The sequence below is a fragment of the Pantoea sp. SM3 genome, from assembly GCF_000963995.1.
GTDB lineage: Bacteria > Pseudomonadota > Gammaproteobacteria > Enterobacterales > Enterobacteriaceae > Pantoea > Pantoea rwandensis_B.
Map to the genome: position 1 here is coordinate 57,672 of NZ_JZRD01000001.1, position 57,671 is coordinate 115,342.

A 57,671-nucleotide genomic window follows, 5' to 3' on the forward strand; every position below is an offset into this window, starting at 1 on the left:
CGAAGGGTGTCCACCGGTCTGCAACAGTGCCAGCACCAGTGAAGTAAATTCGTGTCCCATTGGCGAACCGGCAAAGCGAGGGCCGCTCTGGCTGCCTGGGTTAGTGATCAGGAAAGAGGGTTTACGAACCGGACGATCATTCTCTTCACGGAAGCTGACTTTTTCTGACAAGCTCGCGATATCGGTCAGCAGAGAACGGATCTCCGCAGATTTAGCGCCATCATCCAGTGTGGCAATCAACTCAACCGGTTTCGTTAATTTCTCAAGGTAAGCCTTGAGCTGTGTTTTTAAATTGGTATCGAGCATAGTGAGTTCCTGTCAAGAAAATCGGGTGCCGTAGCACCCGATTGAGAAAGATCGAATGGCTGGGTGTTGCTTAGATTTTGCCAACCAGGTCCAGAGATGGAGCCAGTGTTGCTTCGCCTTCTTTCCATTTAGCCGGGCAAACTTCGCCTGGGTGAGAAGCAACATACTGAGCCGCTTTAATTTTGCGGATCAGGTCAGATGCGTCACGGCCAATGCCTTCAGCGGTGATTTCGATAGCCTGGATGATGCCCTGTGGGTCAACAATGAAGGTACCGCGATCTGCCAGACCTTCGTCTTCGCGCATGATTTCGAAGTTACGGGTCAGTGCGCCAGTTGGGTCGCCGATCATCGCGTATTTGATTTTTGCGATGGTTTCGGAAGAACCGTGCCAGGCTTTGTGGGTAAAGTGCGTGTCAGTAGAAACAGAGTAGATGTCTACGCCCAGTTTCTGCAGCTCTTCATGATGGTCTGCCACGTCACCCAGTTCAGTCGGGCATACGAAGGTGAAGTCAGCCGGGTAGAAGAAGAAAACACTCCATTTACCTTCAACGTCTTTCTCGGTTACGTCGATGAATTCGCCGTTTTTGAACGCTGCGTTTTTGAATGGTTTGATTTTGGTATTAATGATGGACATGGTGACCTCCGTTAAAAGATGTGATGCAAGTTACAGTTTTTCCGGGCCAACTTCTAATATGCAGTCGTTATCAATCAGATAATCAAAAGCTATCAAAGTGCTGATGCCAGATTCCATGCGGCTTGCCGCGGCATTCTACACAGAAAGCCTGATGATTTGACAGGCTTTATCTTTTTGGTCGGCTATTGTTACCTAGGGTTGCCCTGTATGGCGACAGATGCGCATCAATGCGCACCCTGCGAAAATCCTGCTTTGCTGTAGGGTCACCCTTCCCTGGGACTGTTGCGATATAAAAACCCTGCTTTGATGCAGGGTCAGCATTTATGGCGACCGACACGCAATTTGCCATTCTTCAACTGGAGCCCCTGCTTGGACATTCGATTATTTGAGGAAGCCGATCGCCCTTTTCTGCGCACGCTGTTTCTGGCTGCACGACGTCATAGCTGGACCTGGCTGGATGGCGATGATTGGGCACTGGAAGATTTGGATGGGGTGATATTGGGTGAAACGGTGTTAGTGGCGTTCGTCGAGGGCCATCGCGCCGGATTTGCCGGCATCCTTCCTAACGACAACTTCCTGCACAGCCTGTATGTCGATCCTGACTTTCAGGGTCGCGGCATTGGCAGCGCTCTGCTGGAGGCGGTGCAGCGCCGCTTCACCTCAACCGGTGCCTTGAAATGCCTGATGCTGAATGAGCCCGCGCAGGCGTTTTACCTGAAACACGGCTGGCAGCGTGAAGCCACCGGTGTGAGCGAACAGGGAAAGTACGTGCTGATGCATTTTCCGCTGACGGCGCGCGCCAGCGGAAAAACGCTGCGTTAAACCGCGCGGAAGGCAATATCGGCCGGGATCACGTCCCCCTGCCAATAAAGCTGTGCCGCCACGCGACCGGCTAATTGACGATAGAGTGCGGTGAATTCGCTGTCTGGACGACGGATCACCGTCGGCTCACCATCATCCAGATCCTCACGCAGATTGATGTGCAGCGGCAATTGCGCCAGCAGCTGCGTGTGGTAATCAGCCGCCAGCTTCTGCGCGCCGCCCGTGCCAAATATCGGCTCGTGATGGCCACATTCGCTGCAAATGTGAATACTCATGTTCTCCACAATGCCCAACACCGGCACGCTGACCTTCTCAAACATCACAATGCCTTTGCGCGCATCAATCAGGGCAATGTCCTGTGGTGTCGTCACCACTAACGCGCCGGTTACCGGTACGTTTTGCGCCAGCGTTAACTGGATATCACCGGTGCCTGGCGGCATATCGAGAATCAGGTAATCGAGATCCGGCCACATCGTCTCGTTCAGCAGCTGCATCAAGGCTTTACTGGCCATCGGACCGCGCCACACCATCGCATTCTCATCGGTGACCAGATAGCCAATCGAGTTGGTCGCCAGTCCGTGCGCCATAATCGGTGCCATGTGCGTGCCATCCGGTGAGGTCGGACGCTGGCTTTCGGTGCCGAGCATATTGGGAATCGACGGGCCGTAAATATCGGCATCAAGAATACCTACCTTCGCGCCTTCGGCAATCAGCGCCAGCGCCATGTTCACCGCCGTGCTGGATTTGCCGACGCCGCCTTTACCGGAACTCACCGCAATGATGTTCTTCACGCCTGTCGCGCCGGGATGATTTTTCACCCGCTTGAGCGTGGCGATGTCATGGCGCAAACGCCAGTCAATGGCGCTGGCATGGGTTAAGCGCAGCAGCTCAGCGCTGGTTTGCGCCTTAAGCTCCTCAAAGGCCGAAGCCCACGCAAACGGCATCACCAGTTCGATGTGCAGTTTGCCGTCGAGTAACGCCACATGACGCAGTGCTTTGAGGGTAGTCAGATTGTGATGCAGCGTCGGATGTTCAAAGTCACTCAGCACGCCGATAACCACAGCGCGCAATGCTTCGGGTGAATGATGTTCCCGGGATTGTGAAGTCATCCCAACTCCTTGTGTTTTCATAACGCCAGATAACGGCGGTGTGCTTTCAATAATATCAGATGCCGTCCAGTTGTGTTTACGCCAGAGGGTGCTTCGGGTAACATCTAAGCCCGATTTTTATTCACGGAACGCTACGCAAACTATGACTCAAGTCGCTAAAAAAATTCTGGTAACGTGCGCACTGCCGTACGCAAACGGTTCTATCCATCTCGGTCACATGCTTGAACATATTCAGGCTGACATTTGGGTCCGTTACCAGCGAATGCGTGGCAACCAGGTTTACTTCATCTGCGCAGACGATGCCCACGGCACGCCGATCATGCTGAAAGCACAGCAGCTTGGTATCCCACCTGAGCAGATGATCGCTGAGATGAAGCAGGAGCACGAAACTGACTTCGCTGGCTTCGACATCAGCTACGACAACTATCACTCCACGCACGGCGACGAAAACCGTCAGCTGTCGGAGTTGATTTACGGTCGTCTGAAAGAAAACGGCTTTATCAAGAACCGCACCATTTCACAGCTGTACGATCCGGAAAAAGGCATGTTCCTGCCGGACCGTTTTGTCAAAGGCACCTGCCCGAAATGTAAGTCACCGGATCAATACGGCGATAACTGCGAAGTGTGCAGCGCGACCTACAGCCCAACCGAGCTGATCGATCCGAAATCCGTGGTATCCGGCGCGACGCCAGTACTGCGTGATTCCGAGCACTTCTTCTTCGACCTGCCTTCATTCAGCGCGATGTTGCAGACCTGGACGCGCTCAGGTGCGTTGCAGGAGCAGGTGGCGAACAAAATGCAGGAGTGGTTCGAATCGGGCTTGCAGCAGTGGGATATCTCCCGTGATGCGCCATATTTCGGTTTCGAAATTCCAGGTGCGCCGGGCAAATACTTCTACGTGTGGCTGGATGCGCCAATCGGTTACATGGGTTCCTTTAAGAACCTGTGCGACAAGCGCGGTAACATTGATTTCGACGAGTTCTGGAAAAAAGATTCTTCTACCGAGCTGTATCACTTCATCGGTAAAGACATCGTTTACTTCCACAGCCTGTTCTGGCCAGCGATGCTGGAAGGCAGCAACTTCCGCAAGCCGACCAATCTGTTCGTGCACGGTTATGTGACGGTAAACGGCGCGAAGATGTCCAAATCGCGCGGTACCTTCATTAAAGCCAGCACCTGGCTGCAGCATCTGGATGCGGACAGCCTGCGTTACTACTACGCGGCGAAACTCTCTTCACGCATCGACGACATCGATCTGAATCTGGAAGATTTCGTCCAGCGTGTAAATGCCGATATCGTTAACAAGGTGGTGAACCTCGCGTCTCGTAACGCCGGTTTCATCACTAAACGCTTTGGCGGCAAACTGGCGAGCGAACTGGCCGATCCGGCGCTGTATCAGACCTTTGTCGATGCTTCAGAGAAGATTGGTGAAGCCTGGGCGAGCCGCGAGTATAACCGCGCGATCCGTGAAATCATGGCGTTGGCGGATATCGCCAACCGTTATGTCGACGAGCAGGCACCGTGGGTGGTGGCGAAACAGGAAGGCCGCGATGCTGACCTGCAAGCGATCTGCTCAATGGGTATTAACCTGTTCCGCATTCTGATGACCTGGCTGAAGCCGGTGCTGCCTTCACTGAGCGCGCGTACCGAAGCTTTCCTGAACACGGAATTGAGCTGGGATGCGATTGCGCAGCCGCTGTTGGATCACGATGTCGCTCCGTTTAAAGCCTTGTATGGCCGTATCGAAATGGCCAAGGTTGAAGGGCTGATTGAAGCGTCTAAAGAAGACGCGGCAGCGGCGAACAAACCTGCGGTAACCGGTCCTCTGGCTGACGCACCGATTGGTGAGGCCATCACCATCGATGATTTCGCTAAAGTTGATATGCGCGTGGCGCTGATCGAGAAAGCCGAACTGGTGGAAGGTTCTGACAAGTTGCTGCGTCTGGAACTGGATCTCGGCGGTGAGAAGCGTCAAATCTTCTCCGGCATTCGCGCGGCGTACCCCGATCCGTCTGTGCTGGTCGGCAAGATGACCATTATCGTCGCTAACCTGGCGCCGCGTAAGATGCGTTTCGGCGTGTCAGAAGGCATGGTGCTGTCAGCCGGTTCTGGCGGTTCCGACCTGTTTGTGTTGTCCGTTGATAGCGGCGCAAAACCTGGAATGCAGGTGAAGTAATTGAACAAGCCGCCTTCAGGGCGGCTTTTTTATCGAGACTCTGTTGTGGAGCCTGTCGTGCTAACTGCTTGCTGGCACTATTTGCGTGCCTTTGTGATTATCTATGCCGCGCTCTATGCCGGGAACGGTATTGCTGCTCTGCTGCCGTTTACCATTCCAGGCAGTATTATCGGCATGCTACTGCTGTTTACCCTGCTGGCACTGCAAATCCTGCCGGTGGGCTGGGTGAAACCGGGCTGTCATTTGCTGATCCGCTATATGGCGCTGCTGTTTGTCCCGATCAGCGTCGGCGTGATGGGGTATACCGATATCCTGAGCGCACAGTTTGGACCGATTGTCGTCTCCTGCGTGGTCAGTACCTTTATGGTGCTGCTGATCGTTGGCCTGAGCGCCGAACGTTTGCAGCGCCCGAAGGAGCAGCCTCATGACTGACGCCTGGTGGTCACTGCCGCTCACCGTGGTGGCGTATCTGCTGGCGCGTAAGCTGGCAGCCAAAATCAATATCTCTATCATCAATCCGCTGTTGGTGGCGATGGCGATTGTCATTCCGACCCTGTTGCTCACGCATATCCCTTACACCCGCTATTTCGCCGGCAGCACCTTCCTTAATCAGCTGCTGCAACCTGCGGTGGTCGCGCTCGCATTGCCGCTGTATGAGCAGATGCATCAGATTCGCGCGCGCTGGAAAACCATTATCAGCGTCTGTTTTATCGGCAGCATTACGGCGATGGTGTCCGGCACGGCTATTGCGCTGTGGATGGGAGCTACGCCAGAAATTGCCGCGACGATTATGCCGAAATCCGTCACCACACCGATTGCCATGGCGGTATCCGGTTCACTGCACGGTATTCCCGCCATCAGCGCCATCTGCGTATTGATTGCTGGCGTGCTCGGTGCAGTGTTCGGCCATATGCTGCTGAATCTGTTTAACGTGCACAGCAAATCGTCACGCGGCCTGGCGATTGGCAACGCATCGCACGCGTTGGGCACGGCGCGGGCGGCAGAGATCGATTATCAGGAAGGGGCGTTTAGCTCTTTGGCACTGGTGATTTGCGGCATTATTACTTCGCTGCTGGCACCGTTCCTTTTCCCGCTGTTGATGCACTGGTTGGGCTAAAACTTGCGAGAGATCTCGCAAAGTTGAAACGACTCAATCAGCTTGCATTGTCATAGCGACACAGATCACATATAACCCCATAGGCGGCGCATCGCCGCTAACGCGTTAATGAGGTCATCACATCATGCATCCACGATTTACTGCTGCTTTCTCCGCCCTGCCCGCTGACTTGCAAACTGCGATTCACTCTTTGCTGGATTCAGCTGATTTTAACGGCGTACTACGCCCACAGGATGTGGCGCGTCTGAAGCAGGAGACGGGGCTGGATGAGGATGCCTTAGCGCTGGCACTGTTGCCGATTGCGGCCTGCTGCGCGGTCGCACCGGTGTCTAACTTTAACGTAGGCGCCATTTCACGCGGCGTGAGCGGTCACTGGTATTTCGGTGCCAACATGGAGTTTGAACATGCGCCGCTGCAACAAACCGTGCATGCGGAGCAAAGCGCCATCACGCACGCCTGGCTGCACGGCGAAGAGAAGCTGGATGCGATAACCGTTAACTACACGCCGTGCGGTCACTGTCGTCAGTTTATGAACGAGCTGAACAGCGGCACGGCGATCCGTATCAGTTTACCTAGGCGCGCGGTGAGTACGCTGGGTGATTATTTGCCCGATGCGTTTGGCCCTGCCGATCTGAATATCACTGAACGTCTGCTGACACCGATTCATCACGGCTTCGCTTCAGAAGGTGATGCATTACAGCAGGCGGCAATAGAAGCCGCGAACCAGAGTCACGCGCCTTACAGCCACAGTTACAGTGGCGTGGCCCTGCGCAGCCAAAGCGGCAACCTGTTCACCGGACGCTATGCAGAAAACGCGGCCTTTAACCCGAGTTTGCCGCCATTGCAGGCTGCGCTGATTATGATGAACATGCGGAATGAAGCGCTGGATACCATCCAACACGCTGTGCTGGTCGAATGTGAAGACAGCACGTTGAGTCAGCGCGATGCCACTCGCGCCACGCTCGCGGCGCTGGGCTGTGAAGATTTCTCACTTACTTTAGTTTCGAAAACATCAGTTTAGTGATCCTTTCATCGCTTTTGTGACTTTCTATTAACAAAAGCTGTACATCTGCAAGAATCCTCATAGGATCGGGCGCCAGAACCACTTCACAAGAAACAGGTCTGGCGTTACCTTTTCCCGGTGACACGTCAGAAAACACTGCAACCGGAGCAAAGACTGCATGGAACTCGACTACGAAAGTAAACGTCCGCTGTATATTCCTTACGCGGGTCCGATTCTGCTGGAATTTCCGCTGCTGAATAAAGGCAGCGCCTTCACCCTGGAAGAACGCAACGAATTCAATCTCAATGGCCTGTTACCCGAAGCCGTTGAAACCATCGAAGAGCAGGCAGAGCGTGCCTGGCGTCAGTTCCTGGATTTCAAAAACAATAACGACAAGCACGTCTATCTGCGCAACATCCAGGACACCAACGAAACGCTGTTCTACCGCCTGCTGGATAATCATCTGGAAGAGATGATGCCGATTATTTACACCCCAACCGTCGGCGCGGCCTGTGAACACTTCTCGGAAATTTATCGTCGTGCGCGCGGTGTTTTCATCTCGTATAACAACCGCGATCGCATTGAAGATATGCTGCAAAACGCCACTAAGCAGAACGTGAAAGTGATCGTGGTGACCGATGGCGAGCGTATTCTTGGCCTCGGCGACCTCGGCATCGGCGGTATGGGTATCCCAATCGGTAAGCTGTCGCTGTACACCGCCTGTGGCGGGATCAGCCCGGCGTATACCCTGCCTGTGGTGCTGGATGTGGGAACGAACAATCAGCAGTTGCTGAACGATCCGCTGTATATGGGCTGGCGTCATCCGCGTATTACCGGCGAAGAGTACGAAGCCTTCGTTGATGAGTTTATTCAGGCAGTGAAGCGCCGCTGGCCGAACGTGCTGTTGCAGTTTGAGGACTTCGCGCAAAAGAACGCCATGCCGCTGCTCGAGCGTTATCGCGATGAAGTATGCTGCTTTAACGATGATATTCAGGGCACGGCCGCTGTTACCGTAGGCACCCTGATCGCCGCCAGCCGTGCAGCGGGCAGCCGTCTGTGCGAGCAGAAAGTGGTGTTCCTCGGCGCGGGTTCCGCCGGCTGCGGTATCGCTGAGCAGATCGTCGCGCAGATGAAGTCCGAAGGTCTGAGCGACGACGAAGCGCGTTCCCGCGTGATGATGGTGGATCGCTTTGGTCTGTTGACCGACAAACTGCCTAATTTGCTCGATTTCCAGAGCAAACTGGTGCAGAAGAGTGAAAACCTGAAGGACTGGGATGTGACCAGCGATTCTATTTCACTGTTGGATGTGGTGCGCAACGCGAAGCCAGACATTCTGATTGGTGTGTCCGGCCAGCCGGGTCTGTTCACCGAAGAGATCATCCGCGAGATGCACAAGCACACCAAGCGTCCGATTGTGATGCCGCTGTCGAACCCAACCTCACGCGTTGAAGCCACACCAGCGGATATCATTTCCTGGACCGACGGTGAAGCGCTGGTCGCCACCGGCAGCCCATTTGCGCCTGTGACCTGGAAAGGTAAAACCTACCCGATTGCGCAGTGCAACAACTCCTATATCTTCCCAGGTATTGGTTTGGGTGTGATTGCCGCCGGTGCCACTCGCATCACCGATTCGATGCTGATGACCGCCAGCCGTGCATTGGCCGACTGTTCACCGCTGGTAAACGATGGCGAAGGCCCGGTGCTGCCAGAATTGAAACACATTCAGGGCGTATCAAAGCTGATCGCCATGGAAGTGGGTAAAGCAGCGCAGTTGGCTGGCGTGGCCGTGGTCACTTCAGAAGATGTGCTGTCGAAAGCCGTAAACAACAACTTCTGGCTGCCGCAGTATCGTCATTATCGCCGTACTTCGATCTAATCAGCCAGCGCAGCCGGTGAATACAGTACCGGCTGCGCTTAAAATATCGCCAGCCAACCGGCGTAAACTTGCTTAGCGCCCCCACCTCAAGTAGCCTTTAGCCATCCTTTTTTTCGCCAACCGAGTGCTTACGCGCATGATTAAACGCGTTTTCTTTGGTCTGTTTTTCATCATCTTATTGATGGTGGCGACCGCGCTCGGCCTGGATCGCTGGATCAGTTGGAAAACCGCGCCCTTTATTTATGAAGATGTCACTTCGCTGCCGCATCGTCAGGTCGGGGTGGTCTTAGGCACGGCCAAGTATTACCGCACTGGCGTCATCAATCAGTATTACCTTTATCGCATTCAGGGTGCGCTCAACGCGTACAACAGCGGCAAGGTGAATTATCTGCTGTTAAGTGGTGACAACGCGCTGCAAAGCTATAACGAACCGATGACGATGCGTCGCGATCTCATCAAAGCTGGTGTCGATCCTGCCGATATCGTGCTCGACTATGCCGGATTCCGCACGCTGGATTCAATCGTACGCACCCGCAAAGTGTTCGATACCAATGATTTCATCATCATTACGCAACGTTTCCACTGTGAACGCGCGCTTTACATCGCCCAGCACCTGGGGATACAGGCGCAGTGCTATGCCGTGCCGTCGCCGAAAAATATGCTGTCAGTGCGTTTCCGTGAGGTCGGCGCACGTTTAGGCGCGCTGGCTGATTTGTATCTGATGAAACGCGAGCCTCGCTTCCTTGGGCCGCTGGTGCCGATTCCGGCGGTGCATGAAGTGCCAGAAGATGCGCAGAGCTATCCGGCGGTGACGCCTGAGCAGTTGCTGGATTTGGAAGAGAAGTTACAGAAGTAATGCTGCCAGAAGCTATTGTGGTGACGCTGGCTGGTGACGCTTTGGACTGATGTGGTGACACTGTCTGGTGACGCTTTGGGCTACCAGGGTGGCGCTGTCTGGCGCCGCTTTCGGCTGCGAGGGTGACGCTGTCTGGTGCCGCTTTGGGTTGCGAGGGTGACGCTGTCTGGTGCCGCTTTGGGGGCTGGCGGTCCTCGCGCCGCTAACGCGGTGCCTTAACGCCGTTCGTCTGCCTTACGGAACGGCGGGGATGGCACATCCATGTGCCGCCCCGCCTTCCGCCCGCATCCCTGCGGGCTATCCTGGCATCCTCACTCTGTTCAGCGCTGCGAAATGCCTGCCCCCAAAGCGGCACCAGCCTGCTCCTGAACTTTGTTGCTTGCTGTTAAATAAGGGCAGGCAACTTCAAGCCTTAACCGCTCGGCTGCAAGGGCGTTGCTCGGATGCCATGCATTTGATCTAAAGGCAGACACATAGCTATTCCCCATCTCTCTTTGCCACTGCAAAAACCAATGTGTTAACCGAGCATCTGTTTGGAAAACGGGCACAACGTTTGAGGCCATAGCCCCTTTGCTGCTGGAATGACTATCTGCAGAAGCCGCATTGTTGTGAGAAAACGGGCACAACGCTTGAGGCCATAGCCCTTTTGCTGCTGCAAGGGCTATCCGCAGTAGCCACATTATTGTGAGAAATGGGCACAACGTTTGAGGCCATAGCCCTTTTGCTGCTGCAAGGACTATACGCAGAAGCCGCATTGTTGTGAGAAAACGGGCACAACGCTTGAGGCCATAGCCCTTTTGCTGCTGCAAGGGCTATCCGCAGAAGCCACATTGTTGTGAGAAATGGGCACAACGTTTGAGGTCATAGCCCCTCTGCTGCTGCAAGGGCTATCCGCAGAAGCCACATTGTTGTGAGAAACGGGCACAACGTTTGAGGCCATAGCCCCTCTGCTGCTGCAAGGGCTATCCGCAGAAGCCACATTGTTGTGAGAAATGGGCACAACGTTTGAGGCCATAGCCCCTCTGCTGCTGCAAGAGCTATCCGCAGAAGCCACATTGTTGTGAGAAATGGGCACAACGCTTGAGGCCATAGCCCTTTTGCTGCTGCAAGGAATATCCGCAGAAGCCGCATTGTTGTGAGAAAACGGGCACAACGTTTGAGGCCATAGCCCCTCTGCTGCTGCAAGGGCTATCCGCAGCGCTGAGGCTTTTACGTTGGGCCAGGAGCCAGTCGCAGGGATGCGACTGGCAGTTCGGGTTGGCCAGGACGGCCTTACCCGAACGGTCCGTCGGCACGACGTGGAAGCCGAAGGCACCGCGTCAGCGGCGCGAGGACTGCCCGGCAGCAGCAGAGGGGCTAAGGCCCACCCCGCACCCGCCCTTCACCCTTCACCCTTCGCCCTTCGCCCTTCGCCCTTCGCAGTATGCACAAATAAAAAGGCCACCATTCATAAAATGGCAGCCCTTTGCAGTGATGTTTTGCTGTGTGCTAAGTCTTATTTTTTACGTGCGTACTTCAGTGAATCCAATGCGACGGCAAAGATGATGATGCCGCCCTTGATGATGTATTGCCAGTAAGGGTTCACGCCGATATAAGTCAGACCGTAGTTGATCACGGTGAAGATAATCACACCGGTCACCACGCCTGCCACGGTACCCACGCCACCTGCAAATGACACGCCGCCAACCACGCAAGCCGCAATCGCATCCAGCTCATACATAAAGCCGAGGTTGTTAGTGGCACTGCCGATACGGCCCGCTTCCAACATCCCGCCGAAGGCGTAAAACACACCTGACAGCGCATAGACCAGAATCAGGTTCAGCGGCACGTTAACACCTGAAACACGTGCAGCCTCTGGGTTGCCACCGATAGCGAAAATGTTCTTACCGAAGCGCGTCTTATTCCACAGAATCCAGACGAAAATAATGGCGATAAACGCGTAGAAGGTGATGAATGACAGCTTAAAATCACCGAAACGCAAGAAGCCCTGGGCAAAGGTGGAGAAGCCAGAGTCAAAACCAGCAACCGGTGAAGCACCGACGAAGTCGTAATACAGCGAGTTAATGCCGTAAACGATAATCATGGTGCCCAACGTGGTGATAAACGGTGTCACCTTCAGATAGGCAATGATCACGCCGTTCACCAGTCCAATCACACCACCGATGATGCACACGGTCAGGATAACCAGTGGAATCGGCACCGTATCCAGATGTGGGAACACCTTGTTGGCGTTATCCATCGATTGCAGCAAGGTGGCGGCAACCACCGCGGCCAGACCGACCTGGCGTCCGGCTGACAGGTCAGTACCCTGCGTCACGATCAATCCGGCCACGCCCAGTGCAATAATAATACGCACCGAAGATTGGGTCAGAATGTTACTCAGGTTCATCAAACTTAAAAACGTCGGATCCTGGAAAATAATAATTGCCAGCAGTACCAACAGGACAACGTAAATGCCGCCCTCTTTTAACCAGGTTAGCGCATTCTTTTTAGTAGTCGCTTTCATGTTAAAGCCCTTGCTTCATTAAAGGTGTAATGACGCTAAACGCAGGATTTCATTCTGCGAGGTCGTTTTGGTCTCGACAATGCCCGCTACCAGGCCATTACTCATCACTAAAATACGATCGGTAATTCCCAGCAATTCTGGCATTTCAGAAGAGATAATAATGATCCCCTTCTCTTTCTTCGCCAACTCAGAAATAAGCTGATAAATTTCGAACTTAGCACCGACGTCAATACCGCGTGTCGGTTCATCCAGCATCAGAATTTCCGGCTGAGTTAATAACCAACGACCAATAATAACTTTCTGCTGGTTACCACCGGAAAGCGAACCAATTTGCGTATGATGACCCGGCGTTTTCACGCGCATTGAATCAATCACCCACTGGGTATCACTCTTCATGCGCTTATTATCAAGCAAACCCATGCTGGATTTATATTTCTTAATATTGGAAATAAGCGAGTTAAAACCAATATCCAGATAGGCATAAATCCCGGTTGAACGACGCTCTTCCGTCACCAGCGCAAAACCGTGGTTAATGGCTTCATTCGCGCTGTGGTTATTGATCGCTTTGCCGTGCAATTTGATGGTACCGCCCGACTTCTCACGAATCCCAAACAGGGTTTCAACGATGTCAGTACGCTTCGCACCCACCAGGCCGGCAATGCCCAGAATCTCCCCTTTGCGCAGGTCAAAAGAGATATCGCGGATCGACGGTTGACGCAGCGAAGTTAAATGGCGCACCTCAAGAATGGTCTCACCCGGCACGTTGGTTTTGTCCGGGAAGCGCTGATTCAATGAACGACCAACCATCATGGCGATGATCTTATCCATATCCAGCCCTTCCAGTGGCTGGGTGGCAATCCATTGTCCATCACGCAAAATCGTAATCTCATCACACAGCTGGAAAATTTCTTCCATTTTGTGCGAGATATACACAATACCGCAGCCACGATCTTTCAGCTTACGGATAATAGTGAACAAGTGATTCACTTCTTTTTCGGTCAACGATGACGTCGGCTCATCCATAATGACGATTTTCGCGTCATAGGAAAATGCCTTGGCAATTTCAATCATCTGCATTTGCGAAACAGAAAGATTGGCCACTTTATCACGTGGATCGATATCAATATCTAATTCATCAAAGATCGCTTTGGTATCGCGATACATTTTATCCTGATCAACAAACACACCTTTGCGTGGATAGCGGCCAAGCCACATGTTATCCATCACGTTGCGTTGTAAAACCAGGTTTAATTCCTGATGCACCATTGAAACGCCATTCTCCAGCGCTTCTTTGGAACTTTTATAATCAATCTCTTCACCCTGAAACAGAATGCTCCCCGTATCCTTTTTATAAATACCAAACAGGCATTTTAATAATGTGGATTTTCCGGCGCCGTTTTCGCCCATTAAGGCATGGACTGAGTGCGGCCGCACTTTCAAATTCACATTATCTAAGGCTTTCACCCCTGGAAATGATTTCGAGACATTCGTCATCTCCAGCAGATATTCACGCTGTGCGGTCGGATTCTCACTGGCCATAATTTACCTGGCTAAATAAAACGTGGGTCAGATGCAATAAGGCGCGGCGTGCTGCCGCGCCCGGTACGTATTACTTCACAAACTGAGACAGGTTTTCTTTATCGACTGGTACGTAAGGAACACGTACGATTTTGTTTTCCATCTTGAAGGTCGTACCCGCAGTTGGCTCTTTGCCATCGGCCAGGTTCTTAGCGATATCAATGGTGGCTTTCGCCTGGTTTTCCGCATCGTTCAGCACGGTACCGGCCATCGCACCGGATTTCACCAGCGCCAGCGCTTCTGGCAGCGCATCCACACCAAACACCGGAATGCTGGTTTTGTTGTGGGCTTTCAGGGCTTCGACTGCGCCCATTGCCATCGCATCGTTGTTAGCAATGATCACTTCAATTTTGTTGCCGTTCGGGCCAGACAGCCAGGCATCAACTTTATCTTTTGCCTGCGCGGTATCCCACATCGCGGTATCCATCGCCAGCTGCTGAGTTTTGAAACCATCGGTGTTCAGGGTTTCGATCACGTATTTGGTACGCGCTTCAGCATCAGGGTGGCCCGGCTCGCCTTTCAGCAGCGCAAACTGAATCTGACCATCTTTGTTCAGATCCCAGGCTGGAGTCGCTTTCCAGTGCTTCTCAATCAGTTTGGCCTGGATGATGCCTGACTCTTTAGAGTCGGTACCCACGTAGTAGGCTTTCGGGTAGCTAGCCAGCACTTTGGCGTTCGGCTCTTTGTTGAAGAACACTACTGGCACATCATTCGCTTTCGCTTTGTCGATCACCACTGCCGCAGCAGCAGGATCAACCAGGTTGATTGCCAGCGCTTTCACGCCTTTGGCCATCAGTACGTCAATCTGGTCGTTCTGGGTAGACTGGCTGTTCTGCGAGTCATTCATCAGCAGCTGGATGCCGCCCAGTTTTTTGGCTTCGCTATCGATGTCTTTGCGAACCATAGACATAAAGTTGTCGTCGTATTTATAAATTGTCACGCCAATGCGGGTATCCGCGGCGTGCGCAGTTGCACCAAACATCATGCTGGCAACCAGTGCTGTGAGCGTGAAAACCTTCTTATTCATGGTATCTCCGGTTTTTTATGTAGGGCATATCATCGCGCTGTGCTGCCTGCGGGCAACCAGCGCAGTCGGTTCAAACTCATTTATGGGGCGGACGCGTAACGCAAAGCCGGGCCACCATCGCTATCCTGACTTCCCTGTACGTAAACGCTTCCTGAAGAGTGTTGTGAACTATTTCAATCGGCTACCGAAACCTGACCGGAGAAGGAAAACCCGGCGTTACATGATGTTTCAGTCCGGTAAGACGCTGCCATCATAGTGAGCGCCATGTTAATTAACTGTGAATGTAATCACAGATTGGAAACGGTTACACTGCGCTATCGCCCGAATTAGTGACCGACTCCACAATTTGCCGCTGAGCGACCGAATGGCGGCGTACCAGGGTCGGCATAAAGCAGTGTGTGGCATCAGGATCGAGTTCTCCGGCTGCGCCCTTCAGCGCCAGCTCCGTGGCCAGTTTTGCCATGGAAACAATAGGATAGCGTACGGTTGTCAGCTGTGGATCGGTGTAACGCGAGATGGGAATATCATCAAAGCCGACGACGGAGAAGTGCTGTGGCACCTGAATACCATTGTCTTTCAATGCGGTTAGTGCACCAGCGGCCATGCCGTCACAATAGGAGAAGATGGCGGTTAAATGCAGGTTACGACCCAGTAACTCCACCATCGCTGCTTCACCGCCCTGCATATCCGGTTCACCATGGGCAATCCAGGACTCCTGCGGGCGAATCCCCTGCTCTGACAGGGCCTGCAGCCAGCCTTCGCGGCGTTGTGTGACATCTTCAATCGGGTGGCTGGAGCTAAGATAGCCAATGCGTTGATGACCCTGTTGTAACAACATGCGCGTTGCCAACAGAGATCCCGTTACATTATCGAGGCAGACACAGCGATGCTCATAGCCCGGAATAGTGCGGTTTATCAACACCATACCCGGAACCTGGTCCATAAAATGAGTCAGTTCAGCGTCTGAAAGCGTTTTCGCGTGGACCACTAAGGCGTTACATCGTTGGCGGATCAGCACCTCAATGGCATGGCGCTCTTTCTCTTCCTGGTGCCATGAGTTGCTGATCAACACGTGTTTGTGAACACGCTGTGCCACGGTATCTACTGCTTTCACTAATGCGCCAAAGAAGGGATCGGATACGTCCATCACCACCACGCCGATGGTGTCACTGACCTGGGTGGCCAGTGCCTGCGCATTGGCGTTAGGGCGATAACCCAACGCCTCCACCGCCTGTAGCACGGCTTCGCGGGTATCAGGGGTAACTGCACTGCTGTTATTGAGCACACGCGACACGGTGGCTACTGATACACCGGCCTGACGGGCGACATCTCGAATCGTTATCATGCAGCTGTTCCACAGAGGAGAAAATGCGCGACAAGCGCGTAACGGCGCTATTTTGTCAGGGCATTTTGTTCAGCTGCGTGAATCACGTCACACGGATGAAAACGGTTACATACAAATCTGCAACCTTTGTGATGAACATCATTATCTGATGCGGGAGGAAGGCTCCGTCTTACCAGCGGCGAGACGCGTGAGTTTGCGCCAGATCCACTCCATCGGCCCCTGCGGGAAAAAGCGCAGCCAGAGCACTGAAAACAGGATATTAACCAACCAGATAACCGGGACCAGTGCCAGCAAATGCAGGCGATCAAACTTGAGGAACAGATTGAAACGGTAGAACAGCGTGGTACAGATCAAGGTCTGCAGCAGATAGTTACTGAGCGCCATGCGGCCAACGCATTGCAGCGCATAGCTGAAACGCGTGGCAGCGATTTGCGGCCAGAAGCCAAAGCAGAGCGCCGCATAACCGAGGCTGATAAACGGGCTGGCAAGATCGCGCGGCACCTGCAACAAAAAGCCGCTCCAGCGGAATTCCCAGCCCAGCAACCACTGCGCCACAATGCCGGGGATGGCAATCAGCCAGCCGATCGTCAGCAGCAGCGCGGCCGAGCGGCGGTAGTGCTGCACGCTGAACTCGCCTTTTAGCCAGCCGCTGCGCATCAACGCCGCGCCAATCAGCATCAGTCCCGCCAGCTGCCAGCCGTACTGCGCGGCGAGCGCCATCAAGCTGGAGGAAAGATGTTCAAGACGGTTCTGAATCGCTTCCCAGCCGCCGACCAGTTTCCAGTAGCTTTCATACTCGATATCGGCGGCACCCGGCAGCCACGATCGTCCCGGTTCAGGACTGGAAATGCCCCAGAACACCAACAGCACGCCGCAACCAATCAGGTAGAGCAACACGCCAGTTTGCAGTAAAGCTTTGTCGGAGGGCACTTCGCGCAGCATCCGCCAGATAATCAGCCCGGTCAGACCATAATCCAGCAGGATATCCCCTTCCCAGAAGAAGATGCTGTGAATGAAACCCAGCAGCACCAGTAACGTCAGGCGCGCCGACATCCAGCGACTGCCGCGTGGGATTTGCAAATACAGGCCGCCGCCGAACAGCAGCGCAAACAGCGTGAGGAATTTCAGCTGCGCCAGGCCATCCATTATCGCCCAGGTCCAGGCATCGGAAAATGAAACAGCGCCCTGCCACGCCGGGTTGAGATAGGCTGCTGAAGGCAAGCCAAACCCCACGATATTGAGCAACAGAATGCCGAGAATGGCGCAACCACGAATGAAATCCAGCGCAAGATAGCGTTGCATCGAGTGACCTGACGGAGAGAGAAAACGGGCGGCAATAAGCCGCCCAAAGGATTAGCTGTGACGCACCGCGCGTAAGAACTCCTGGCGCGTATTCTGGCTGGACTTGAACAGCCCACCCAGCGATGTGGTGGTGGTGGCACTGGTGGCATCTTTCACGCCACGCGCTTTCACACAGTAGTGCACCGCATCAATCGACACCGCTACGTTGTTGGTGCCAAGCAACGTTTGCAGCGCCACCAGCACTTGCTGGGTCAGACGCTCTTGCACCTGTGGCCGCTGGGCAAAGAACTGCACAATGCGGTTGATCTTCGACAGACCAATCACTTTCTCTTTCGGGATGTAAGCGACGGTGGCTTTTCCGTCGATAATCACAAAATGATGCTCACAGGTGCTGGTCAGGGTGATATCACGCACGGTGACCATCTCATCGACCTTCATCTTGTTCTCGATGACGGTGATTTTCGGGAAGTTGGCGTAATCAAGACCAGAGAAGATCTCGTCCACGTACATCTTGGCGATGCGATGTGGCGTCTCCATCAGGCTGTCATCTTCCAGATCCAGATTCAGCAGCTGCATGATTTGGGTCATATGACCGGCGATTTCACGCTTGCGGGTTTCGTCATCCATTTCGCGCACCGGGGCGCGTAACGGCGTTTCCAGGCCACGCGCCAGCAGCGCTTCGTGAACCAGGGCGGCTTCCTGACTTAAGGTGCTCATCGTACTCTTTCTCCGGCAGGTGATGCGCCCGCAGATCGTCGCCTGCGGGGGAAATTCTGAGCGCGTATTGTGAAACACAACGCGCGCGTAATCCAGCAATCAATCCAATCGGAGATGAAAGCTTTTCATGGTGCCGAACGGCGCAGCACCAGTAAGCCTGCCAGAATCAGCGCGCCACCGGCGACCCACAAGGCAGGATCGAGGCGGTGCCACAGCAAGCTGGAGATCCATGACAGCAGCGGCCCGCCCAATTGCCCAACTGCGTAGCCGGTAGTCAGCAGCCCGGCCAGATAGCGCGCGTGATGCGGCGCCAGCTCACGGCCGTATTGCAGCGTCAGTTGAACCACGCATAAGAACCCGCCGCCGACTAACAGCGCGCTAATTAACAGTCCATCCAGCCCCGGCAGGACAATCGCGGAGATGACGCCCAAAGCCTGCGCCCAGAGCACCACTGCCAGTCGCAGATGGCTGCTGCCCCAGCGCCGCGTCAAAATGCCGAGCACAATGCCAATCACCGCCGCGCCGCCAAACACCGGCCAGACAAACTGCGCCAGCGCACTGTCCGGGAAACGCGCGGCAGTCATCTGCGACAAGAAGGTTGCGGGCAGAATGTAGCCGAAGCCCGCCAGGCTGTAGCTCAGCACCAGGCGTTTCAGATTACCATTGAGCACCAGCGGCGCAGGTGCCTGATCGGGTCGATGTAACTGCCCGCTGCGCGGTAAAAAGCGCGCAATGGCAGCGATAAACAGCAACGCCAGCAGGCCATAAGCCGCCCAGCCTAATGCCGCGCTGGCACCACTGGCATGCAGCGCCACCGCCAGCATACCGCTGAGGAATATGCCGGTGCCCGGTCCGGCAAACACCGCCGCCGACAAGCCCGGTCGCCCATGATGCAGCAGCTGCTCGTTGCTCCACGCGGCGATCAGTACCATCGCCCAGCCGCTGGCACCGCCAATCACGAAGCGGATCAAGCCGTGCAGCCACGGCCCGCTGACGCAGGCAGACAGCAGCGTCAGGATCACCGCGCCCCAGACACCCAGCTGCAAACGCCACTCCACACGCTGGCGAGCACGCATGGCATCGAAGGAGCCACACAGGTAACCAAGATAGTTGAGCGCCGCCACCAGACTGGCGCTGGTCAGGGTAAGCTGATGGTCCTGAATCATCAGCGGCACCTGCGGGGTGAAAGCAAATCGCCCAATCCCCATGGCAACCACTAAACTTAAAAACGCGCTCAGCGCGACACGAAACGCCATTCCCACTCCCGTTCAGATTCTTTTAGCACTTGTTATTAGCATGCATGACGGTTACACTCACGAAAAGTGAATAATATTAACCAAGTTGTTTACGGAAAGAGAATATGGATTTAGTACAACTCCGCATGTTCTGTTCTGTGGCCGAAACCGGTTCGCTGGCGCGCGCCGCGGAGCTATTGCATCGCGTGCCCTCCAATCTCACCACCCGTTTGCGCCAGCTGGAAGAAGAGATTGGCGTCGACCTGTTTATCCGTGAGAAGCAGCGTATTCGATTGTCGCCAATGGGCCACAATTTCCTGAATTATGCTCAGCGCATCCTCAGCCTGAGCGATGAGGCGCTGAATATGGCCCGTGCCGGGGAACCGGGCGGGAACTTTGCCTTCGGTTCGATGGAGAGCACCGCCGCGACCCGTCTGCCCGGCCTGCTGGCGGCTTATCATCAACGATTTCCCAACGTGGCGCTATCGCTGGTCACCGGCACCTCGGGCGACATCATCGATAAAGTGCGCGCCGGTACGCTGGCGGCCGCGCTAGTGGATGGCCCTGCCACCCATGACGATCTCAATGGCTGCATCGCCTTTCGTGAGGAAATGGTGCTGATCACCAGTCTCGATCACGACCCGATTACCAGCGCCCGCGACACGCAGCATGACACGTTGTTTGCCTTTGGTAACAGCTGTTCGTATCGCACCAAACTGGAGTCCTGGTATCGCGAAAGCCAGACCTCACCAAAAAGCGTGATGGAGATTCAGTCTTATCACGCCATGGTGGCGTGTGTGGCAGGCGGTGCGGGCGTGGCGATGATTCCGGCGTCGGTGCTGACGCAAATGCCCGGCCGCGCGCGCGTGCAGGAACATGCTCTGCCACCCGCTTATCGCGATACCGCTACCTGGCTGATGTGGCGACGCGACGCCTTCACGCCCAACGTGGAAGCGCTGAAGTATTTGATTATTGAAATGTTTGACGACCGCCCACTTAACGATGAGTTGCTGCACCCGCTGCAAACCGCTGAGTGAGTTTTTAATTTTAAGTAAATCACGACATCTGAAGAAGAGGGATTGCATGAACATGATTAAAACCCGCGCTGCCGTTGCCTGGGCAGCGGGCGAACCGCTGAAAATCGAAGAAGTGGATCTGATGCCACCGCAGAAAGGTGAAGTGTTAGTGCGCATCGTCGCCACCGGCGTATGCCACACCGATGCTTATACCCTGTCAGGTAAAGATCCTGAAGGCGTGTTCCCGGCAATCCTCGGTCACGAAGGCGGTGGCGTGGTGGAAGCCGTGGGCGAAGGCGTGACCAGTGTGGCGGTGGGCGATCACGTGATCCCGCTTTACACCCCAGAGTGCGGCAAATGTAAGTTCTGTCTGTCAGGTAAAACCAACCTATGCCAGGCCATCCGCTCTACCCAGGGTAAAGGTTTGATGCCAGATGGCACCACCCGTTTCTTCAAAGACGGTCAGCCGATCTTCCACTACATGGGCACCTCAACCTTCTCTGAGTACACCGTGGTACCGGAAATCTCACTGGCGGTGATCAGCAAAGAAGCGCCTCTGGAAGAAGTGTGCCTGCTGGGCTGCGGCGTGACCACCGGCATGGGCGCTGTGATGAATACCGCCAAGGTGAAAGAAGGCGACACCGTGGCGATCTTCGGCCTCGGCGGCATTGGTTTGTCGGCGATCATTGGCGCGAAGATGGCGAAAGCCGGTCGCATCATCGGTATCGATCTCAACACCAGCAAGTTCGACCTGGCGCGCAAACTGGGTGCCACCGACCTGATCAACCCGAAAGATTACGACAAGCCGATTCAGGATGTGATTGTTGAACTGACCGACGGCGGCGTGGACTTCTCCTTTGAATGCATCGGTAACGTCAACGTGATGCGTTCCGCGCTTGAGTGCTGCCATAAAGGCTGGGGCGAGTCTGTGATTATCGGCGTGGCCGGTGCCGGTGAAGAGATCGCCACGCGTCCGTTCCAGCTGGTGACCGGACGCGTTTGGCGCGGTTCAGCGTTTGGTGGCGTGAAAGGTCGCACCCAACTGCCGGGCATCGTGCAGGATTATCTGGACGGCAAGTTCGCGCTGAACGATTTCATCACCCACACCATGCCGCTGGAAGAGATTAACGACGCCTTTGATCTGATGCACGAAGGGAAATCTATTCGTTCGGTTGTGCATTTTAACAAGTAAAAAGGAGGCGTTATGGCATCCACTCTGGAACTGCTGGAAGAACATCGTATCTTCGGCGGCTGGCAGCAGCGCTGGCGTCATCAGTCGGCGGTGCTGAACTGCCCGATGACCTTCAGCATTTTCCTGCCGCCACCGCAGGATGACACGCCGCCGCCGGTGGTGTGGTTTCTCGCCGGACTAACCTGTAGCGACGAGAATTTCACCACCAAAGCCGGTGCGCAGCGTGTTGCCGCTGAGCTGGGTCTGGTGCTGATAATGCCGGACACCAGTCCGCGCGGTGACGAAGTGGCCAATGACAGTGGTTACGATCTCGGTCAGGGCGCAGGTTTTTACCTCAACGCCACGCAGCAGCCCTGGGCGACGCACTATCGTATGTTCGATTATCTCAGCGAGGAGTTGCCGGCCCTGGTGGCGGACAATTTCAAAGTGAGCGATCGTCAGTCGGTAATGGGGCATTCAATGGGCGGACATGGCGCGCTGGTATTGGCGTTGCGTCAGGGTGGACGTTTTGCTTCGGCATCTGCGTTCGCACCGATTGTGAATCCAACTGAAGTGCCGTGGGGACAAAAAGCGTTCAGCGCCTATCTGGGTGAAGATCGCCAGACGTGGCGCGAATGGGACAGTTGTTTGCTGATGCGCGAAGTGGAACAGCGTTTGCCGATTCTGATCGATCAGGGGGATAGCGATCAGTTCCTCGCCGATCAGTTACGTCCGGAGCGCCTTGAAGCAGTAGCGCGTGAGCAGGGTTTCCCGCTGGAGCTGCGTGTTCAGCCGGGTTACGACCACAGCTACTTCTTTATCGCCAGTTTTGTCGAGGACCATCTGCGGTTCCACGCGAAGCATCTGTTGGTGTAAATCACGCCAGTTGATGTAGATAACAGTAAGGGCGCACCCGGTGCGCCCTTTTTGGCTATAGCTGACTGCGATTGGCTAAAGCCGCACCGACATTTATCTTCAGCCTTTCCTGATATTGAGCTTTAGCGTCTTTTGCGAGGTTTAAGCCAGCGATTCCGCCACTAAACCATCGATCATCACCTGCGGCATGCCCTGCGAGCAGTGTTCAATACGCCCGCGCACGCCATACACCTGCGCCAGCGTGTCCGGCGTGATCACCTGCGACGGCTCGCCGTCAGCCAGCAGAGTGCCTTCTTTCAGCATCAACGCATGATCGGCATGACGCAGCGCGATATTGATATCATGCACCACCACCACAGTCACAATATTGCGCAGGCGGGTTTCGCGGCGCACCAAATCCATCACATGGAACTGGTAATTAAGATCGAGCGCACTCAGCGGCTCATCCAGCAGCAGCAATTCAGGACGGCGAATCAGCGATTGCGCCAGGCCCACCAGCTGTTTCTGACCACCGGATAGCTGATCGAGATAACGCATCGCCAGATGAGCAATACCCAACTGCTCCAGCAAGTGCATGATCTCGGCTTCACTCGACGCGCTGTGCAAGCCACCGGACGCACGCTGCGCCACGATAATCGATTCCAGCACATGCAGATGCACGCCCGCCGGTAAGCTTTGCGGCAGATATACCACGCGCTGCGCACGGCGTGCAAACGGCTGGGTCATTAACTCTTCGCCGTTCAGCCACAGCTCGCCCTGCCCTTTGTTCAGGCCGGCCAGCGCACGCAACAGCGTCGATTTACCGCAGCCGTTCGGGCCCAGCAGCACGGTGATTTTGCCGCGCGGCAGTGCCGGGACGTTGAGATCTTCAATGACTTTACGCTTCGGATAACCGGCGTAGAAATGGCTGAGACGTAAACCCTGTTCCATTACACCGTCCCCCGATGACGCAGAATGATACTCAGGAAGAACGGCACGCCGACCAGTGAGGTCACAATCCCGACGGGGATGATCACCCCTGGAATCAGGTTCTTCGACGCCACCGAGGCCAGTGACAGCACCAGCGCACCGACCAGCGCACTGGCTGGCAGATAGTAGCGATGATCTTCACCAAACATCATGCGGGCAATGTGCGGTGCCACCAGACCGATAAAACCAATCGGGCCGACAAAGGCCACCGCCAGTGCTGAGAGGATACTGATGCGCAGCAGCGTGGCCAGACGCAAGCGACGCACATCGATGCCGAAACTCACGGCACGGTCTTCACCCAGACGCAGCGCGGTCAGTTTCCAGCTGCTGAGCATCGAGAACGGGATCAGGATGGCGAAAGCCGCCGTGAGCACGCCGAGTTTTTCCCACGAGGCGCGCGCCAGGCTGCCCATGGTCCAGAACACCAGACCCTGCAAGGTATCTTCACTGGCGATGAACTGCATCATCGAGACCAGGGCGTTAAAGGTGAACACCAGTGCGATGCCGAACAGCACCACGCCCGATGTCGACACTTTGGTCCAGCGCGTCACGCCGTCCAGCATTAACGCCGCAAACAGCGCAAACACAAAAGCGTTCGCCGAGATAAACCATTGGTCCGGCACGCCGGGAATACCGATGCCGAGAATAATCGCCAGCGCCGCGCCAAAAGCGGCCGCAGAAGAGACGCCAAGCGTAAACGGACTCGCCAATGGGTTATTGAGGATGGTTTGCATCTCAGCACCCGCCAGACCGAGCGAGAAGCCGACAACAACGGCCATCAGCGCATACGGCAGACGGATATCCCAGACGATCACACGCGTGCCCGCATCCACCGCATCAGGATGGGTGAGCGTTTGCCACAAGGTGTCGAGGGAGAGCCCCGCCGGGCCGAGGGTGAAATCAAGAATCACTGACGCCAGAATCGCCAGTACCAGTACGCCAATCAGCATCAGGCGCTGACGTAAAACCTGACGATAGCGCGTCATGGTATCGGCTTCGCGGTGATTTTCCGCCAGCAGCGCGGAATCCGTGGTCTGCATTGTTCTACCTGTTTCTTATCGAAATCATAACGGCAGCCACAATAGTGCAGGTGATAATAATTATCAATTATATCTGTATGACAAAGCCCAAAACGTTGTAACACGGTTCATCTTTGGCAAAAAAAACGCCGCTAGCCAAAGGCCGCGGCGTGATGTCATACGCGTTTGACGCATTACTCCTTGAAGGTCGGGAATTCCATCTCGCTGTACTTCACGAAGCGCGAGCCGCGTGCCAGCTTGTAACCCAGCCAAATCAGCAGGAACAGCGGAATGCCGATGTAGGTCGCCGCCACGCCATACCAGTCAATACGATCTGCCAGAAACGCCTGATAGTTTTGCCCCAGCGTAATGATCAAACAGAGTACGAAGGCGAAAATCGGACCGAGCGGGAAGAAGCCGGAACGGTAAGGAAGCGCCGCTAAATCATGCCCCTGCGCTACGTAACCGCGACGGAAGCGGTAGTGGCTAATCGCAATACCGAGCCAGGCGATAAAGCCGGTCATGCCTGAGGTATTGAGCAGCCACAGATAGACTTCCTGGTTGCCGAACTTAGAACTCAGGAAACAGAGGCCTGCCACCACGGTGGTCGCAATCAGTGCATTACGCGGCACACCGCCTTTCGACAGTTTGGCAAAAATACGCGGTGCTTTACCTTCCTGCGCCAGGTTAAACAGCATGCGCGTTGAAGCGTACATGCCGGAGTTACCCGCTGACAGCACAGCCGTCAGGATCACCGCATTCATGACCGCCGCAGCTGACAGTAATCCGGCATTCTGGAACACCAGCGTGAACGGGCTGATGGCGATATCGGTGACATCGTTATGCAGCAGTTTCGGATCGGTATACGGCAGAATCAGGCTGATAATCAGAATCGCAAAGATATAGAACAGCAGGATACGCCAGAACACCTGACGCACTGCGCGTGGAATATTTTTCGCAGGGTCCTGTGATTCACCGGCCGCAATGCCGATCAATTCCGTGCCCTGGAACGAGAAGCCGACAATCATCGCCACACCAATCATCGCGGCAAAACCGCCGGCAAAAGGTGCGTCGCCCACGGTCCAGTTATGCCAGCCGGCATTTTCTGCGCCGCGCATAATACCCGCGATCATCAGCACGCCCACCACGATAAAGATGATGACGGTGGCAACTTTGATCAGCGAGAACCAGTATTCGGCTTCACCGAAGCCTTTGACGGAGATGTAGTTAAGCAGGAACATCAGACCGAGGAACAGCGCGCTCCAGATCCAACCCGGCGTATCCGGGAACCAGTAGTTCATCACCAGCTGTGAAGCCACCAGATCAACGGCGATGGTGACCGCCCAGTTGTACCAATAGTTCCAGCCCAGCGCGAAGCCGAAACCTTCTTCAACGTATTTTGAGCCGTAGGTGGCGAAGGAGCCGGAGACCGGCATAAAGGCCGCCAGTTCGCCGAGGCTGGTCATCAGGAAGTAAACCATCAGGCCAATTAGCGCGTATGAGAGTAATGCGCCGCCGGGACCTGCCTGAGAAATGGTGGCACCTGAGGCGACAAACAGGCCGGTGCCGATGGAACCGCCAATGGCGATCATGGTGAGATGGCGCGCTTTTAATTCACGGCGCAGCCCAGGTTGTTGTGTTGTTTTTGAGTCATTATGCATGTGTAAACGCTATGCTGGATAAAAATAAGGCGCGATTGTAGCAGCTAACCCCTGGCTGTATAGCATTCACGTCGGGTTATTAGTTACCTTCATAATCAGCGCGAAATTATTAGCCGCTCACGTCTTCACAGCCGCGATTACTCGCGGCAATAGGAGAGAAATCGGCTTAGCGCTTTCGACAAATGCTTCTGCCGATGATGAATGCGATACAGCGTGCGCGTCAGGCGTGGTAACGGCACAGCCACTTCCACCAGCGTGCCCGCCTCCAGCAGATCGCTGATCACCCGGCGCGATAAACAGCTGATGCCCATGCCGTGGCGCACCGCATGTTTGATTGCCTCAGAATTGCCCAGCTCCATGCCGAGTTGAAACTGCGGCAGATGAGACAACAGCAGGTAATCGACAATTTCACGCGTGCCCGAACCGCGCTCTCGCAATATCCAGGGCGCGGCGGCCAGTGATGTTAGCGTGATCGGCTGTTTCAGGATGTCGGCATCGGGTGCAGCAAACACCACCAGCTCATCCTCCAGCCACGCTTCGCTGACGATGTCCGGTTCATGGCACGGCCCTTCAATCAAACCGATATCCACGCGAAAATCGGCCACCGCGTTAATCGCATCCTGGCTGTTGCCGACGCTGAGTTCGAGCGGCAGCGAGGGGAAATCACGACGATAGGCGGCGATCATCCCCGGCAGCAGATAGTTGCCGATGGTGCTGCTGGCAAACAAACGAATGGCACCATTATCCTCTTTGAACAGCTGTTCGATCTCGCCGGCCTGTTCCAGCAATCCGACCGCGCGTGGATAGAGCAAACGACCATGCTCGTTCAGGGCCAGTCGTTTGCCGACACGATCAAACAATTGCACCCCGAGCTGGTTTTCCAGATCGGCCAGCGCCGCACTGACGGCAGACTGCGACAGTGCCAGTACCTGCGAGGCCTGAGTGGTTGAACCGCTTTTCAGCACTTCGGTGAAGACTTCAATCTGACGCAGCGTGATATGCATGCGCCCTCCTCACATTGCGTAACGCTTCACAAGATAAGCCACCACGGCTAACCAGACGATCACCGTCAGGAAGAATCCTGCCCAGCTGACAATCTTCTTGCCACGTGCCCGCTGGACATCAGCCCGTTCTGCGCTGCTGATCCGAATTTCACGCGGGAGCAAACGCAGCAGGATGATCACACCCAGAGGGACGATAATGGCGTCGTCGAGCAAGCCGATAATGGGAATGAAATCAGGAATGAGATCGATGGGGCTGAGTGCATAGGCAACAATGCCAAATGCCAGCAGCTTAAACCACCAGGGGGTACGCGGATCACGGCAAGCAAACCACAGCGTGAGCACATCACGTTTAATTAAGCGTGCCCAGCGGCGCAAGCGCTTCAACATCCCGACTCTTCCTTATTAGTTATACTGGTCAATGGACAATATATTACCAATTTAACTTTTAAACCAGTCAGGTCTCTGCGCAGGCAAGATGCCGCCCTGTGAATGGCGGCCCACTCAGGGTCAGGCTTTCATGCCAATCAGTTCTTCCAACTCGGTGTCACAGGCCGTGAACTCATCGGTAATCGTGCGAATCAGCCAGTCCTGATAACCAAAGTTTTCCCGGCGGGAATAGAGACATTCAGAGCGGTACAACTTTTTCGGGTCGCTGTTATTGACCCCATAACGATAGAAATGGACCAGCGAGTTGTCGGTATCGGGCACGGCGAGCGTGAAACCGACTGCGCCTTGACCATTATAAAAAAGGGTCACTGCGTTGGTTTTACCTAAAGTTAATTTATGGATTACGTTGAATTTTTCATGCTGAAAAGCGGTATCCAAAGTACTTCTATAAGCTGTTTTCATGGTTATAGTTAAAAGTTTCTAATTTGTTAAACTATAGTTAACCAGAAAAAAAGCGCACCTGCCAACTTTGGTAGGTGTCGTGTCGTGCTGGATAAGTGTCTGACCGTGCCCTTTTTCTCCCCGTAGGCAATGCGACATTTCATGGGCGTAGCGCATCCGCTATGATGTGCGCTTTGCAGCAGCAATCGCCCAATCAGGAGAGCGGCATGAAATATATCGGCGCACACGTCAGTGCATCAGGCGGCGTAGACCAGGCAGTTATCCGTGCCCACGAACTCGAAGCCACAGCCTTTGCGTTGTTCACTAAAAATCAGCGCCAGTGGAAAGCCGCCCCGCTTTCAGGTGAAGTGATTGATGCCTTCAAAACCGCCTGTGAGAAATACAACTTCACTTCCGCGCAGATTTTGCCGCATGACAGCTACCTGATTAACCTTGGCCATCCGGTAATGGATGCGCTGGAAAAATCCCGTGAGGCGTTTCTTGATGAGATGCAGCGTGCTGAACAGCTTGGGCTGACACTGCTGAATTTCCACCCTGGCAGCCACCTGAAGCAGATCGAAGAAGAGGCATGCCTGAAGCGCATCGCCGAGTCGATTAATATCGCGCTGGATCAGACCCACAACGTCGTGGCAGTGATTGAGAACACCGCAGGTCAGGGTAGCAATCTCGGTTTTCGTTTCGAACACCTCGCCACCATTATTGAGCACGTCGAAGATAAATCACGCGTCGGCGTGTGTATCGATACCTGCCATGCGTTTGCCGGCGGTTACGATCTGCGTACTGAAGAAGCCTGCGTGGAGACCTTTGCGGAATTTGAACGCATTGTCGGTTTCCAGTTTCTGCGCGGCATGCACCTGAATGACGCCAAAAGCACGCTCGGCAGCCGTGTGGATCGCCACCATAGCTTAGGTGAAGGCAACATTGGCAAGACGGTGTTTAGCTGGCTGATGAAAGATAAGCGCTTTGATGGCATCCCGATGATTCTGGAAACCATCAATCCGGATATCTGGAAAGATGAGATTGCGTGGTTGAAGTCGGAACAACAGGAACAGGCTTAAAGCAGACAGCAAAAAGGGAGCCCCAGCTCCCTTTTTCTTACCCCGTGAAGATTACGCGGCTTTCGCCAGCTCTTCTTCCGGACGTTTCAGAATCGCGTAACCGAGGCCAGCCACTGCGGTACCAATCACAATCGACATCAGGTAACCAAGAACTGGGGTGATTGCACCTGGAATCAGCAGTACAAACAGACCACCGTGCGGTGCCATCAGTTTCGCGCCAACCAACATGGAGACCGCACCCGTTATCGCACCGCCGACGATGCAGCAAGGCAGCACACGCATTGGGTCACGCGCCGCAAACGGAATCGCACCTTCAGAGATAAAGCACAAACCAAGTACCAGTGCCGCTTTGCCCCCTTCCTGCTGACCTTTGTTGAACTTACGACGCGCAACAATCGTCGCCAGACCCATTGCTAGCGGCGGTACCATACCCGCTGCCATAATGGCCGCCATCGGTGCATAGGTTTGTGAGCTCAGCAGACCGACACCGAAGGCGTAGGCCACTTTGTTCACCGGACCACCCATGTCGGTACACATCATGCCACCGAGGATTGCGCCCAGCAGTACCGCATTGGCGGTGCCCATGTTCGCCAGCCAGTGCGTCAGACCGCTCATGATGCCCGCAACAGGTTTACCCACCACGTAAATCATCAGCAGGCCGGTAATCAAACTCGCCACCAGCGGAATGATCAAGATCGGTTTTAACGCTTCCATACTTTGCGGCAGTTTGACTTTGCTGCTCAGCATCTTCGCTGCATAACCGGCAATGAAACCGGCGATGATACCGCCAAGGAAACCGGCGTTAATGCTGGTGGCGATCATACCGCCAATCAGACCCGGGGTTAGACCCGGACGGTCCGCAATCGAGAAGGCAATAAAGCCCGCCAGCACCGGTACCATCAGCGCAAAGGCACTGCCGCCACCAATCTGCATCAGCGCAGCCGCCAGGGTGCCCTGCTCTTTAAATGCGGTGATACCAAAGGCGAAGGAGAGCGCGATGCTCAAACCACCCGCGACGACCATCGGCAGCATGTAGGACACACCGGTCAGCAGGTGACGATAAGCACCGGCTTTCTCTTTGCTGTCACTTTGCGTGCTGGCCGTCTGGCTGCCGCTCGGCTGATAGGTTTTGGCTTCCGCCTGCGCTTTATCCAGTTCCTGAGCTGTTTTCTTCAGCGCCAGGCTGGTTGAGGTGCGGTACATCGGCTTACCGGCGAACTTCGCCAGGTCCACATCGATATCCGCCGCCACGATCACCAGATCGGCCGCCGCCACTTCTTCTGGCGTGATGGCATTGCCAGCACCCACAGAACCGCGGGTTTCCACTTTCACCCACCAGCCACGTTTGGTCGCTTCTGTCTGAATCGCCTCTGCCGCCATGAAGGTGTGCGCCACGCCAGTTGGGCAAGCGGTGACCGCGACAATGCGTTTCTGACCGGTGCTCTGTGCGGCTACCGGTGCGGCAACCGCCGTAGCGGCCTGCCAGACTTTGGCACTGGCTTTAGCCTGATTAATGGCCGCCAGCGGATCGCGCAGCGTCTGCTGCACATCGACCAGCGCCACGGATTTACCTGCGAGCTGTGCATCGTTCGGCACGGCATGGCCAGCTACCAGCACCAGCTCCGCATCGGCCGCGTTGTTGGTCAGCGTCAGGCCAGCCTGTGCGGCAGTCGCGCGCAGACGCTCTAAAGCCAGATGTCCTGATGCCAGTCCCAGTGAAGAATCTTTTATCAGCAGCGTTTTCATTATCGCTCTCCTGCTGTTAGTTAACGGGTTGTAAGTCGACGCGCGCCATCATCGCGGCCAACTGGGTACGATCGGTCACACCAACGTTGCTCTGGCTCACCGCCATAGCAGCCACTGCCGTTGCCAGACGCAGGGTATGCTCGCTGGATTCACGCATCAGCAGCCCGTAAATCAGGCCTCCGACCATCGAATCTCCCGCGCCTACGGTGCTGACGACTTCACAAGCTGGTGGTTTGGCGATCCATTCGCCAGAGGCGTTGACCCACAGTGCGCCTTCCGCACCAAGGGAAATCACCACATGGGCAATGCCTTGCTCACGCAGTTCATGCGCGGCTTCGATCACATCCTGCAAGGTTGGCAGTTTGCGGTCGGCCCAGATTTCCAGTTCACGACGGTTCGGCTTCACCAGCCACGGCGCGGCTTTTAAACCAGCCACCAGCGCTTCACGACTGCTGTCGAAAATGATGCACGGGCACAGGGTGCGCAGATCGCTCATCCATTTGGTGAACGCTTCGGGTGCCACGCCCGCGGGCAAGCTGCCGCTGACGCACACCATGTCAAATTGTCCCAGCCAGGTCAGTGAATCGGCAGTGAAGCGATCCCAGTCCTGCGCGGTGACGTTAAAGCCAGAGAAATTCAGGTCGGTAACTTCACCGTCCTTTTCTGTCAGCTTCACGTTTATGCGGGTACGGCCCTGCACCACCTGAAAACGGTTGGCGATGCCCAGTTCGCTGAACAGCTGCTGGAAACCGTCCTGATTTTCTTTCCCGAGGAATCCGCCTACGGTGACGTCAATACCGAGATCTTTCAGAACTTTGGCGACGTTAATGCCTTTACCCGCTGCGTGCAGACCGGTGGTTTTCACCAGGTTAACTTCGCCACGTTCGATTTCTGGCGTATAGCCCACCAGATCGTAAGCAGGATTCAGTGTGATTGTGGCAACGCGGCGGCTCATGCGACCCCCTCGCCCAGGCCAGAATTGATGGCCTCTTCAATGGCATTCAGCGCCTGCTGTGCATCTTCACCACTGGCGGTAAAGCGCAGGCGATGGCCTTTTTTCACGCCCAGCGCGACGACTTTCATCAGGCTGCGTCCGTTGGCCGGTTTGCCGCTACCGTCAAGGTTGGTGACGGTGATGTCACTGTTGAACTGTTTAATGACCGTGACCAGCGCGGTGCCCGGACGTGCGTGCAGTCCGTGCTCGTTGCGGATAGTAAATTCAGCCACCAGTTGATCCGCGCTTTCGTCTACTTCGCTGGTCAGCAATGCGAGGATGCCAGCTGCATCGGCTTTCAGCAGACGTTCAGCTTTGTTGCTCAGCAGCAGATTGCTCAGGTAGCCCAGCACTTCCAGCGGACGATCGTCGGTGGCTGCCACGGTCAACAACAGCGCCACATTTTCGCCCTGATGCACAAATGGCGTGGCGGTACGGCTGACTGCGATGGCGCTGTTGAGGTTGCCGTTGGCGCTGTCGCTCAGCCAGATGCCCTGACCGAGGCTCAGTGGGGTACGCGATACGGCATCCGCCACAAACGTCGCTTCAACAGCACCTGCTGCCTGCAAACGGCCAGCATTCAGCGCCTGTAAGGTGATGAGTTCGCTGGCGGCAACATCAACCGCAATCAGCGAAGTATCGAATTTGAATTCCGCGGCCTGCTTTTCACCCATCAGGATGGCACGTAGATCTTCGGCTGAGGCGGTTTTCAACTGCTCTGCGATGCTGTCATCGCTCAATACGTGAGTCAGCTGGCGCAACAGCGCAAGATGTTCATCAGATTTCGCCGCGATACCGATGGCGACATAAGCCGTCTGCCCGTCGCCCCACTCCACGCCCTGTGGGAACTGATAAACCTGTACGCCGGTTTTCAGCACCATATCGCGCGTATCGGTGGTGCCATGCGGAATGGCAATACCATTACCCAGGAAAGTGGTGGTCTGCTGTTCGCGCGCCAGCATGCCGTTAACATAGCCTTCCGACACATTACCGGCTGCGGTTAACGCAGCGGCAACCTGACGGATAGCCTCTTCTTTATTTTGTGCACTGACACCGGTATGAATGGCCTGAACGTCGAGCTGGAACATATTTCTCCTCGCTTGCTGAAATTGAATCGTTTCAGCTTAATGGCGAAAAATTACGCTGCACTTCTCGGGGGTTGCCGAGAGGACAACGCTGAAACGTTTCAGGGAATATGGTACAGCATGTGAAAGCAGGCAAGAAAATGCGCGATCGGCGTAGCAGATTTTTGACGTTCCGCACACTTCAGATCGGATTTAAGATTTTTCAGACCTGCAGGGCTGACGTTTTTGCTGTAACTCGGGGATCATAGAAAGCAAATATTTCAGCACCGCGTCAGCAAGTTAAGGCGCGGTGTCCGCTTCCAGTTGCAGCAGGAAGATCATCGCCGCTTCGCGACTGCTGCCGCACATCTCTGCGCTGGGCTGTAAACCCGCACAGACTGCGGGACGCAGCGGAGAACCAAAGATTTTGCAGCGCTGATTATCGTCAAGCTGAACGCAGCGGGTATTCGCCGGTTTGCCCTGGGGCATGCCGGGAATCGGGGAAGAGATTGAGGGGGCTGTGCAACAGGCACCGCACTGGTCACGACAATACATCATGCGCTCCTGAGGATTTCGTCGCGACAATAGCAGGCTGATGACGGGAATGCCATGCGCGGGCAACAATTTTACACCGCCTCCCTTGCCTGTTTTTCACGGCGCGAGTAACGTGGCGCGCATTAACCTTTTCACAGCGAGTAATCCCCATGCCAAAGGCAAATGAAATCAAAAAAGGAATGGCTGTTACCTGGAACGGCAAACTGTTGCTGGTAAAGGACATTGATGTCCAGAGCCCAAGCGCACGCGGTGCTGCCACCCTCTATAAGATGCGTTTTACCGACGTGCGCACTGGCCTGAAAGTGGAAGAGCGCTTTAAGGGTGACGATATTATCGATGCCATTCAGCTTAGCCGTCGCGCCGTGACCTTCTCTTATATAGACGGTGACGAGTACGTGTTTATGGATGATGAAGATTACACGCCCTATAGCTTCAAGAAAGATCAGATCGAAGAAGAGCTGCTGTTCATCCCTGAAGGCGGCATTCCTGGCATCCAGGTGTTAACGATGGAAGGTCAGGTGCTGGCGCTGGAACTGCCACAGACCGTGGACATGGAAATTGTCGATACTTCACCGGGCATTAAAGGTGCTTCCGCCAGCGCACGCACCAAACCCGCGGGCATGAGCACCGGCTTGTCGATCCAGGTACCGGAATACCTGAGCAATGGCGATCGCATTCGCATTCACGTGGCTGAACGCCGCTATATGAGTCGCGCGGACTAACCGCACGATTTTATCCGGCCGCCGAAGGTTGTTATAGTATAACAATGTCGTGCGCGCCGGGTATGTTGTCCGCGCGCCTGAAAATGGAGCCTGTAATGACGCGCGTTAATGTAATCACCGGATTTCTCGGCAGCGGTAAAACCACCACCCTGCTGCATCTGTTAGCCCATAAACCCGCCAATGAGAATTGGGCGATTCTGGTTAACGAGTTTGGCGAAGTGGGTATTGACGGCGCACTGCTTGCCGATCGCGGTGCCACGCTGAAGGAAATTCCTGGCGGTTGCATGTGTTGCGTTAACGGCCTGCCGCTGCAAGTCGGGCTCAATATGCTGCTTAAGCAAAATAAGCCCGATCGTCTGATCATTGAACCCACCGGCCTTGGCCACCCTAAACAACTGCTGGATATGCTGCGCGCCGCCGTGTATCAACCCTGGATTCAGGTTGATGCCACCCTCACGCTGCTCGATCCCCGTCAGTTAGCCGATGCGCGCGTTGTCGAGAATGAAAACTTCCGCGATCAGCTCACCGCCGCCGATATTATCGTCGCCAATAAAAGCGATCGCTGGAGCGAGGAAGATCGTCAGCGTTTGCAGCAATGGCAGCAGCATAATTTGGGCGATCGCCAACTGGTCGAATCCGCGTGGGGTAAAGTTGATCCCGCGTTACTGTGCCAATCCGCATTGGCGGATCGTGCGGTTCCTGAAGCGGCACATCATCATCATACTTCACGGCCAAAAGGGTTGGCGGCACTCAAACTTGAGGGCTCCGCTCGCTGGCGCCGTGCATTAAATGAAGGCCAGGGCTACGCATCCTGTGGCTGGATTTTTGATGGTGATACGGTGTTCGATACCATCCCGGCGCTTGAGTGGGCGCGGCTTGCACCGGTGGATCGCGTCAAAGGCGTACTTCGCACGCCAGACGGTCTGGTGAACATCAATCGCCAGGGTGATGACTTCTTTATGGAAACGCGCACCACTACGCCGCCCGACAGTCGCATCGAGTTAATCCACCATCAACCCGTTGACTGGAACGTTTTGCAAACAACCTTGTTGAGGATTCGTTTAAATTAGCTGCGTTAGGTTGCCCCGTTATCTTTCTTTTTGAGTCTATTTTTTATGCGCGCGTCTCGTTTAATCACCATCCTGCTGCTCAATGCACTGGGGATCATGCTGTTCTTTTCGTGGTACCTGCCGCCGGATCATGGCTTCTGGTTTGGTATCGACAAAGCCATCTTCTATAGCTTCAACGACCGGATGGTGGATCATCACGGCTTCGCCTTACTGGTGGCGATCACCAATTTCCGTGGTTTTGACGCGGTATCGCTGCTGGCGATGGGTCTGCTGTATCTGTGGTTCTGGCGTGGTGAAACACCGCAGGGCCGCCGCCGCATGCTGGCCATTGGCATCACCATGTTGCTCACCGCCGTGGTGCTGAATCAACTCGGTCATTTGATCCCAGTGCAACACGCCAGCCCTACGCTGTTCTTTGACAACGTGCATCGCGTGAGTGAACTGACCGGGATTCCGGCGAAAGATGCTTCCAGTAATAGCTTCCCCGGCGATCACGGGATGATGCTGATTATTTTCGCCTGCTTTATGTGGCGTTATTTCGGCTTCCGCGCCTTCCTGGTCGGTTTGGTGATTGTGGTGGTGTTTGCTCTGCCGCGTGTGATGGCCGGTGCGCACTGGTTTACCGATATAGCCGTGGGATCGATGTCGGTGATTCTGGTGGGTTTAAGCTGGTGCTTATTAACACCGCTCAGTGACACATTGGTTAATTGGCTCAATCGCGCCCTGCCAGGGAAATATAAGCCACGCACATAATTGTTAAGCGCGGATGACAATACGCAGAAAAGTCGATCATCCGCGCTTATCGAATCCAGAAATACATTATTAGCAGACTAACGTTTTTCTATTAAAAGAAAACATTATGATGCAAAACGCGTAACAATAGCCTTTTTCCTGGCTTGTCCAGCCAGAAGCCTCTCAAAATCGGCCTTAGCGCCGGAATTAGCCCCTGAAAACCCGCCTTATTGGCTATTAAATCGCTACCAATCGTTGATAAAGTAACCATTGTGTTACGGATTGATTTCACATCAATAAAAGCGATAAAAATTTATATAAAAGCACTCGCCACGCGGTCTGTAATCGGTTAACCTCAAACGCGATTACTTAGAGTGCAGCATAAAATTCGGTGCCTTATGCAACAAAAATGTGTTCATTAACACATTTTAGTAATTAAGGAATTGTCTTAAGCGTTTGCTCTTATTAATCTCAAACCCGTTTTGTCATCTGGCTGGCGACATTGTGTCGTAAGGACTTCAAAGGAACACACGTATAATGGTCAAGTCTCAACCAATACTGAGATACCTCAGGCGGATCCTTCCCGCAGTAGCATTAGCAACACTCTTATCGGCATGTAGCAGTACGCATAACGGTCAGAACGCGAATAACGAGAATCATGAAGTTAACAACCAGAATGGTTTTTTACTTCAAGCGTCTCAGGACGAATTTGAACAGATGGTGCAGAATGTGGACGTTAAGTCCCGCATCATGGAACAGTACAGTGACTGGAAAGGTGTTCGTTATCGCTTAGGCGGTGACACCAAACGCGGCATTGATTGTTCTGCTTTTGTTCAGCGCACCTTTCGCGAGCAGTTCGGTTTAGATTTGCCACGTTCAACGTCAGAACAGCAGGATACAGGCAAAGAGATTTCTCGCGGCAAACTGCGCCCGGGTGATTTAGTGCTGTTCCGTGCCGGTTCTACCGGACGACACGTTGGCATCTATCTCGGTAACGATAACTTCGTGCATGCATCCACCAGCAGTGGTGTGATGATCTCCAGTTTAAACGACAGTTACTGGAAAACACGTTACCGTGAAGCCCGCAGGGTTTTAGCTAAAAATCCTAGCTAACGTATCCTTTTGAAGATCCTCTCAGCCAGAGAATCAGAAAACGCTGCCCAGGCAGCGTTTTTTTTCGCCTGCTATTTCTTAACGCAAATCCGATAGATAAAAAGCAATTGAGAATCAGAAATATAACGAGACTTTTCGCGCGTCCTCGTTATATTCTCGTTTGCTTACTGGCAGCAAATTGTTGTGTCTCCGGCGGTTAAAAAAACCCACCCTGATGCAATGTTTCACGCCAGACACCAGCGAGCAGTAGTGCACGATTTACATAATAATAATGGCGCCATAAAGGGGAATGCACTCCATGCCACTGTCGGGGACGTTAAAACGTCATGCAACCTATTCGCGCCGTATCGCCTGGAGTAGTGCGATCATCGGCGGTGTGTTCTTTCTGTTGTTTGTCATCGTACTGCTGACGCTAACCTGGCAAAAACGAGTACAACAACATGAACAGTTGCTGATCCATAGCCGCGACGATCTTCAACAGGTGATGTCGACCCTGGTGGATACCCTTTATCCATTGCAACAATACACCCAGCTTGAATGCAGTAGCGTAAGCCGCGAACTCACTTCACGTGCCGCCTTTGCCGGCAATATCCGCGCGATTTTGCTGGTACGTAACAGTAATGCCTATTGTTCGTCCGCCACCGGCGCCTTTCTGCTGCCTGCGAATGATATTTCGCCACAATCGGAGCTGGAGCGCGATCGCGATTTACGCTTACTGGAAGGTACGCCCCTGTTGCCGACCAAACCGGCGCTGGCGTTGTGGATGAAGAATCCAGGCTCAGCTGAGACCGGTATTCTCGCCACCATGAATATCAGCCTGACGCCTTATCAGCTGCTGGCTTCTTATCATCCCGAAATCACCGGTATGGCGTTGGTGATTGGCGATAAAGCCCTGCTGAGTGGCAAGAATCAGGTGGTGAACATCCACGATTTACCACCAGCCTTGAAAGAAATGAGTTTTAAAGATAATGACATGCGCTTCGTGCTGTACGGTACGACACTGGCGCAACGCGATTATCATCTGATCCTGCTGACCGGCCTCCTCTCAGCCCTGTTTATGAGTGCGGCCAGTTGGCTGCTGCTGACGCTCTATCAGCGTCCTGGCAAAGAGATTATGCAGGGCATTAAACGTGGTCAGTTTCATGTTGAGTATCAGCCCCTGGTCACCGCTCACGATGGGCAACCGTACGGCGTTGAAGCACTACTGCGCTGGACACATCCCACCGAGGGAATGATTCCCCCCGATGCCTTTATTAGCAACGCTGAAGCGCAAAATCTGATTATTCCCCTGACTCAGCATTTGTTTAAGCTGGTGGCGCGCGATGCGAAGTTCCTCTGCCAGCAACTGCCGCGCGGCACGCGTATGAGTCTGAACCTTTCCCCACTGCATCTTGCATCAGAAAGTTTTCGTCAGCATGTGCAGGAGTGGATTGCCGACATGCCAAAAGACCACTTCAACTATGTTTTCGAAATCACCGAACGCACCATGGTGGGCGAAAGAAATGCTGGCGAGATTTTTGCCTGGCTGCATGAGCAGGATATTAAAATCGCCATCGATGACTTCGGCACTGGCCACAGCGCATTGATCTATCTTGAACGCTATCCGTTTGATTACCTCAAAATTGATCGCGGCTTTGTACAGAGTATTGGTACCGAAACGGTGACCTCACCGGTGCTGGACGCGGTATTGCTACTGGCCAAGAAGCTCAATCTCAAAACCGTTGCAGAAGGCGTTGAAACCGGCGACCAGGCAGCGTGGCTGGTGAACCGTGGGGTAACGCATCTGCAGGGATATTTATTCAGTCGCCCGCTGCGTCCGGAAAACCTGATCAGTTATTACCAACGTCAGGCAGCGCTCGGTTAACGTCACGCTATCGTCACGAAACTGCTACCATTCAGTGCGGATTATTTAAGGAGAGCGCCCCACTTATGCTGCTGCGTCTTGTCACCGCGTTGTTGGTTTTTAGCGCCATCGCGCCACTGCATGCGGAAACCATCAATGAGAGTTATGCCTTTGCCAAGCTGGGCGAACCGAAGTATGTGGTGAATTTCACCCATTACGATTACGCGAATCCCGCTGCGCCTAAAGGCGGCAAGATGACCATCGCGGTGGTGGGCACTTACGATAACTTCAATCGCTTTGCTTCACGCGGTAATCCTGGCGTCGGCACCGATACACTGTATGACGGGCTGTTCACCACCTCCGATGATGAGCCTGGCAGCTACTATCCCTTGATTGCTGAATCCGCCCGCTATCCATCCGACTATCACTGGATGGAAGTGTCCATCAATCCCCATGCGCGCTTCCAGGACGGCAGCCCGATAACTGCGAAAGATGTTGCCTTCACCTTCCAGAAATTTATGACCGAAGGGGTGCCACAATTTCGCGTGGCGTTTCGTGGTGTTGAAGTGAAAGCGCTCAACAATCTCACCGTCCGCATCGACATGCCGAAACCAGACAAGGACATGATCCTGAGCTGGTTAACGCTGCCGGTTTTGCCGCAAGCCTTCTGGCAGAATAAAAAATTTAATGAGCCTATCGGTTATCCTCCGCTCTCCAGCGGCCCCTATCGCGTCACGTCTTATAAGCCAGGCCAGTTCATTCAATACAGTCGGGTGAAAAACTACTGGGCGGCAAATCTGCCGGTCAATCGGGGACGTTATAACTTTGATACGCTGCGCTACGATTACTATCTTGACGACAACGTTGCTTTTGAAGCCTTCAAAGCCGGCGCGTCCGATCTGCGCGAAGAGGGGTCGGCGAAGAAGTGGGCCACACAATACCGTGGGCGCAACTTTGATAGCCACGCCATCGTTAAATCGACCACGCCAAATACCGTCTCTACCGATACTCGCTGGCTGGCCTTTAACAATGAAAAACCGCTGTTTGCAGACCGTCGAGTGCGTGAGGCGCTGACGCTGGCATTTGATTTCGAGTGGATGAACAAAGCGCTGTTTTACGGGGCCTACAAACGCACTGACAGCTATTTCCAGAACACGGCTTACGCTGCCAGGGGCTACCCGAAAGCCGACCAGCTCATTCTGCTGGCACCGTACAAAGCGCAGTTGCCTGCGGAAGTGTTCAACAACGAATACGCACCGCCGCGTTCAGAGGGTAGCGGCTTCGATCGCGGTAATCTGCTAAAAGCCATGACGCTGCTGAAAGAAGCGGGCTGGCAGATTAAAAATCAGCAACTGGTGAACGATAAAACCGGGCAGCCCTTCCGCTTTGAACTGCTGATGCGCAGTGGCACGCAGAACGATTGGGCGCTGCCGTTCCAGCACAGCCTGCAGCGTCTGGGGATTCAGGTAGCGTTGCGGCAAATTGATAGCTCGCAGTATCTGCGCCGTTTGCGTGAAGGCGATTACGATATGATCCCCTCGCTTTACTACGCGATGCCCTCGCCTTCCACCAGCCTGCGCACCATTTGGCAATCGCCATACATTGACTCCTCCTGGAACACCCCTCGGGTGAAAGATCCCATCGTGGACCACTTCGTGCAGGAGATCGTCGACCATCAGGGAGATGAAAAAGCGCTGTTGCCGCTGGGTCAGGCGCTGGATCGTATCCTGTTATGGAATGCCTATATGATCCCGATGTGGTACAACGCCGAACAGAGGCTGGCATACTGGGATAAATTTTCCCGCCCTGAAATCAAACCCGCGTACGCAACCGGGTTAGAGAACTGGTGGTATGACGTGAACAAAGCCGCACAATTGCCGGCCGATAGACGCTGAGGAGAGCGGTTTGGGTTCCTATTTCCTGCGCAGGTTACTGCTGATTATTCCCACGCTGTGGGCGATCATCACCCTGAACTTTTTTATCGTGCAGATTGCGCCCGGTGGACCGGTGGATCAGGCGCTGGCGAATGCGCAATTTGGCCATAGCTCCGGTTTTTCCTCGGGCAGTGCTGGAGATGTCGGCGGGCGCGGTGCGCTGGCGCATGATAATCCGGGCGACAGCCAATATCGCGGCGCGCGTGGCCTTGATCCTGAGGTGATTGCAGAGATCAAGCACCGCTACGGCTTTGATAAACCGCTGCTGCAGCGCTATGGCGAAATGCTGTGGAACTATATCCGTTTTGATTTTGGCGACAGCCTGTTCCGCAGCGCCTCGGTGCTTCAGCTCATCAAAGAGAGCTTGCCGGTTTCCATCAGCCTGGGCTTGTGGAGTACGTTGATCATTTATCTGGTCTCGATTCCGTTAGGGATTAAAAAGGCGGTGCGCAATGGCAGCGCTTTCGATATCTGGAGCAGTACCTTTATCATCATTGGATACTCCATCCCGGCATTTCTGTTCGGCATCATGCTGATTGTGTTGTTTGCCGGTGGCAGCTATTTCGACTGGTTCCCGCTACGCGGTCTCACCTCGCCGCAGTTTGATACGCTGCCGTGGTACAGCAAGATAGGCGATTATCTCTGGCACATCACGCTACCGGTGCTGGCCACCGTCATTGGCGGGTTTGCCACCCTCACCATGTTGACCAAAAACTCATTCCTCGATGAGATCCGCAAACAATACGTGGTAACGGCACGCGCCAAAGGACTGGATGAAAAACGTATTTTGTATGGACACGTGTTTCGCAACGCCATGCTGCTGGTGATCGCCGGTTTCCCTGCCACCTTTATCAGCATGTTCTTTACCAGTTCGGTCTTAATTGAGGTGATGTTCTCCCTCAACGGACTCGGCTTGCTGGGTTACGATGCCACCATTCAGCGCGACTATCCGGTGATGTTTGGCACGCTCTATATCTTCACGCTGATTGGCTTGCTGATGAATATTCTCAGCGATCTGACCTATACGCTGGTCGATCCGCGCATCGATTTTGAGGGGCGCTAATGGGGTTATCGCTAATCAACCAGCAGCGCTGGCAACGCTTTCGCCATAACCGCCGTGGTTTTTGGTCGCTGTGGATTTTTTTGCTTATTTTTGTGCTTTCACTCGGTGCGGAGTTACTGGCCAATGACAAGCCACTGCTGGTGCACTACCAGCAGCGCTGGTACATGCCGCTGCTGTTCAATTACAGCGAGAGTGATTTTGGCGGCGACTTTGCCACCCCGGCCGATTACCAGGACCCCTGGCTAAAACAACGGATCGATCAGCAGGGCTGGGCGCTGTGGGCACCTATTCGTTTCAGTGACAGCACCATCAATTTCGCCACCGATGTGCCCTTCCCTTCTCCGCCCTCGAAGCAGAACTGGCTGGGTACTGACGCCAATGGTGGTGATGTGCTGGCGCGTTTGCTTTACGGCACACGCATCTCGCTGCTGTTCGGCATCTTGCTGACGCTGTTCTCCAGCGTGATCGGCATCGTGATCGGTGCCGTGCAAGGCTATTTTGGCGGCCGTGTCGATCTGGTTGGCCAGCGTCTGATTGAAGTGTGGTCTGGTATGCCGTCGCTGTTTTTATTGATTCTGCTCTCCAGTGTGATTCAACCCGGCTTCTGGTGGCTATTGCTGGTCACCGTGGTGTTTGGCTGGATGAGCCTGGTGAGCGTTGTGCGAGCCGAGTTTCTGCGCACGCGTAACTTTGATTATGTGCGTGCGGCGCGCGCGCTCGGCGTGAGTGACGGGCGCATTATGCTGCGTCACATGCTGCCGAACGCCATGGTGGCCACGCTGACCTTCCTGCCCTTTATTTTATGCGGTTCGATTACCACCCTGACCTCACTGGATTTCCTTGGCTTCGGCTTGCCGGTGGGTTCTCCTTCGCTGGGTGAACTGCTGTTGCAGGGCAAGAACAACTTACAGGCGCCGTGGCTGGGACTCTCCGGCTTCTTCGCCCTCGCGCTGCTACTCTCGCTGTTGATCTTTATCGGTGAAGCGGTACGTGATGCCTTTGATCCAAGCCGGGGGGTGAAATGAGCCTGTTAAGTGTCAATCATCTCGCCGTGGCCTTCAATCAGCGCCGCGTGGTGGAAGATATCTCTCTGCAGATTGAGGCCGGTGAAACTCTGGCGCTGGTCGGAGAATCCGGTTCAGGCAAAAGTGTCACCGCGCTCTCCATTATGCGCCTGCTGCCGCAACCGCCTGTGACGTATCCGCAAGGTGAGATCCTGTTCAATGGCCAAAATATTTTGCAGGCCAGTGAGCGTGAAATGCGCGGCCTGCGTGGCAACCAGATGGCGATGATTTTCCAGGAACCGATGGTGTCGCTCAACCCGCTGCATAATGTTGAAAAGCAGCTGTATGAGGTGCTGTCTCTGCATCGCGGGATGCGTAAAGAAGCGGCGCGCGGCGAAATTCTCAGCTGTCTCGATCGCGTTGGCATCCGCAATGCAGCATCACGCCTCGGCGATTTCCCGCATCAGCTTTCCGGCGGAGAGCGTCAGCGCGTGATGATTGCCATGGCGTTACTGACACAACCAAAACTGCTGATTGCCGATGAGCCCACCACCGCGCTGGATGTCACGGTTCAGGCACAGATTCTGCGCTTGCTGCGTGAACTGCAGCGTGAACTGAATATGGGCATGCTGTTCATTACCCACAACCTCAATATCGTCCGCCAGCTGGCGCATCGCGTAACGGTGATGCGCAATGGCCGGGAAGTGGAGCACAATCTTTGCAAGCCGCTGTTCAGCCAGCCACAGCATCCCTATACACGTGAATTACTCGCCGCAGAGCCGGATGGCCAACCGGTGCCGCTTATCAATACCCAACCGCTGCTGCAGGTCAAAAACCTGCACGTGGGTTTTCCGATTAAACGCGGATTGTTCAAGCGCAGCGTGGCGGAAAAAACCGTACTCAGCAATCTCAACTTCACACTGCGCCGGGGTGAGAGCCTTGGGTTGGTGGGAGAATCCGGTTCAGGTAAAAGCACCACTGGATTGGCACTGCTGCGTTTGATTGCCGCGCGCGGTGAGATTTGGTTTGACGGTCAGCCGCTGCATAGCCTATCGCGTAAACAGCTTTTGCCGCTGCGTCCGCATATTCAGGTGGTGTTTCAGGATCCCAATTCATCACTCAATCCGCGCATGACGGTACAGCAGGTGATTGCGGAAGGACTGGCAGTGCATCGTCCTGAATTAAGTGCTGCCGAGCAGGAAGCGAAAGTGATTGCCGTGATGCAGGAAGTAGGACTGGATGCAGAGAGCCGTTCACGCTATCCCGCCGAGTTTTCCGGTGGACAGCGCCAGCGTATCGCCATTGCCAGGGCGCTGATTCTGGAGCCGCAATTAATCGTGCTGGATGAACCGACCTCTTCGCTGGATCGCTCAGTGCAGAAGCAAATTCTCACCCTGCTGCGCCGTTTACAGCAGGAGCACCAGTTAGCGTATCTGTTTATTAGCCATGATTTGCAGGTGGTGCGCGCACTCTGCCATCAGCTGATTGTGCTACGCCAGGGTGAAGTGGTGGAACAGGGAGAATGCGAAGCGTTGTTTAACGCACCAGCCAGCGATTATACGCGTCAGCTTTTGGCCTCCGCGCAGGGTGAATCGTTAACTTAATGACCTTCAAAGGTTTCTGCGATGGCAACGCCCTGATTTTTCAGGCAACAATTGGTCGTGCTTTCATCACCGCGCTGAATCAGTAAACAGGGTTGCCCTTCGCACAGCGCAATTTTGCATTCGACCTGAATCTGCGCCAGCGTCTCTTGCAGCTGGTGCAAAATTTCCAGTGCGGGATGCCCATCGTGGCTTAACAGACGCAATGCGACGAGATCTTCATCGTGCACACCATTTACCGCTTCCTGACGCTCAATTTCACCAACATGATCGGCTGACCAGCGATAATGTTGCGGTAAGCGATGCATAACCGAAAGTTGCAGCATAGTTACAGTCCCCAGAGACGTTAACGCTTATTCACGACGACGGCGATTACGCAGTGAATCCCTACCTGGTAAACTCAGAATACGGACGTCAAGGTTTGCCTTCTCGTTTTAAACACAAAGCATGTAGCAAAGTTATTATTTGCGAGCTTTCTCGCATTTATGCCTATGTGTACCTTGTTCGGCGGCAGTTAACAATCATTTTAGACGCAATATCGTTACTTTTTTACCCCTTAATTTTCACATTATGGAAACATTAAGCATAACGAATATGTGGGGATTCGCGAGTGGGGCTGAGGAATAGAACGCTTGCAGCAAGTGGGAATGTGATTGCGGCGCGGTTTTAACCACGAAGTCATTGGCTCTAAAGCTCAGCGAACTCCGCGATAAACCGCGCCGTCAGAGGGATGTGCAGAATTACGTGTGGCGTGGACGTGCGGCGTAGCTAAACAACACAATGGAGACGGTTGCGCACAGGGCAATGGTCGCCACCATCGGCCAGGCGCTGTTAATACTCACCAGTGACAGCAATGCGCCCACCAGCGCCCCCACGCCAAAGCGTAAGGTTCCGGCCAGCGACGATGCGGTGCCTGCCATATGCGGAAACTCATCGAGAATCACCGCCATCGCGTTCGAAGAGACCGTCGAGACGCAGCCAATAAACATCGCTACGCCAAACACCAGCGACAGGAAACCCAAATCCAGCGCACTGGCAATCAGCAGCCAGATACCCATTGCGAACTGAATAATCAGCCCGATACGGAACATCGCCAGCGGCCCAAAGCGGCGTACCGCACGGCTGTTAATCAGCGTCATGACAAACAGGAACACCACGTTAAGGCCAAAGTAGTAACCAAAGTTTTGCGGTGAAACGTGATTGACTTCGATGTAAACAAATGGCCCGGCGTTGAGGAAGGTAAACAGCCCCGCAAATGAGAAGCCGCTTGCCAGCATATAACTGAACGCACGTTTGTGGCGCACCAGCGCCACAAAGTTACTGATTGTGGTACGCAGATGGAATCGCTGCCGCTGTTCAGGCTTCAGCGTTTCACGGATCTGTGTCACCACCAGCACAGTGGTGATCAATGCGGCCACGGCCAGCGTCCAGAATATCGCGTGCCAGTTCCACAACAGCAACAGCCAACCGCCGATAATCGGTGCCAGTAACGGCGCAATGGTGGTGACCAGCATGACAAACGACATCATGCGCGAGAAATCCTCTTTCGAGTAACTGTCTCGCATCAGCGCATTAATCACCACGCTGGCCGCTGCCGCCGACAAACCGTGCAGGAAGCGCATAAAGATCAGTTGATCAATGGACTGTGATAAGGCGCATGCCGCTGCGGCGCAGGCAAAGATTAGCGTGCCCAGCACAATCACCGGTTTACGTCCGTAGCTGTCCGCCAGCGGGCCATACACCAACTGCCCGATAGCAAACCCCAGGATGTAAAGGTTAAGCGTCATCTGCACGCTGCCTGCCGAAACGGCAAATTCGCGAGCAATTTGCGGCATAGCCGGCAAATACATATCAATGGAGAGCGGCATCAGCATCGCCAGCAATCCCAGAATCACGACTAAACCTACCGGTGAATTCTTTTCCTTACGCACCGCTCTCTCCCGCTACTTGCGTTTTTTCAACTCTTCTGGCAGGCCGATGCTGTCGACCTCTTCTTCCGTGAGTTCACGGTATTCACCTTCAGCCAGATCGTCATCCAGCACAATCTCACCAATGCTTTCGCGATGCAGCGCAGAGACATGGTTGCCCATCGCGGCAAACATGCGTTTGACCTGATGATAGCGGCCTTCCGTGATGGTTAATCGCGCGGCCTTTTCATCCAGGATCTCCAGCACCGCCGGTTTGGTCAGTTCTTTCTCATTGTGCAGTTGAATCCCCGCCGCAAATTTCTCCACCAACGCAGGGTCAATCGGCTCTTCGACCTCAACCAGATAGGTTTTTTCGAGGTGATGGCGCGGAGAGGTAATACGGTGTGACCATTGACCATCGTCCGTCAGCAGAACCAGACCGGTGGTATCGATATCCAGACGTCCTGCCGCATGCAGCTTGAAGGCAGCGGGTTCTTCCATGAAGAACAACACGGTAGGATGATCGGGATCGTCAGTGGAGCAGACATAGCCCTGCGGTTTATTCAGCATGAAGTAGCGAGGACCGGTTTGCACCACCAGTGGATTGCCGTCGTATTCGATTTCGTCGTCTGGCAACACTTTGTAGCCCGCATCGCGCACCACTTCGCCGTTAATAGTGACTTTCCTGGCGCGGATTTCGCGGCCGGCGATAGCACGGCTGACTTCCAGCTGCTGAGATATGAATTTTTCGAGTCGCATGAATTCGCTTTTGCCTGTTACTACGGAGGGAATTGAAACGGTGTTTTTAAACCGTTAAAAAAGTGTGGGCAGTATAGCTTGATCCTTCGCCTGCTAACAGTACCGCGCCTGCGTTTCAGCTGTTTTCATGGCATAATGCGTGCCCGTTTGAAAAAAAAGTTTGTCCTGATGTCCTTCACCCTGCGCCCATACCAGCAAGAGGCGGTTGACGCCACGCTCCAGCATTTTCGCCACCACGATGCGCCGGCCGTGATCGTGTTGCCGACGGGTGCCGGTAAAAGTCTGGTGATCGCTGAACTGGCGCGGATTGCCAGAGGCCGCGTGTTGGTGCTGGCGCATGTGAAAGAACTGGTCGAGCAGAATCACAGTAAATATCAGGCGTATGGTCTGGAGGCCGATATTTTTGCCGCCGGTTTGCAGCGCAAACAGAGCGAAAGCAAAGTAGTTTTTGGCAGCGTGCAGTCGGTGGCGCGCAATCTGGATCGCTTCGACAGTGCCTTCTCCCTGGTGATTGTTGATGAGTGTCACCGCATCAGCGACAACGAAGAGAGCCAGTATCAACAGCTGTTCGCCCATCTGCGACAGCACAATCCGCAGCTGCGGCTGCTTGGGCTGACCGCCACCCCTTTCCGCCTCGGTAAAGGCTGGATTTATCAGTTTCACTATCACGGCATGGTACGCGGCGATCAGCACGCGCTATTCCGTGACTGTATTTATGAATTGCCGCTGCGCTACATGATCAAGCACGGTTTCCTTGTGCCGCCCGAACGGTTAGATATGCCGGTAGTGCAGTACGATTTCAGCCGACTGATCCCGCAAAATAACGGCTTATTCAGCGAAGCCGATCTCAATCGCGAATTGAAGCAGCAGAATCGCGTGACGCCGCACATCATCAGACAGATCGTGGAATTCGCGGAAGATCGCCGTGGTGTGATGGTGTTCGCCGCCACGGTAGAACATGCGCGTGAAATTTTATCTCTGTTACCGGAGAACAGCGCGTTGGTGTCAGCGGAAACCGTGGTGAAAGAACGCGATCGTTTGATCAGCGAATTTAAAGCGCAGCAGTTAAAGTTTTTAGTGAACGTCGCGGTGCTGACCACCGGCTTTGATGCGCCACACGTCGATCTCATCGCCATTCTTCGCCCTACTGAATCTGTCAGCCTGTATCAGCAAATCGTCGGGCGCGGCCTGCGTTTGTCACCGGGCAAAACCGATTGCCTGATCCTCGATTACGCCGGCAATCCGCACGATCTCTTTACACCGGAAGTCGGTACGCCAAAAGGCGCCAGTGACAACCAGCCGGTGCAGGTGTTCTGCCCCGCCTGTGGTTTCGCCAATACCTTCTGGGGAAAAACCACCGAAGATGGCCACATCATTGAACATTTTGGCCGTCGCTGCCAGGGCGTGATGGAGGATGATGAGGGCAATCGTGAACAGTGCGACTATCGCTTCCGCTTTAAAAGTTGTCCCGACTGCGGTGCAGAAAACGATATTGCGGCTCGCCGCTGCCATCAGTGCGATCGTATTATGGTCGACCCGGATGATATGTTGAAAGCCGCGCTAAAACTTAAAGATGCACGCGTGCTGCGCTGCGGCGGTATGACGCTGGAACAAGGGCGCGATGAGAAAGGCGAATGGTTAAAAGCGACCTACTTTGATGAAGATGGCACCAGCGTCAGTGAACGTTTCCGTCTGCAAACGCCTGCACAACGTAAAGCCTTTGAGCAACTGTTTATGCGCCCACACCAGCGCGCACCCGGCGTGGAACTCGGTTGGCAAACGGCTGCGGATGTTATCGCTTTGCAGCCACTGCTGCGTCATCCCGATTTTGTAGTGGCACGCGCGAAAGGTCATTTCTGGCAAATTCGCGAGAAGATGTTCGATTATCAGGGACGTTATCGACGCGCGAATGAGCTGCGTTAAGCGACGGAATCATTTGCCCGCGTCTTCTATTGCGGCTATAATGCCGCCCGCTTTTGCATCCGTAAAAGCATATGAATAACCGTCTGTTGCTGGGTCGCCTGTAGCAGAAATGATTGAAGAGAAATCAAATGACCACTTTCAACGCTGAAGTACGTAAAGAGCAGGGTAAGGGTGCGAGCCGCCGTCTGCGTGTAGCAAATAAATTCCCAGCCATCATCTATGGCGGAAACGAAGCTCCAGTTGCTATCGAACTGGACCACGACGTTGTAATGAACCTGCAGGCTAAGCCTGAGTTCTACACCGACGTGCTGACCATCGTTGTTGATGGTAAAGAAGTTAAAGTTAAAGCTCAGGCGGTACAGCGTCATCCGTTCAAGCCAAAACTGCACCACATCGACTTCGTTCGCGCTTAATCGCCAACGAGTTGAAAAGAGAACGCCGCTTACGCGGCGTTTTTTTTTACCTGGAAATCAGTTTCCGCCGGTTCGACGCTGTAACTGATCGCGCAGATTAGGTGGTGTCCCTTTGATGGTCAGGGTATCGGTCGCGGGATCCCAAAAGATGCGCTCACCCAGAAGCATGGCATCAAAATTCAGCGTCAAGCCGCCACCGCTGCCAGCAAACTTGGTCAGCTGGCGCAATGTGCTACGGTCAGCCGGGAAATGCTCTTCCAACTCGTAACCCTGCTCCTGGGTAAAGGCCTGGAATGTTTTCTCTCCCAGCGGCGGCAGTTCACTGGACAAATCTTCCAGCGCAATCTCCTCACCTGCCTGCAGTTGGTCGTTGCAGTAGCTGTAGACCTGCTGACGGTAGTTCTGGCGCTCGTTCTTATCGAGATTCGATTCCGCGCAGTAATCATCTACCGCCTGCAGCAAACCCCGGTTCTGTGCTTTCGTATCCAGGCCTACGCTGGCACCGAGGAAATCCATAAAGAAATCGGCCACCTTGCGCCCGACACGTCCGCGCAGGAAGGTCAGATAACGGGTGGACTCGGGATTGGTTTCCCACTCAGTGAGATCAATACGCGCCACAATATCCGCATGATTGATGTCGAGATAATGGGTGCTGCTGATATCCAATTCCTCATTGACGCGCATGCTCGACTGGCTGCTCAGCATCGCCACCAGCAAGTACTCAACCGCCAGATAACGATAGTGCAGGAACAGCACCACGCCACTTTCCGCAAACGGATATTTGCCCAGCTCATCACGCAGACGGCCAGTCGCCGCACGGCTGAAAGCCAGAAAGTCATCTTGCCCTTTGCGGCAGTTACGCAGCGCATCGGCCAGTTCGCTCTCTTCATTGAACAAACCGTAAGCCTTACTTTTGGCGCTGTACACCCGATGCAACTCTTCCGCCATCTCTTCTACCGCACGGGTCGTCGGCAGTAATGTGTCACGCAGGACCAGCTCAAGCTGATTTTCATCACGTTTAACTAACTGATGCAGGGCAATCTGGTCGATATCCAGACTCATGGTAGACTCTCCTTTAGGCTCAGGCGCGTATTCAAACACCGCCCGCCGCTGCTTTCAACTCTACGCACAAACTGATCGCTCTGCTTGCGATTTAATTGCGGAAAAAAGCGCGTTGTTACGGTAATATACCGCCTTTTCACACTTGATTAGTCGACGATATGCCACAATCATCCCGTTATAGCGACGAGCGCGTAGAGAAGCTTCTCGCGCAGATGGCGCAGATTCTTGAAAAAGACAAAGCGCCAACCGACCTTTCCCTGATGGTATTAGGGAACATGGTAACCAATTTGATTAACACTAGTGTCTCGCCGGCCCAGCGCCGCAGCCTGGCGAAATCTTTCGCGGAAGCGTTGCAGTCTTCCGTTCGCGATGACAACGCCCACTAAATTGCAGATCTGACCTCATAAATATGGTAACCAACCGGCAGCGCTATCGCGAAAAAGTCTCCCAGATGATCAGCTGGGGGCACTGGTTTGCTCTGTTTAATATCATCTTCGCGCTGATTTTAGGTAGCCGCTATCTGTTGGTTGCCGATTGGCCTGCGTCACTCGCGGGCCGTATTTATGCCTATACCAGCTGGATTGGCCACTTTAGCTTTATCGTGTTCGCCGGTTATCTGCTGGTGATTTTTCCGCTCACCTTTGTGGTGATGTCACAGCGATTGCTTAGGGTGCTGTCGGCGATTATCGCCACTGCCGGGCTGACGCTGATTATGGTCGATAGCGCGGTGTTCAACCGCTTCCATCTCCACCTGAATCCGGTGGTGTGGGAGTTGGTGATCAACCCGGACCAAAGCGAGATGGCGCGTGACTGGCAGCTGATGTTTATTAGCGTACCGGTCATCTTCCTCGTGGAGATGCTGTTTGCCACCTGGAGCTGGCAGAAGCTGCGCAGCCTGAATCGACGCTCATTTGGTAAGCCGCTGGCCGCGCTGTTTATCTGTGCTTTTTTTGCCAGCCATCTGATGTATATCTGGGCGGATGCCAATTTCTATCGCCCGATTACCATGCAGCGCGCCAATCTGCCGCTCTCCTATCCGATGACCGCACGACGGTTTCTTGAACGCCATGGCTTGCTGGATGCGCAGGAGTATCAGCGTCGTCTGGTGCAACAGGGCGATCCTGAGGCGCTGTCAGTGCAGTATCCGCTTAGCGATATCACCTTCCGCGATGGCGGCACGCGCCACAACCTGCTGCTGCTGACCGTTGATGGTTTGAGCCATGACAATCTGGATAAGGCACTGCCGTCGCTGAATCAGTTTGCCAGCGACAACGTACGCTTTACCCAACACTACAGTGCCGGGATTGCGCCGGAGAAAGGCATGTTCGGGCTGTTTTACGGCATCTCCTCTAGCTATATGGATGGCGTACTTGCCGCGCGGATGCCTTCGGCGTTACTCGGTGCGCTAAATTCGCAGGGATACCAGTTTGGTCTGTTCTCCTCCGATGGTTTCAGCCAACCCTTGTATCGTCAGGCGCTGTTAGCGGATTACAGCTTGCCTGAAGCTGATTCTCAGCCAAACAGCACGACGGTGAACCAATGGCAAAACTGGCTCAACGGCCAGAAAGCCGAGGGTGCGCCCTGGTTCTCATGGATTTCACTTGATGGCGTCAACGTGACTGGCGAAAGCATTAAAGCGCGTCAGCGCAGCTATTTGCGCCAGGCTAACAGTGTTGATGAGCAAATTGCGGCCGTACTACAGACGCTGAAACAACGCGACTTACTCAAAAATACCGTGGTGGTGATTACCGCTCAGCGTGCAGTGACGCCGGAGAATGATGACAATCCGGGTAACCGTGCAACGTTGCAGGTGCCGCTGGTGGTGCATTGGCCGAATACGCCGGCGCAGACCATCGATCGTCTGACCGACCAGCAGGATGTGATGACAACGTTGATGCAACGTCTGCTGCATGTGCGCACCAATCCAGCCAACTATTCACAGGGTGAAGACCTGTTTGCTGCTCAGCGCAGCCACAACTGGGTGGCCAGCAGTGAAGAGGGCAAACTGGTGGTGACTACGCCAACCGTGACGCTGGTGCTGAATAACAACGGCAGTTACAGCGCCTACGATGCACAGGGCCATAAGCTGAAAGATCATAAACCGCAGCTGGCGTTACTGCTTCAGGTGTTGACAGAAGAGAAGCGCTTTACCGCAAACTGATTAATAATGAGGCAGTTAAAACCTGCACATATTGCAATCGCGAGCGGAACCAGTAGACTACTTCTCCACGTTCGGCACGTAGCGCAGCCTGGTAGCGCACGGTCATGGGGTGTCCGGGGTCGGAGGTTCAAATCCTCTCGTGCCGACCAAAATCCTATAAAAAAGCAGCCCTTAAGGCTGCTTTTTTGCTTTCTGAAGGCCGCTATCCTTTATCACGCTGCGCCAGCCACTCGTCACGCGTCAGCTCCCAGGTACCCGCCGGTAACTCGCCCTCAACAAAAGTTTTGCGATAGGTATCCACTAACCGCATGCCGGTGCGTTCCGAGATGCGACGAGAAGCCAGATTATCCATCGCCTTGGGCACACGCAGACGCGTCTGGTCGAGATGGATAAACCAGAATTCGGTGACTGCTGCGCAGGCTTCACTCATCAATCCCTGCTTCTGCCATTCAGGCACCAGCCAGAATCCCCGGTTATCTTCCGGCCCCAGACGTAGTGAGATTAAACCAATCAGACTGTTGGGATCAGATCGATGGCGAAGGCTCCAGTGCCACGCCTGCCCTGCTTTCATTGCGGGCAGCGCCATGCCCTCAATATATTGACGGGCACCATCAGCGGGATAAGGCCAGGGCACAGAACCTATCAGATGCCGCACGATCTCCCAGCGCGGGAAAACCTGCTGTACCTGAATCGCATCTTCTCTTCGCAGCGGTTGCAGCAGTAAACGGGGCGTTTCCAGTCGGGGTATTTCCATGACAACCTCCTTGGTTAACCCATTCAGTATTATCGTAAAACGGCCGGGGTGGGAATGCTTCTGGCAAATAATCAGTCAGTTACCGTAAGCAATCAAAGCGGAGCGGGATCACATTTTTCGTCAAATATGACAGCATTTCATCTGATTGAAACAAAACTGTCATACAGTTTAATTACTCTTATCCTTCCTGTTTTTCGATGGACACTTATTATGGTCATCAAAGCTAAAAACCTGCAGGACGCGGAAGAACTCCTGCATTCAGGTATCAGTAAAGTTGAACTGGCTTACAATATCGGCAGCGACGATTTTTTCCGCCTGGCTTCGCGGTGGTGTGACCGCGGTGCACGTATAACCAAAGGCAACGAGCACTTTGTGGTACAGATTAAAGGCATGTCGATTCCGCCTAATCACTAAACGTGGGTGAGCCGCTTTGGCTTGCTCTTTTCACGGCTGACGGGTAAAAATAGCGTTTTAACCGTCAGCCGTGATGCTTAATGTTTGCTTCTGAAATTCCCCTGGCACTGCCCCCCTCCCCGTTTATCACCGCTGCGGCTATGGCAAGCTCTCCGCTCCCTATTGCGTGGTGTGAATTTAATCAGCAGGCCTGGCACAGCGATCTGCATCAACACTGGCAACTCCCGCTACCACTGGCGCTACACAGTGCCGTCACCAAGCGTAAAGCTGAGCATTTAGCCAGTCGCTGGCTGGCGCAGCAGATGCTGGCACGCTTCGCGATGCCTGACTTTATCCTGCGTAATGCGCCCGATCGCTCGCCGGTATGGCCAGTGGGGATTCAGGCCTCACTCTCGCATTCGCAGCAAATGGCCGTCATCGCGGCAACGCAGGCGCCCCTCTGTATCGGCGTTGATGTCGAGCAAGTGATGGCAGAACAGACCGCCGAGGAAACGGCGGAGATGCTGATGAGCCGTGCAGAACGTCAACGGTTAGCCGCCGCTGCGTTGCCGTTTGCAGCAGCGGCCACTTTGCTGTTTTCGCTGAAAGAGAGTGTCTATAAAGCGTTGTGGCCACAGTTGCATCAGCCGATGGATTTTCTGCAAGCGGAGTTGCTGGAGTGGGATTTGGCGCAAGGCCGCGCCACGGTCACTTTGACGCAGGATTTTTCACGCGAGTTTAACGCCAACACACGGCTGCAGGCGCATTTCTGGCAACGTGGCGACCGCGTTATCACACTGATCGCTCATCCACTGAGCAACCCATAAAAAAACCGGCTCAGAATCAATCTAAGCCGGTGACAACACAAGACGACAGAAGTGTTCCAGGGAGACAGAGACGAGGAATCTCTGTTGAAACTTACCTTACCTGCCTGACAACACCTTGCCCAATAAGGGTTTTTGCTAAGCTATCCCAGCTGACGTTAATGACCCGTGTCAGTGCGCTTTACCGCATCTAGCGTGGCCATTTCACGTTCATTGCCCGTCAGTTCACTCAACTGGCCTTCGCGCATCTCCAGCAAGCGGTCAGCATGGATGAAGTAGTGATCATCATGGCTGATGGCGAATATTGTTTTGCCCGATGCCTGTAGCCAGGGCAGCAATTCACGGTAAAAGATACGACGGAAATGCGGGTCCTGATCGGCAGCCCACTCGTCCAGCAGCAGGATGTCGCGTTCCTCCACCGCCGCCAGAAGCAGTGCCAGTCGCTTACTTTGCCCTTTAGAGAGTTGCAGATTCAGCACCTTATTGCCTTGCAGCTTCAGTTTGTCCTGCATCTTCAGGCGTTCCAGCCACTGCTGCACCAGTCCAGGATTCGCTGGCTGACCGCCGTGACTGATCAGGCGATCAAACAAATGCACATCGGTAAACACCGCTGAGAAGTGTTTGCGGTAAGCATCGAGGTTATGCCAGTCAACCACTTTGCCATCCAACAGCAAACTGCCTGATTGTGGCTGGTACAGGCCCGTGAGCAGCATCGCCAACGTGGATTTACCGCTGCCGTTGCCACCAATCAGGAACACTAACTCACCACGATGCAGCGTCAGATTAATCGGGCCAACCTGGAAACCGTGATCGCCATAATGGAAGCAGACATCGCGCAGTTCCAGTGTTTGCCAGTCACTCACCTGTGGCAGCGCTTTGAACTGTGCATCGTAAGGCGCGAGATCGAAGGTGTTGATTTTACGGAAGGCGACCTGAGCGCTCAGTAAGGTCGGCAAGGCACCCACCGCAGCCAGCAACGGCGTACGCAGGAACAACAGCGTCAGTGAGTAAGTCGCGGCCACCGCCGTGTTCGCCCAACCCAGCCCATTGGCCATAAAGAACACAATGCCAATTGCACCCAGCATCATGATATTTGACCAGTTAACCGCGCTGAGGTGGAAGGTGTCGGCACGAACGATATGATGACGATAGCTTTTGGCGTTTTCCTGATACACGGTGTCGTAAATCAGTTGAGCACGCTCGCGGTTAAGCTGTAGCTCTTTACGCCCTTCAATGATGGTCTGGAAATCACGGTAAAGGTCGTCTTCGATTTCACGCAGTTTCGCCATGTGTTGATACACACGTGATACCAGCAACCAGCCGCCCACCAGGGTGATGACTAACCACAGCGAGGTCAGCAGCAACATTTTAGGTGACAGCCACGCCAGATAGAGCGCGGAACCCAGGGTAATAATGATGCCCTGAATCAGCTCCGGCAGGCGGACAAAGGCGATGGTGATCGCACGCACATCACTGGTGAGTCCCGCCAGCAGTTGCGCGTTACCTATCTGCTCAATGCGCTCGACGCGCGTATCCAGAATACGCTTGATGAACTCGCCGCGCAGGCGCCAGACAAAGTGATGGCCAAGCTGAGTTAATGCCAGTTGCGAACCCAGCGTCACGGCCATCAGCAGAAACAGCTGCCCCAGAAAACTCGGCAGCACAGAAATCGAGGTATTCACCGCGACGATCAGCTCGTTATTGATATAGGCGATTAAGCCGATGCCGAGCGCGGCGCTTAACAGCGTCAGCAGAATGACGCCAATAAAAGGCCAGCGATACTGGCGATAAACCACATGCAGCAATGCCATTAACAGATTCCGGAGGTCGACCAAGCAGCCTGCAGTTTAATGGTGCTCCGGATGATAGCAAGATTAATTCTCATTCACTGTGCCGTTAGTGGGCGCGGCGGAAAGTGAGGTTAAAGCGAAAGGCGCCCGCTGCCGGGTGAATACCGGGTTTGAGCGGCAGAATGCCGTGATAACGCAGGCGTGAGGGGCCGCCCCACACCACGATATCACCGTGCTCCAGCAGCACCCGTTGCGTGGCATCACTGCGCTCAAAACCACCAAACTGGAACACCGCAGGCAGGCCTAATGACACTGAAACAATCGGCTGACGCAAATCCTTCTCGTCCTTATCCTGATGCAAGGTGAGTTTGGCTCCGGGTTCATAGCGGTTGATTAAGCAGGCATCCGGGTTAAAGCCGGAAAAACCCGCTTCCTGTGCGGTTTGTTGCGCCAGCGTGCGGAACAGCGCAGGCATCGGCGGCCATTTGTGCCCACTGGCGTTATCCTGCTCCGTGTATTGGTAGCCGCGCGAATCCGTTGACCAGCCTAAATCGCCACAGTTGGTCATCGCCACCGACATGCGATGTCCACCTGGTGTGATGCGGTGAGCAAAGGGATTCTGCCCGGCAATATCCTGTATCGCCGCCAGCAATGCATCCGCATCATCGCGTGCCCGGCGCCGTAAAATCACCGCGCCTTCCGCTAACGGTTCCTGCCATGGTGCTTCGTCACTAAACAGATCCAGCATCTGCGCCTCCTGCCGTTATTTGCTTTCCTGATCGATCAGGAAGGATTTGAACTGGGGCGACATCCAATGCGTAAAGCCGTCCCCCTGCTTGCTGATCAGATAAACCGCCAAATGCTCCTTGAGTGCCAACGCTTGTGCCCGCTCGGTGCCCAGCACCATCAGCCCGGTGTCCCAGCCATCGGCTTCCAGCGCCGTGGTAGCAATCACGGTGGCCGACACCAGTTTATGTTCGATGGGCCGTCCGGTCGCGGGATCGATCACATG

The 57,671-nt window shown here is 54.4% G+C and carries 55 protein-coding genes and 1 tRNA gene (2 of these 56 cut by a window edge); 27 read left to right on the forward strand and 29 right to left on the reverse strand.

What is annotated here, in order from left to right:
- A protein-coding gene (gene ahpF, locus VI01_RS00245; RefSeq protein ID WP_045813599.1) for an alkyl hydroperoxide reductase subunit F crosses the window boundary here: on the reverse strand, positions 1-306 show its start. Its footprint begins 1,263 nt before the window's first position; 306 of the gene's 1,569 nt are visible here — the first part of the coding sequence; it begins with the start codon at positions 304-306; the stop codon falls past the left edge of the window.
- Positions 307-376: 70 nt separating this feature from the next.
- Positions 377-940, reverse strand: coding sequence for an alkyl hydroperoxide reductase subunit C (ahpC, locus tag VI01_RS00250; RefSeq protein WP_034824884.1), 564 nt, complete (start codon positions 938-940; stop codon positions 377-379).
- Positions 941-1,309: 369 nt separating this feature from the next.
- Here ahpC and VI01_RS00255 point away from each other — a divergent pair, with 369 nt between their 5' ends.
- On the forward strand, positions 1,310-1,762 hold the full coding sequence (locus tag VI01_RS00255; protein ID WP_045813600.1) for a GNAT family N-acetyltransferase: 453 nt from the start codon (positions 1,310-1,312) through the stop codon (positions 1,760-1,762).
- Here the strand turns inward: VI01_RS00255 and apbC are convergent.
- Complete coding sequence (apbC, locus tag VI01_RS00260) at positions 1,759-2,871, reverse strand: iron-sulfur cluster carrier protein ApbC (RefSeq protein ID WP_038645877.1); 1,113 nt, start codon at positions 2,869-2,871, stop codon at positions 1,759-1,761. The two genes, VI01_RS00255 and apbC, sit on opposite strands and share 4 nt — an antisense overlap.
- A gap of 88 nt (positions 2,872-2,959) precedes the next feature.
- Between apbC and metG the strand changes: the two genes are divergently transcribed.
- The 6 genes from metG (at position 2,960) to sanA (ending at position 9,899) form a co-directional block, all read left to right on the forward strand.
- The gene (gene metG / locus VI01_RS00265; RefSeq protein WP_255353356.1) at positions 2,960-5,047 is read left to right on the forward strand and encodes a methionine--tRNA ligase; all 2,088 of its coding nucleotides are present in this window, start codon (positions 2,960-2,962) and stop codon (positions 5,045-5,047) included.
- 57 nt (positions 5,048-5,104) lie between these two features.
- A complete protein-coding gene (locus VI01_RS00270; protein ID WP_034824894.1) occupies positions 5,105-5,479 on the forward strand; it encodes a CidA/LrgA family protein in 375 nt (124 codons plus the stop codon).
- A complete protein-coding gene (locus tag VI01_RS00275; RefSeq protein ID WP_045813602.1) occupies positions 5,472-6,164 on the forward strand; it encodes a CidB/LrgB family autolysis modulator in 693 nt (230 codons plus the stop codon). Before VI01_RS00270 ends, VI01_RS00275 begins: the two co-directional genes overlap by 8 nt.
- A 124-nt stretch (positions 6,165-6,288) precedes the next feature.
- On the forward strand, positions 6,289-7,185 hold the full coding sequence (cdd, locus tag VI01_RS00280; RefSeq protein ID WP_045813603.1) for a cytidine deaminase: 897 nt from the start codon (positions 6,289-6,291) through the stop codon (positions 7,183-7,185).
- Between the two features lie 160 nt (positions 7,186-7,345).
- Entirely contained in the window at positions 7,346-9,043 is a 1,698-nt protein-coding gene (locus VI01_RS00285) for an NAD-dependent malic enzyme (protein WP_045813604.1), read from the forward strand.
- A gap of 136 nt (positions 9,044-9,179) precedes the next feature.
- On the forward strand, positions 9,180-9,899 hold the full coding sequence (gene sanA / locus VI01_RS00290; RefSeq protein ID WP_034824903.1) for an outer membrane permeability protein SanA: 720 nt from the start codon (positions 9,180-9,182) through the stop codon (positions 9,897-9,899).
- A 320-nt stretch (positions 9,900-10,219) separates the two neighbouring features.
- Here sanA and VI01_RS25515 read toward each other — a convergent pair whose 3' ends face one another.
- The 8 genes from VI01_RS25515 to VI01_RS00325 form a co-directional block, all read right to left on the reverse strand.
- Complete coding sequence (locus tag VI01_RS25515; protein ID WP_197079553.1) at positions 10,220-10,708, reverse strand: hypothetical protein; 489 nt, start codon at positions 10,706-10,708, stop codon at positions 10,220-10,222.
- Between the two features lie 686 nt (positions 10,709-11,394).
- Positions 11,395-12,405, reverse strand: coding sequence for a galactose/methyl galactoside ABC transporter permease MglC (mglC, locus tag VI01_RS00295; RefSeq protein WP_038645867.1), 1,011 nt, complete (start codon positions 12,403-12,405; stop codon positions 11,395-11,397).
- Positions 12,406-12,423: 18 nt separating this feature from the next.
- Positions 12,424-13,944: a galactose/methyl galactoside ABC transporter ATP-binding protein MglA gene (mglA, locus tag VI01_RS00300; protein WP_034824907.1), complete on the reverse strand. Its 1,521-nt coding sequence runs from the start codon at positions 13,942-13,944 to the stop codon at positions 12,424-12,426.
- Between the two features lie 70 nt (positions 13,945-14,014).
- Positions 14,015-15,010: a galactose/glucose ABC transporter substrate-binding protein MglB gene (gene mglB / locus VI01_RS00305; protein WP_045813605.1), complete on the reverse strand. Its 996-nt coding sequence runs from the start codon at positions 15,008-15,010 to the stop codon at positions 14,015-14,017.
- Positions 15,011-15,314: 304 nt separating this feature from the next.
- Positions 15,315-16,355 (reverse strand): HTH-type transcriptional regulator GalS, encoded by a 1,041-nt coding sequence (gene galS, locus VI01_RS00310; protein ID WP_045813606.1) that lies wholly within the window; start codon positions 16,353-16,355, stop codon positions 15,315-15,317.
- A 141-nt stretch (positions 16,356-16,496) separates the two neighbouring features.
- Positions 16,497-17,657 carry a DUF418 domain-containing protein YeiB gene (gene yeiB / locus VI01_RS00315; protein ID WP_045813607.1) on the reverse strand — a complete coding sequence of 387 codons (1,161 nt, stop codon included), beginning with the start codon at positions 17,655-17,657 and terminating at the stop codon, positions 16,497-16,499.
- Between the two features lie 51 nt (positions 17,658-17,708).
- Positions 17,709-18,374, reverse strand: coding sequence for a GTP cyclohydrolase I FolE (folE, locus tag VI01_RS00320; protein ID WP_034824925.1), 666 nt, complete (start codon positions 18,372-18,374; stop codon positions 17,709-17,711).
- 125 nt (positions 18,375-18,499) lie between these two features.
- Positions 18,500-19,630, reverse strand: a complete 1,131-nt coding sequence (locus VI01_RS00325; RefSeq protein ID WP_045813608.1) for a YbfB/YjiJ family MFS transporter — start codon at positions 19,628-19,630, stop codon at positions 18,500-18,502.
- Positions 19,631-19,734: 104 nt separating this feature from the next.
- Here VI01_RS00325 and VI01_RS00330 point away from each other — a divergent pair, with 104 nt between their 5' ends.
- From VI01_RS00330 to fghA, 3 genes are read left to right on the forward strand one after another with little or no spacing between them, the layout of a single operon-like run.
- The gene (locus VI01_RS00330; protein ID WP_038645851.1) at positions 19,735-20,646 is read left to right on the forward strand and encodes a LysR family transcriptional regulator; all 912 of its coding nucleotides are present in this window, start codon (positions 19,735-19,737) and stop codon (positions 20,644-20,646) included.
- 46 nt (positions 20,647-20,692) lie between these two features.
- Entirely contained in the window at positions 20,693-21,817 is a 1,125-nt protein-coding gene (locus VI01_RS00335) for an S-(hydroxymethyl)glutathione dehydrogenase/class III alcohol dehydrogenase (protein WP_038645848.1), read from the forward strand.
- Between the two features lie 12 nt (positions 21,818-21,829).
- A complete protein-coding gene (gene fghA / locus VI01_RS00340; RefSeq protein ID WP_045813609.1) occupies positions 21,830-22,672 on the forward strand; it encodes an S-formylglutathione hydrolase in 843 nt (280 codons plus the stop codon).
- 141 nt (positions 22,673-22,813) lie between these two features.
- On the opposite strand, the gene VI01_RS00345 is transcribed toward fghA, so the two are convergent.
- From VI01_RS00345 to VI01_RS00370, 6 genes are all read right to left on the reverse strand, one after another.
- Positions 22,814-23,602 carry an ABC transporter ATP-binding protein gene (locus VI01_RS00345; protein WP_045813610.1) on the reverse strand — a complete coding sequence of 263 codons (789 nt, stop codon included), beginning with the start codon at positions 23,600-23,602 and terminating at the stop codon, positions 22,814-22,816.
- Complete coding sequence (locus VI01_RS00350; protein ID WP_038645841.1) at positions 23,602-24,681, reverse strand: iron ABC transporter permease; 1,080 nt, start codon at positions 24,679-24,681, stop codon at positions 23,602-23,604. The genes VI01_RS00345 and VI01_RS00350 overlap by 1 nt, the downstream gene beginning before the upstream one ends.
- Positions 24,682-24,854: 173 nt before the next feature.
- A complete protein-coding gene (locus VI01_RS00355; RefSeq protein ID WP_038645839.1) occupies positions 24,855-26,321 on the reverse strand; it encodes an amino acid permease in 1,467 nt (488 codons plus the stop codon).
- A gap of 137 nt (positions 26,322-26,458) precedes the next feature.
- The gene (gene yieE / locus VI01_RS00360) at positions 26,459-27,325 is read right to left on the reverse strand and encodes a DNA-binding transcriptional regulator YeiE (protein WP_045813611.1); all 867 of its coding nucleotides are present in this window, start codon (positions 27,323-27,325) and stop codon (positions 26,459-26,461) included.
- 9 nt (positions 27,326-27,334) lie between these two features.
- Entirely contained in the window at positions 27,335-27,712 is a 378-nt protein-coding gene (locus VI01_RS00365) for a YkvA family protein (protein WP_034824950.1), read from the reverse strand.
- 120 nt (positions 27,713-27,832) lie between these two features.
- A complete protein-coding gene (locus VI01_RS00370) occupies positions 27,833-28,150 on the reverse strand; it encodes a hypothetical protein (RefSeq protein WP_045813612.1) in 318 nt (105 codons plus the stop codon).
- 230 nt (positions 28,151-28,380) lie between these two features.
- Between VI01_RS00370 and nfo the strand changes: the two genes are divergently transcribed.
- Positions 28,381-29,232 (forward strand): deoxyribonuclease IV, encoded by an 852-nt coding sequence (gene nfo / locus VI01_RS00375; RefSeq protein ID WP_045813613.1) that lies wholly within the window; start codon positions 28,381-28,383, stop codon positions 29,230-29,232.
- Between the two features lie 51 nt (positions 29,233-29,283).
- Here the strand turns inward: nfo and fruA are convergent, their stop codons facing one another.
- From fruA to VI01_RS00395, 4 genes are all read right to left on the reverse strand, one after another.
- Entirely contained in the window at positions 29,284-30,978 is a 1,695-nt protein-coding gene (fruA, locus tag VI01_RS00380) for a PTS fructose transporter subunit IIBC (protein WP_045813614.1), read from the reverse strand.
- A 16-nt stretch (positions 30,979-30,994) separates the two neighbouring features.
- Complete coding sequence (gene fruK, locus VI01_RS00385; RefSeq protein WP_038645831.1) at positions 30,995-31,933, reverse strand: 1-phosphofructokinase; 939 nt, start codon at positions 31,931-31,933, stop codon at positions 30,995-30,997.
- Positions 31,930-33,060 (reverse strand): fused PTS fructose transporter subunit IIA/HPr protein, encoded by a 1,131-nt coding sequence (fruB, locus tag VI01_RS00390; protein ID WP_045813615.1) that lies wholly within the window; start codon positions 33,058-33,060, stop codon positions 31,930-31,932. Before fruB ends, fruK begins: the two co-directional genes overlap by 4 nt.
- Positions 33,061-33,336: 276 nt before the next feature.
- A complete protein-coding gene (locus VI01_RS00395; protein ID WP_038645825.1) occupies positions 33,337-33,591 on the reverse strand; it encodes a YkgJ family cysteine cluster protein in 255 nt (84 codons plus the stop codon).
- Between the two features lie 149 nt (positions 33,592-33,740).
- On the opposite strand from VI01_RS00395, the gene yeiP reads away from it, so the two are divergent.
- The 9 genes from yeiP (at position 33,741) to yejF (ending at position 44,676) form a co-directional block, all read left to right on the forward strand.
- On the forward strand, positions 33,741-34,313 hold the full coding sequence (yeiP, locus tag VI01_RS00400; protein ID WP_034824964.1) for an elongation factor P-like protein YeiP: 573 nt from the start codon (positions 33,741-33,743) through the stop codon (positions 34,311-34,313).
- 95 nt (positions 34,314-34,408) lie between these two features.
- A complete protein-coding gene (locus VI01_RS00405) occupies positions 34,409-35,383 on the forward strand; it encodes a GTP-binding protein (RefSeq protein ID WP_045813616.1) in 975 nt (324 codons plus the stop codon).
- A gap of 45 nt (positions 35,384-35,428) precedes the next feature.
- Positions 35,429-36,136 (forward strand): phosphatase PAP2 family protein, encoded by a 708-nt coding sequence (locus VI01_RS00410; protein ID WP_038645821.1) that lies wholly within the window; start codon positions 35,429-35,431, stop codon positions 36,134-36,136.
- A 516-nt stretch (positions 36,137-36,652) separates the two neighbouring features.
- Positions 36,653-37,228 (forward strand): bifunctional murein DD-endopeptidase/murein LD-carboxypeptidase, encoded by a 576-nt coding sequence (gene mepS / locus VI01_RS00415; protein ID WP_034824970.1) that lies wholly within the window; start codon positions 36,653-36,655, stop codon positions 37,226-37,228.
- Positions 37,229-37,526: 298 nt separating this feature from the next.
- The gene (locus tag VI01_RS00420) at positions 37,527-39,092 is read left to right on the forward strand and encodes a cyclic di-GMP phosphodiesterase (protein WP_038645819.1); all 1,566 of its coding nucleotides are present in this window, start codon (positions 37,527-37,529) and stop codon (positions 39,090-39,092) included.
- Positions 39,093-39,157: 65 nt separating this feature from the next.
- Complete coding sequence (locus VI01_RS00425; RefSeq protein ID WP_045813617.1) at positions 39,158-40,966, forward strand: extracellular solute-binding protein; 1,809 nt, start codon at positions 39,158-39,160, stop codon at positions 40,964-40,966.
- 10 nt (positions 40,967-40,976) lie between these two features.
- The gene (locus tag VI01_RS00430) at positions 40,977-42,068 is read left to right on the forward strand and encodes a microcin C ABC transporter permease YejB (protein WP_034824974.1); all 1,092 of its coding nucleotides are present in this window, start codon (positions 40,977-40,979) and stop codon (positions 42,066-42,068) included.
- Positions 42,068-43,093, forward strand: coding sequence for an ABC transporter permease (locus VI01_RS00435; protein ID WP_038645813.1), 1,026 nt, complete (start codon positions 42,068-42,070; stop codon positions 43,091-43,093). The genes VI01_RS00430 and VI01_RS00435 overlap by 1 nt, the downstream gene beginning before the upstream one ends.
- On the forward strand, positions 43,090-44,676 hold the full coding sequence (yejF, locus tag VI01_RS00440; protein WP_045813618.1) for a microcin C ABC transporter ATP-binding protein YejF: 1,587 nt from the start codon (positions 43,090-43,092) through the stop codon (positions 44,674-44,676). Before VI01_RS00435 ends, yejF begins: the two co-directional genes overlap by 4 nt.
- On the opposite strand, the gene VI01_RS00445 is transcribed toward yejF, so the two are convergent.
- From VI01_RS00445 to rsuA, 3 genes are all read right to left on the reverse strand, one after another.
- Positions 44,673-44,999, reverse strand: a complete 327-nt coding sequence (locus tag VI01_RS00445; RefSeq protein WP_034824977.1) for a hypothetical protein — start codon at positions 44,997-44,999, stop codon at positions 44,673-44,675. The two genes, yejF and VI01_RS00445, sit on opposite strands and share 4 nt — an antisense overlap.
- A gap of 414 nt (positions 45,000-45,413) precedes the next feature.
- A complete protein-coding gene (locus VI01_RS00450) occupies positions 45,414-46,604 on the reverse strand; it encodes a Bcr/CflA family multidrug efflux MFS transporter (RefSeq protein ID WP_038645809.1) in 1,191 nt (396 codons plus the stop codon).
- 12 nt (positions 46,605-46,616) lie between these two features.
- Complete coding sequence (rsuA, locus tag VI01_RS00455; protein WP_045813619.1) at positions 46,617-47,339, reverse strand: 16S rRNA pseudouridine(516) synthase RsuA; 723 nt, start codon at positions 47,337-47,339, stop codon at positions 46,617-46,619.
- A gap of 168 nt (positions 47,340-47,507) precedes the next feature.
- On the opposite strand from rsuA, the gene VI01_RS00460 reads away from it, so the two are divergent.
- Both VI01_RS00460 and rplY read left to right on the forward strand, forming a co-directional pair.
- A complete protein-coding gene (locus tag VI01_RS00460) occupies positions 47,508-49,262 on the forward strand; it encodes a DEAD/DEAH box helicase (protein WP_045813692.1) in 1,755 nt (584 codons plus the stop codon).
- Positions 49,263-49,390: 128 nt separating this feature from the next.
- Positions 49,391-49,675: a 50S ribosomal protein L25 gene (gene rplY / locus VI01_RS00465; protein WP_034824983.1), complete on the forward strand. Its 285-nt coding sequence runs from the start codon at positions 49,391-49,393 to the stop codon at positions 49,673-49,675.
- 57 nt (positions 49,676-49,732) lie between these two features.
- Here the strand turns inward: rplY and yejK are convergent, their stop codons facing one another.
- A complete protein-coding gene (yejK, locus tag VI01_RS00470; RefSeq protein ID WP_045813620.1) occupies positions 49,733-50,737 on the reverse strand; it encodes a nucleoid-associated protein YejK in 1,005 nt (334 codons plus the stop codon).
- 158 nt (positions 50,738-50,895) lie between these two features.
- On the opposite strand from yejK, the gene VI01_RS00475 reads away from it, so the two are divergent.
- From VI01_RS00475 to VI01_RS00485, 3 genes are all read left to right on the forward strand, one after another.
- The gene (locus VI01_RS00475; protein WP_034824987.1) at positions 50,896-51,123 is read left to right on the forward strand and encodes a YejL family protein; all 228 of its coding nucleotides are present in this window, start codon (positions 50,896-50,898) and stop codon (positions 51,121-51,123) included.
- A 23-nt stretch (positions 51,124-51,146) separates the two neighbouring features.
- A complete protein-coding gene (yejM, locus tag VI01_RS00480) occupies positions 51,147-52,898 on the forward strand; it encodes an LPS biosynthesis-modulating metalloenzyme YejM (protein WP_045813621.1) in 1,752 nt (583 codons plus the stop codon).
- Between the two features lie 72 nt (positions 52,899-52,970).
- Positions 52,971-53,047: transfer RNA gene (locus tag VI01_RS00485), tRNA-Pro, on the forward strand.
- 53 nt (positions 53,048-53,100) lie between these two features.
- Here the strand turns inward: VI01_RS00485 and VI01_RS00490 are convergent.
- Entirely contained in the window at positions 53,101-53,652 is a 552-nt protein-coding gene (locus tag VI01_RS00490) for a GNAT family N-acetyltransferase (protein ID WP_045813622.1), read from the reverse strand.
- A 210-nt stretch (positions 53,653-53,862) separates the two neighbouring features.
- On the opposite strand from VI01_RS00490, the gene VI01_RS00495 reads away from it, so the two are divergent.
- Together VI01_RS00495 and VI01_RS00500 are read left to right on the forward strand one after the other, a co-directional pair.
- On the forward strand, positions 53,863-54,066 hold the full coding sequence (locus VI01_RS00495; protein ID WP_045813623.1) for a hypothetical protein: 204 nt from the start codon (positions 53,863-53,865) through the stop codon (positions 54,064-54,066).
- Between the two features lie 80 nt (positions 54,067-54,146).
- The gene (locus VI01_RS00500; protein WP_045813624.1) at positions 54,147-54,872 is read left to right on the forward strand and encodes a 4'-phosphopantetheinyl transferase; all 726 of its coding nucleotides are present in this window, start codon (positions 54,147-54,149) and stop codon (positions 54,870-54,872) included.
- Positions 54,873-55,027: 155 nt separating this feature from the next.
- Here VI01_RS00500 and VI01_RS00505 read toward each other — a convergent pair whose 3' ends face one another.
- The 3 genes from VI01_RS00505 to apbE form a co-directional block, all read right to left on the reverse strand.
- Positions 55,028-56,680, reverse strand: coding sequence for a multidrug ABC transporter permease/ATP-binding protein (locus VI01_RS00505; protein ID WP_045813625.1), 1,653 nt, complete (start codon positions 56,678-56,680; stop codon positions 55,028-55,030).
- Positions 56,681-56,765: 85 nt separating this feature from the next.
- Positions 56,766-57,407, reverse strand: a complete 642-nt coding sequence (gene alkB / locus VI01_RS00510; protein WP_045813626.1) for a DNA oxidative demethylase AlkB — start codon at positions 57,405-57,407, stop codon at positions 56,766-56,768.
- A 15-nt stretch (positions 57,408-57,422) separates the two neighbouring features.
- Positions 57,423-57,671: the end of an FAD:protein FMN transferase ApbE gene (gene apbE, locus VI01_RS00515; protein WP_197079551.1), read on the reverse strand. It continues 789 nt past the right edge of the window; 249 of the gene's 1,038 nt are visible here — the last part of the coding sequence; its start codon lies beyond the right edge, outside the window; its stop codon occupies positions 57,423-57,425.

Excerpts from the sequence above, each read along its gene's own strand:
- VI01_RS00495 (WP_045813623.1), top strand. The coding sequence starts at position 53,863 with ATGGTCATCAAAGCTAAAAACCTGCAGGACGCGGAAGAACTCCTGCAT.
- sanA (WP_034824903.1), top strand. The coding sequence starts at position 9,180 with ATGATTAAACGCGTTTTCTTTGGTCTGTTTTTCATCATCTTATTGATG.
- yejK (WP_045813620.1), bottom strand. The coding sequence starts at position 50,737 with ATGAGTCTGGATATCGACCAGATTGCCCTGCATCAGTTAGTTAAACGT.
- VI01_RS00335 (WP_038645848.1), top strand. The coding sequence starts at position 20,693 with ATGAACATGATTAAAACCCGCGCTGCCGTTGCCTGGGCAGCGGGCGAA.
- VI01_RS00420 (WP_038645819.1), top strand. The coding sequence starts at position 37,527 with ATGCCACTGTCGGGGACGTTAAAACGTCATGCAACCTATTCGCGCCGT.
- fghA (WP_045813609.1), top strand. The coding sequence starts at position 21,830 with ATGGCATCCACTCTGGAACTGCTGGAAGAACATCGTATCTTCGGCGGC.
- yeiP (WP_034824964.1), top strand. The coding sequence starts at position 33,741 with ATGCCAAAGGCAAATGAAATCAAAAAAGGAATGGCTGTTACCTGGAAC.
- mepS (WP_034824970.1), top strand. The coding sequence starts at position 36,653 with ATGGTCAAGTCTCAACCAATACTGAGATACCTCAGGCGGATCCTTCCC.
- rplY (WP_034824983.1), top strand. The coding sequence starts at position 49,391 with ATGACCACTTTCAACGCTGAAGTACGTAAAGAGCAGGGTAAGGGTGCG.
- VI01_RS00345 (WP_045813610.1), bottom strand. The coding sequence starts at position 23,602 with ATGGAACAGGGTTTACGTCTCAGCCATTTCTACGCCGGTTATCCGAAG.
- yejF (WP_045813618.1), top strand. The coding sequence starts at position 43,090 with ATGAGCCTGTTAAGTGTCAATCATCTCGCCGTGGCCTTCAATCAGCGC.
- VI01_RS00435 (WP_038645813.1), top strand. The coding sequence starts at position 42,068 with ATGGGGTTATCGCTAATCAACCAGCAGCGCTGGCAACGCTTTCGCCAT.
- VI01_RS00425 (WP_045813617.1), top strand. The coding sequence starts at position 39,158 with ATGCTGCTGCGTCTTGTCACCGCGTTGTTGGTTTTTAGCGCCATCGCG.
- VI01_RS00355 (WP_038645839.1), bottom strand. The coding sequence starts at position 26,321 with ATGCATAATGACTCAAAAACAACACAACAACCTGGGCTGCGCCGTGAA.
- VI01_RS00460 (WP_045813692.1), top strand. The coding sequence starts at position 47,508 with ATGTCCTTCACCCTGCGCCCATACCAGCAAGAGGCGGTTGACGCCACG.
- VI01_RS00410 (WP_038645821.1), top strand. The coding sequence starts at position 35,429 with ATGCGCGCGTCTCGTTTAATCACCATCCTGCTGCTCAATGCACTGGGG.
- nfo (WP_045813613.1), top strand. The coding sequence starts at position 28,381 with ATGAAATATATCGGCGCACACGTCAGTGCATCAGGCGGCGTAGACCAG.
- VI01_RS00475 (WP_034824987.1), top strand. The coding sequence starts at position 50,896 with ATGCCACAATCATCCCGTTATAGCGACGAGCGCGTAGAGAAGCTTCTC.
- fruB (WP_045813615.1), bottom strand. The coding sequence starts at position 33,060 with ATGTTCCAGCTCGACGTTCAGGCCATTCATACCGGTGTCAGTGCACAA.
- VI01_RS00405 (WP_045813616.1), top strand. The coding sequence starts at position 34,409 with ATGACGCGCGTTAATGTAATCACCGGATTTCTCGGCAGCGGTAAAACC.
- VI01_RS00275 (WP_045813602.1), top strand. The coding sequence starts at position 5,472 with ATGACTGACGCCTGGTGGTCACTGCCGCTCACCGTGGTGGCGTATCTG.
- VI01_RS00490 (WP_045813622.1), bottom strand. The coding sequence starts at position 53,652 with ATGGAAATACCCCGACTGGAAACGCCCCGTTTACTGCTGCAACCGCTG.
- ahpC (WP_034824884.1), bottom strand. The coding sequence starts at position 940 with ATGTCCATCATTAATACCAAAATCAAACCATTCAAAAACGCAGCGTTC.
- VI01_RS00395 (WP_038645825.1), bottom strand. The coding sequence starts at position 33,591 with ATGTATTGTCGTGACCAGTGCGGTGCCTGTTGCACAGCCCCCTCAATC.
- mglC (WP_038645867.1), bottom strand. The coding sequence starts at position 12,405 with ATGAAAGCGACTACTAAAAAGAATGCGCTAACCTGGTTAAAAGAGGGC.
- folE (WP_034824925.1), bottom strand. The coding sequence starts at position 18,374 with ATGAGCACCTTAAGTCAGGAAGCCGCCCTGGTTCACGAAGCGCTGCTG.
- fruK (WP_038645831.1), bottom strand. The coding sequence starts at position 31,933 with ATGAGCCGCCGCGTTGCCACAATCACACTGAATCCTGCTTACGATCTG.
- mglB (WP_045813605.1), bottom strand. The coding sequence starts at position 15,010 with ATGAATAAGAAGGTTTTCACGCTCACAGCACTGGTTGCCAGCATGATG.
- VI01_RS00330 (WP_038645851.1), top strand. The coding sequence starts at position 19,735 with ATGGATTTAGTACAACTCCGCATGTTCTGTTCTGTGGCCGAAACCGGT.
- apbC (WP_038645877.1), bottom strand. The coding sequence starts at position 2,871 with ATGACTTCACAATCCCGGGAACATCATTCACCCGAAGCATTGCGCGCT.
- fruA (WP_045813614.1), bottom strand. The coding sequence starts at position 30,978 with ATGAAAACGCTGCTGATAAAAGATTCTTCACTGGGACTGGCATCAGGA.
- VI01_RS00445 (WP_034824977.1), bottom strand. The coding sequence starts at position 44,999 with ATGCTGCAACTTTCGGTTATGCATCGCTTACCGCAACATTATCGCTGG.
- yieE (WP_045813611.1), bottom strand. The coding sequence starts at position 27,325 with ATGCATATCACGCTGCGTCAGATTGAAGTCTTCACCGAAGTGCTGAAA.
- VI01_RS00365 (WP_034824950.1), bottom strand. The coding sequence starts at position 27,712 with ATGTTGAAGCGCTTGCGCCGCTGGGCACGCTTAATTAAACGTGATGTG.
- alkB (WP_045813626.1), bottom strand. The coding sequence starts at position 57,407 with ATGCTGGATCTGTTTAGTGACGAAGCACCATGGCAGGAACCGTTAGCG.
- cdd (WP_045813603.1), top strand. The coding sequence starts at position 6,289 with ATGCATCCACGATTTACTGCTGCTTTCTCCGCCCTGCCCGCTGACTTG.
- VI01_RS00285 (WP_045813604.1), top strand. The coding sequence starts at position 7,346 with ATGGAACTCGACTACGAAAGTAAACGTCCGCTGTATATTCCTTACGCG.
- VI01_RS00505 (WP_045813625.1), bottom strand. The coding sequence starts at position 56,680 with ATGGCATTGCTGCATGTGGTTTATCGCCAGTATCGCTGGCCTTTTATT.
- yeiB (WP_045813607.1), bottom strand. The coding sequence starts at position 17,657 with ATGCAACGCTATCTTGCGCTGGATTTCATTCGTGGTTGCGCCATTCTC.
- VI01_RS00325 (WP_045813608.1), bottom strand. The coding sequence starts at position 19,630 with ATGGCGTTTCGTGTCGCGCTGAGCGCGTTTTTAAGTTTAGTGGTTGCC.
- VI01_RS00350 (WP_038645841.1), bottom strand. The coding sequence starts at position 24,681 with ATGCAGACCACGGATTCCGCGCTGCTGGCGGAAAATCACCGCGAAGCC.
- galS (WP_045813606.1), bottom strand. The coding sequence starts at position 16,355 with ATGATAACGATTCGAGATGTCGCCCGTCAGGCCGGTGTATCAGTAGCC.
- VI01_RS00500 (WP_045813624.1), top strand. The coding sequence starts at position 54,147 with ATGTTTGCTTCTGAAATTCCCCTGGCACTGCCCCCCTCCCCGTTTATC.
- mglA (WP_034824907.1), bottom strand. The coding sequence starts at position 13,944 with ATGGCCAGTGAGAATCCGACCGCACAGCGTGAATATCTGCTGGAGATG.
- yejM (WP_045813621.1), top strand. The coding sequence starts at position 51,147 with ATGGTAACCAACCGGCAGCGCTATCGCGAAAAAGTCTCCCAGATGATC.
- rsuA (WP_045813619.1), bottom strand. The coding sequence starts at position 47,339 with ATGCGACTCGAAAAATTCATATCTCAGCAGCTGGAAGTCAGCCGTGCT.